This is a genomic window from Rhizobium sp. TBD182, from assembly GCF_001950375.1.
GTDB classification, from domain to species: Bacteria; Pseudomonadota; Alphaproteobacteria; order Rhizobiales; family Rhizobiaceae; genus Agrobacterium; species Agrobacterium tumefaciens.
In genome coordinates this window covers 206,252-247,038 of the sequence record NZ_BDLN01000004.1, presented here as the reverse complement: position 1 = coordinate 247,038, position 40,787 = coordinate 206,252, and the positions used below count along the sequence as shown (strand labels likewise).

41 protein-coding genes are annotated in these 40,787 nt (G+C 58.5%); 20 read left to right on the top strand and 21 right to left on the bottom strand.

Translation table 11 applies throughout. The features are described 5' to 3' along the window. A partial coding sequence (locus tag T18_RS15325) for an argininosuccinate synthase (protein ID WP_323455230.1) occupies positions 1 to 1,134 on the bottom strand: 1,134 nt, incomplete at its 3' end. Between the two features lie 339 nt (positions 1,135 to 1,473). On the opposite strand from T18_RS15325, the gene T18_RS15320 reads away from it, so the two are divergent. Continuing rightward, the gene (locus tag T18_RS15320) at positions 1,474 to 2,328 is read left to right on the top strand and encodes an SDR family NAD(P)-dependent oxidoreductase (RefSeq protein ID WP_038492394.1); all 855 of its coding nucleotides are present in this window, start codon (positions 1,474 to 1,476) and stop codon (positions 2,326 to 2,328) included. A 151-nt stretch (positions 2,329 to 2,479) separates the two neighbouring features. Next, positions 2,480 to 3,127 (top strand): LysE family translocator, encoded by a 648-nt coding sequence (locus T18_RS15315; protein ID WP_003516674.1) that lies wholly within the window; start codon positions 2,480 to 2,482, stop codon positions 3,125 to 3,127. A 45-nt stretch (positions 3,128 to 3,172) separates the two neighbouring features. On the opposite strand, the gene T18_RS15310 is transcribed toward T18_RS15315, so the two are convergent. The 7 genes from T18_RS15310 to T18_RS15280 all read right to left on the bottom strand — a co-directional run bounded on the left by T18_RS15310 (position 3,173) and on the right by T18_RS15280 (position 8,982). Beyond that, positions 3,173 to 3,967 (bottom strand): ABC transporter ATP-binding protein, encoded by a 795-nt coding sequence (locus tag T18_RS15310; protein WP_019566037.1) that lies wholly within the window; start codon positions 3,965 to 3,967, stop codon positions 3,173 to 3,175. After that, a complete protein-coding gene (locus tag T18_RS15305; RefSeq protein WP_038492398.1) occupies positions 3,964 to 4,845 on the bottom strand; it encodes an ABC transporter permease in 882 nt (293 codons plus the stop codon). Before T18_RS15305 ends, T18_RS15310 begins: the two co-directional genes overlap by 4 nt. A 96-nt stretch (positions 4,846 to 4,941) precedes the next feature. Further along, the gene (locus tag T18_RS15300) at positions 4,942 to 5,895 is read right to left on the bottom strand and encodes an ABC transporter substrate-binding protein (RefSeq protein ID WP_003516666.1); all 954 of its coding nucleotides are present in this window, start codon (positions 5,893 to 5,895) and stop codon (positions 4,942 to 4,944) included. Between the two features lie 108 nt (positions 5,896 to 6,003). Next, positions 6,004 to 7,176, bottom strand: a complete 1,173-nt coding sequence (gene rlmN, locus T18_RS15295; protein WP_075807724.1) for a 23S rRNA (adenine(2503)-C(2))-methyltransferase RlmN — start codon at positions 7,174 to 7,176, stop codon at positions 6,004 to 6,006. Between the two features lie 266 nt (positions 7,177 to 7,442). Beyond that, entirely contained in the window at positions 7,443 to 7,946 is a 504-nt protein-coding gene (locus T18_RS15290) for an invasion associated locus B family protein (RefSeq protein ID WP_003516662.1), read from the bottom strand. Between the two features lie 298 nt (positions 7,947 to 8,244). After that, on the bottom strand, positions 8,245 to 8,625 hold the full coding sequence (locus T18_RS15285) for a YkvA family protein (RefSeq protein WP_038492401.1): 381 nt from the start codon (positions 8,623 to 8,625) through the stop codon (positions 8,245 to 8,247). Between the two features lie 51 nt (positions 8,626 to 8,676). After that, on the bottom strand, positions 8,677 to 8,982 hold the full coding sequence (locus T18_RS15280; RefSeq protein ID WP_025594571.1) for a 4a-hydroxytetrahydrobiopterin dehydratase: 306 nt from the start codon (positions 8,980 to 8,982) through the stop codon (positions 8,677 to 8,679). A gap of 80 nt (positions 8,983 to 9,062) precedes the next feature. Here T18_RS15280 and T18_RS15275 point away from each other — a divergent pair, with 80 nt between their 5' ends. Beyond that, positions 9,063 to 9,542, top strand: a complete 480-nt coding sequence (locus tag T18_RS15275; protein ID WP_013636909.1) for a low molecular weight protein-tyrosine-phosphatase — start codon at positions 9,063 to 9,065, stop codon at positions 9,540 to 9,542. Here T18_RS15275 and thpR read toward each other — a convergent pair. Together thpR and T18_RS15265 are read right to left on the bottom strand one after the other, a co-directional pair. Continuing rightward, positions 9,476 to 10,069 carry an RNA 2',3'-cyclic phosphodiesterase gene (thpR, locus tag T18_RS15270; protein ID WP_003516655.1) on the bottom strand — a complete coding sequence of 198 codons (594 nt, stop codon included), beginning with the start codon at positions 10,067 to 10,069 and terminating at the stop codon, positions 9,476 to 9,478. The two genes, T18_RS15275 and thpR, sit on opposite strands and share 67 nt — an antisense overlap. A gap of 68 nt (positions 10,070 to 10,137) precedes the next feature. Next, positions 10,138 to 10,788 (bottom strand): arylesterase, encoded by a 651-nt coding sequence (locus tag T18_RS15265; RefSeq protein ID WP_038492405.1) that lies wholly within the window; start codon positions 10,786 to 10,788, stop codon positions 10,138 to 10,140. 90 nt (positions 10,789 to 10,878) lie between these two features. Between T18_RS15265 and T18_RS15260 the strand changes: the two genes are divergently transcribed. The 3 genes from T18_RS15260 (at position 10,879) to T18_RS15250 (ending at position 15,103) form a co-directional block, all read left to right on the top strand. Beyond that, positions 10,879 to 11,589 carry an ABC transporter ATP-binding protein gene (locus T18_RS15260; RefSeq protein ID WP_038492408.1) on the top strand — a complete coding sequence of 237 codons (711 nt, stop codon included), beginning with the start codon at positions 10,879 to 10,881 and terminating at the stop codon, positions 11,587 to 11,589. Beyond that, complete coding sequence (locus T18_RS15255) at positions 11,586 to 14,147, top strand: ABC transporter permease (RefSeq protein WP_038492411.1); 2,562 nt, start codon at positions 11,586 to 11,588, stop codon at positions 14,145 to 14,147. Before T18_RS15260 ends, T18_RS15255 begins: the two co-directional genes overlap by 4 nt. A gap of 218 nt (positions 14,148 to 14,365) precedes the next feature. Next, a complete protein-coding gene (locus T18_RS15250) occupies positions 14,366 to 15,103 on the top strand; it encodes a Bax inhibitor-1 family protein (protein WP_038492414.1) in 738 nt (245 codons plus the stop codon). Positions 15,104 to 15,240: 137 nt separating this feature from the next. Here T18_RS15250 and T18_RS15245 read toward each other — a convergent pair whose 3' ends face one another. From T18_RS15245 to acnA, 3 genes are all read right to left on the bottom strand, one after another. After that, entirely contained in the window at positions 15,241 to 15,633 is a 393-nt protein-coding gene (locus T18_RS15245) for a DUF2794 domain-containing protein (RefSeq protein ID WP_003516645.1), read from the bottom strand. 397 nt (positions 15,634 to 16,030) lie between these two features. Next, positions 16,031 to 16,771, bottom strand: a complete 741-nt coding sequence (locus T18_RS15240) for a DUF1223 domain-containing protein (RefSeq protein ID WP_038492417.1) — start codon at positions 16,769 to 16,771, stop codon at positions 16,031 to 16,033. Between the two features lie 195 nt (positions 16,772 to 16,966). Further along, the gene (gene acnA, locus T18_RS15235) at positions 16,967 to 19,660 is read right to left on the bottom strand and encodes an aconitate hydratase AcnA (RefSeq protein ID WP_003516634.1); all 2,694 of its coding nucleotides are present in this window, start codon (positions 19,658 to 19,660) and stop codon (positions 16,967 to 16,969) included. Between the two features lie 272 nt (positions 19,661 to 19,932). On the opposite strand from acnA, the gene ccmA reads away from it, so the two are divergent. The 5 genes from ccmA (at position 19,933) to T18_RS15205 (ending at position 23,052) form a co-directional block, all read left to right on the top strand. Next, on the top strand, positions 19,933 to 20,574 hold the full coding sequence (gene ccmA / locus T18_RS15230; protein WP_038492420.1) for a heme ABC exporter ATP-binding protein CcmA: 642 nt from the start codon (positions 19,933 to 19,935) through the stop codon (positions 20,572 to 20,574). A gap of 202 nt (positions 20,575 to 20,776) precedes the next feature. Next, positions 20,777 to 21,436, top strand: a complete 660-nt coding sequence (gene ccmB / locus T18_RS15220) for a heme exporter protein CcmB (RefSeq protein ID WP_003516632.1) — start codon at positions 20,777 to 20,779, stop codon at positions 21,434 to 21,436. A 74-nt stretch (positions 21,437 to 21,510) separates the two neighbouring features. Further along, complete coding sequence (locus T18_RS15215; protein ID WP_019566029.1) at positions 21,511 to 22,272, top strand: heme ABC transporter permease; 762 nt, start codon at positions 21,511 to 21,513, stop codon at positions 22,270 to 22,272. Between the two features lie 4 nt (positions 22,273 to 22,276). Beyond that, positions 22,277 to 22,450 (top strand): heme exporter protein CcmD, encoded by a 174-nt coding sequence (ccmD, locus tag T18_RS15210; protein ID WP_003516630.1) that lies wholly within the window; start codon positions 22,277 to 22,279, stop codon positions 22,448 to 22,450. After that, on the top strand, positions 22,447 to 23,052 hold the full coding sequence (locus T18_RS15205) for a DsbE family thiol:disulfide interchange protein (protein WP_013636917.1): 606 nt from the start codon (positions 22,447 to 22,449) through the stop codon (positions 23,050 to 23,052). Before ccmD ends, T18_RS15205 begins: the two co-directional genes overlap by 4 nt. Positions 23,053 to 23,070: 18 nt before the next feature. Here T18_RS15205 and T18_RS15200 read toward each other — a convergent pair whose 3' ends face one another. From T18_RS15200 to T18_RS15170, 7 genes are all read right to left on the bottom strand, one after another. Further along, a complete protein-coding gene (locus T18_RS15200) occupies positions 23,071 to 24,258 on the bottom strand; it encodes a GGDEF domain-containing protein (protein ID WP_038492424.1) in 1,188 nt (395 codons plus the stop codon). A gap of 121 nt (positions 24,259 to 24,379) precedes the next feature. After that, positions 24,380 to 24,976, bottom strand: coding sequence for a DUF2585 domain-containing protein (locus T18_RS15195; protein ID WP_003516627.1), 597 nt, complete (start codon positions 24,974 to 24,976; stop codon positions 24,380 to 24,382). Next, a complete protein-coding gene (locus T18_RS15190) occupies positions 24,973 to 25,623 on the bottom strand; it encodes a septation protein A (RefSeq protein ID WP_003516625.1) in 651 nt (216 codons plus the stop codon). Before T18_RS15190 ends, T18_RS15195 begins: the two co-directional genes overlap by 4 nt. A gap of 2 nt (positions 25,624 to 25,625) precedes the next feature. Next, entirely contained in the window at positions 25,626 to 27,056 is a 1,431-nt protein-coding gene (ftsY, locus tag T18_RS15185) for a signal recognition particle-docking protein FtsY (protein WP_038492427.1), read from the bottom strand. Positions 27,057 to 27,086: 30 nt separating this feature from the next. Continuing rightward, positions 27,087 to 28,361, bottom strand: coding sequence for a tRNA (N(6)-L-threonylcarbamoyladenosine(37)-C(2))-methylthiotransferase MtaB (mtaB, locus tag T18_RS15180; protein ID WP_038492430.1), 1,275 nt, complete (start codon positions 28,359 to 28,361; stop codon positions 27,087 to 27,089). After that, positions 28,358 to 29,260 carry a diaminopimelate epimerase gene (gene dapF, locus T18_RS15175; RefSeq protein ID WP_038492432.1) on the bottom strand — a complete coding sequence of 301 codons (903 nt, stop codon included), beginning with the start codon at positions 29,258 to 29,260 and terminating at the stop codon, positions 28,358 to 28,360. The genes mtaB and dapF overlap by 4 nt, the downstream gene beginning before the upstream one ends. Positions 29,261 to 29,381: 121 nt before the next feature. After that, positions 29,382 to 30,497 (bottom strand): MBL fold metallo-hydrolase, encoded by a 1,116-nt coding sequence (locus T18_RS15170; protein WP_038492435.1) that lies wholly within the window; start codon positions 30,495 to 30,497, stop codon positions 29,382 to 29,384. 282 nt (positions 30,498 to 30,779) lie between these two features. On the opposite strand from T18_RS15170, the gene ffh reads away from it, so the two are divergent. The 5 genes from ffh to trmD all read left to right on the top strand — a co-directional run bounded on the left by ffh (position 30,780) and on the right by trmD (position 34,556). Beyond that, positions 30,780 to 32,351 carry a signal recognition particle protein gene (gene ffh, locus T18_RS15160; protein ID WP_003516616.1) on the top strand — a complete coding sequence of 524 codons (1,572 nt, stop codon included), beginning with the start codon at positions 30,780 to 30,782 and terminating at the stop codon, positions 32,349 to 32,351. Positions 32,352 to 32,362: 11 nt separating this feature from the next. Then, positions 32,363 to 32,680, top strand: a complete 318-nt coding sequence (locus tag T18_RS15155) for a chorismate mutase (RefSeq protein WP_013636924.1) — start codon at positions 32,363 to 32,365, stop codon at positions 32,678 to 32,680. A 33-nt stretch (positions 32,681 to 32,713) separates the two neighbouring features. Continuing rightward, positions 32,714 to 33,091: a 30S ribosomal protein S16 gene (gene rpsP / locus T18_RS15150; protein WP_003516612.1), complete on the top strand. Its 378-nt coding sequence runs from the start codon at positions 32,714 to 32,716 to the stop codon at positions 33,089 to 33,091. Positions 33,092 to 33,295: 204 nt separating this feature from the next. Further along, on the top strand, positions 33,296 to 33,862 hold the full coding sequence (rimM, locus tag T18_RS15145; RefSeq protein ID WP_003516610.1) for a ribosome maturation factor RimM: 567 nt from the start codon (positions 33,296 to 33,298) through the stop codon (positions 33,860 to 33,862). Between the two features lie 4 nt (positions 33,863 to 33,866). Further along, complete coding sequence (gene trmD / locus T18_RS15140; RefSeq protein ID WP_038492438.1) at positions 33,867 to 34,556, top strand: tRNA (guanosine(37)-N1)-methyltransferase TrmD; 690 nt, start codon at positions 33,867 to 33,869, stop codon at positions 34,554 to 34,556. On the opposite strand, the gene T18_RS15135 is transcribed toward trmD, so the two are convergent. Further along, positions 34,553 to 35,299 carry a sulfite exporter TauE/SafE family protein gene (locus T18_RS15135; RefSeq protein WP_038492441.1) on the bottom strand — a complete coding sequence of 249 codons (747 nt, stop codon included), beginning with the start codon at positions 35,297 to 35,299 and terminating at the stop codon, positions 34,553 to 34,555. The two genes, trmD and T18_RS15135, sit on opposite strands and share 4 nt — an antisense overlap. 267 nt (positions 35,300 to 35,566) lie before the next feature. Between T18_RS15135 and rplS the strand changes: the two genes are divergently transcribed. The 4 genes from rplS to T18_RS15115 all read left to right on the top strand — a co-directional run bounded on the left by rplS (position 35,567) and on the right by T18_RS15115 (position 40,542). Beyond that, positions 35,567 to 36,106: a 50S ribosomal protein L19 gene (rplS, locus tag T18_RS15130; RefSeq protein ID WP_003492508.1), complete on the top strand. Its 540-nt coding sequence runs from the start codon at positions 35,567 to 35,569 to the stop codon at positions 36,104 to 36,106. Between the two features lie 249 nt (positions 36,107 to 36,355). Then, positions 36,356 to 38,092 carry a type I secretion system permease/ATPase gene (locus T18_RS15125; protein ID WP_038492444.1) on the top strand — a complete coding sequence of 579 codons (1,737 nt, stop codon included), beginning with the start codon at positions 36,356 to 36,358 and terminating at the stop codon, positions 38,090 to 38,092. Beyond that, positions 38,085 to 39,398, top strand: coding sequence for an HlyD family type I secretion periplasmic adaptor subunit (locus T18_RS15120; RefSeq protein WP_038492447.1), 1,314 nt, complete (start codon positions 38,085 to 38,087; stop codon positions 39,396 to 39,398). The genes T18_RS15125 and T18_RS15120 overlap by 8 nt, the downstream gene beginning before the upstream one ends. Before the next feature lie 181 nt (positions 39,399 to 39,579). Further along, positions 39,580 to 40,542, top strand: a complete 963-nt coding sequence (locus T18_RS15115) for a hypothetical protein (RefSeq protein WP_003516601.1) — start codon at positions 39,580 to 39,582, stop codon at positions 40,540 to 40,542. The last annotated feature ends 245 nt before the right edge of the window (positions 40,543 to 40,787 follow it).

Genomic DNA, 40,787 nt, shown 5'->3' with positions numbered 1-40,787 from the left:
GTGGTCGTCCTCGAACGTCACCAGCGCGTCGGAATAGAGCGACTTCGCGCTCTCGCGGCCGGTCACCATGACATTGCCCTTGTAGAGCTTCAGCGTCACTTCGCCTTCCACATGCTCCTGGCTCTTGTCGATCAGGGCCTGCAGCATCTCGCGCTCGGGCGAGAACCAGAAGCCGTAATAGATGAGCTCGGCGTAACGCGGCATCAGATCGTCCTTCAGATGCGCGGCACCCCGGTCGAGCGTGATGGATTCGATCGCACGATGCGCAGCCAGCAGGATGGTGCCGCCGGGCGTTTCGTAGACGCCACGCGACTTCATGCCGACGAAGCGGTTCTCGACCAGATCGAGACGGCCGATGCCGTTTTCGCGACCATAATTATTGAGCGTCGCCAGAAGCGTGGCAGGCGACATTTCCACACCGTTGATGGAGCAGGCATCACCCTTGCGGAAACCGACCTTGATAACGGTTGCCTTGTCAGGCGCCGCTTCCGGGGAAATGGTGCGCATGTGCACATATTCCGGGGCTTCCTTAGCCGGGTCTTCCAGAACCTTGCCCTCGGACGAGGAGTGCAGCAGGTTGGCGTCGACGGAGAACGGCGCTTCGCCCTTCTTGTCCTTGGCCACGGGAATCTGGTTCTTTTCGGCAAATTCCAGAAGGTCGGTCCGGCTCTTGAAAGTCCAATCGCGCCATGGGGCGATGATCTTGATATCCGGGTTCAGCGCATAGGCCGAAAGCTCGAAACGGACCTGGTCGTTGCCCTTGCCGGTGGCGCCATGCGCAATGGCATCGGCACCGGTCTTCTTGGCGATCTCGATCAGGTGCTTGGAAATCAGCGGGCGGGCGATGGAGGTACCGAGCAGATAGACGCCTTCATAAACGGCGTTGGCACGGAACATCGGAAAAACGAAATCACGCACGAACTCTTCGCGGACGTCCTCGACGAAGATTTCCTTGATGCCCAGCAACTCGGCCTTCTTGCGCGCCGGCTCAAGCTCTTCGCCCTGGCCGAGATCGGCGGTAAAGGTCACGACCTCAGCGCCGAGTTCCGTCTGAAGCCACTTCAGGATGATCGAGGTGTCGAGGCCGCCGGAATAGGCGAGAACGACTTTCTTAACGTCTTTCGGGAGTGCCATTATGATGTCCATCTGCATGATGACGGCATCGGGGTACCGCCATTTCCTTGGGATTTCGGCACTTTTACAGTGCAACCCGAAAACTGTGAAGCGATTTTCGGAAAAGATGCCCGACAAAACAACGAATAGGACGAAAGGGCAATAGGCATTTGCGAAAGGTCAGATCCCCGCAACAGCGCGTCATGACTGGAACGAACGAATTGTCACATGCATTATGCGATTTCGCGCTTTAACATGAAGCGGCGCGATCAACTTGAAGACCGTGAATGAAGCCACTCAGGGTGCAGGCAACGTTGCAAACGGCTGGAAACAGCACAAAACGACGCGAAAGGAAAACCTATGACGACCATCTACCCCGCATTCAAGGAAGATAATGTCGCCGTCATCACCGGCGCGGCCTCCGGTATCGGACTTGCCGCGGCCCGGAAATTCGCCGGTTTCGGCATGAGCGTCGTCCTCGTCGATCTCGACGGTGACAAGCTTGCCGCAGCGCATGCTGATATTCTGACCATCGCAAAGGACGGCGAAGCACAGATCGTCGCAATACCGACCGACGTGTCGAAACTCGATGAGCTGGAGGCGCTGGAACGCGCTGTCATCCAGCGTTTCGGGCGGGTTCATGTGTTGATGAACAATGCCGGCATCCAGCCGGGCAGCGCCATCTTCGGCGCTCAGGCCAACTGGGAAAAAGTCATCAACGTCAACCTGATGGGTGTCGTGAACGGCAGCCGGGTGTTTGGGCAGGGCATGGTCGCCCATGGCGAGGCCGCGCTCATCATCAATACCGGTTCGAAACAGGGCATCACCACCCCGCCGGGCGATCCGGCCTATAATGTCTCGAAGGCCGGCGTCAAAGCCTTCACGGAAGCGCTACAGCACGAGCTGCGCAATATTCCGAACAGCGCGGTTTCCGCCCATCTCCTGATCCCCGGTTTCGTCTTTACCGGCCTCACGGCAAATGGCAGGACGGAAAAACCAGCAGGAGCCTGGACCGGCGAGCAAACCGTTGATTTCATGATCGAGAGCATCGCCAGGGGCGATTTCTACATTCTCTGCCCGGATGGCGAAGTGGATCGCCCGACGGACGAGAAACGCATTCTGTGGGCAGCTCAAGACATCGTCCAAAATCGTCCGCCACTGTCGCGCTGGCACACCGAATATTCCGCCGCCTTCACCAGCTTCCTCAAAAACTGATCGCCCGACGCCGCCGCACTTTGAAAGTTGCGGCGGCTATCCACTTTTGATCATCCCCGGTTTTCGTACCAATGTCCCGGCGCGCAAAAACATTGGCAGAAACGCGAATTCGCGTTAAGCAACGGCAGTCTCCAGCTTTACGGGTGCCGCGATGGATTTCGTTCCGAGCCTGCCAACACTTGCCGCCTTCACCGTCGCCATCCTGCTTCTGGCGGTAACGCCCGGGCCTGACATGACGCTATGGATCAGCCGGTCAATACGCGAGGGCCGGGCAGCGGGTTTCATGACCCTTGTGGGCACCAATCTCGGTATTACTGTGCATACAATGCTGGTTGCCTTCGGCGTCGCGGCCCTCATCGTCGCATCGCCGACAGCCTTCCTCATCCTGAAGACCGGCGGGGCCGCCTATCTTGTCTGGCTCGCCATTCAGGCGATCCGCAAGGGCTCGGATTTCGTGATGGTCAAGACCACGGGCGAAAAACAGCAATCTTCACTGAAATCCGCCTTGCTGAACGGTATTTGGGTCAATCTGCTCAATCCAAAGGTCATCATCTTTTTCATGACCTTCCTGCCGCAATTCGTCAGCGCATCCGATCCGCATGTCACCGGCAAGCTTATTTTCCTTGGGCTCTGGTCAATCATCGTGGCGCTGCCGATCGGCATCGGCATCGTCGTTGCCGCCGATGTGCTGTCGGCCTGGCTCCAGCGCAACAAGAAGGTTCTGCGCGGGCTGGATTATACGATCGCCGGTGTATTTTCGCTTTTCGCCGTCAAGATTTTCCTCACCCAGACGCGATGACGCACAAATAAAAAAGGCGCCCGCAGGCGCCTTTCGGATAACTCATCAGCCAATCAATAGCTCATCGTCATCAAGCGTCTGGCCGCGTATCTTGCGGAACATGTCGATAAGATCTTCGACCTGAAGACCCTTGCGGCTTTCGCCGGACACATCGAGCACGATTTCACCGGCGTGCAGCATGATCGTGCGGTCGCCATAGTCCAGCGCCTGACGCATGGAATGGGTAACCATCAGCGTCGTCAGCTTGCGCTCGGAAACCACCTTGCGGGTCAGCTCCATCACGAACTCCGCCATGCCGGGATCGAGTGCTGCCGTATGTTCGTCAAGCAGCAACACGTCCGAACCGGAAAGCGTTGCCATGACAAGCGAGACCGCCTGCCTTTGCCCGCCGGACAACAGATCCATGCGGTCCTTCAAACGATTTTCCAGACCGAGATTGAGCGAAGCGATACGCTCCCGGAAGAAATCCCGCCTGCCGCGCCCAAGCGCCGGCAACAAGCCGCGACGCTCTCCGCGAGACGCCGCAAGCGCAAGGTTCTCCTCAATTGTGAGCGCGCCACAGCTGCCAGCCAGTGGGTCCTGAAACACGCGCGCCACCCGCCCGGCCCGGCTGGCGGTCGTTTTGCGTGTGACATCGGCGCCACCAACCATCACCTTTCCGGCCGTCGGCAGGACATCGCCCGCGAGAACGCCGAGAAGCGTGGATTTGCCGGCACCGTTGGAGCCGATCACGGTAACGAAGGAACCATCCTCGATGGTAAGATCGATCTTGGCCAGCGCCTGCTTTTGCAGCGGTGTGCCACGCCCGAAGATGACCTGAATGTCGGAAAGGGAAATCACGATGTTGCTCCCCCGCGGCGCAGTCGAGGCAGGATCAATGCGATGGCTACCAATACTGCCGTAACGAAATTGAGATCGGAGGCCTTGAGACCCAGCACATCGCTCGACAAAGCGAGCTGGATGGCAAGGCGGTAGGCGATGGAGCCGAAAACACAGCCGATGAGCGCAATCAGAATGCCCCGCGAGCCGAACAGCGTTTCGCCGATGATGACGGCCGCAAGCCCGACGACGATGGTGCCGACACCGGCAGTCACATCGGCAAAGCCATTGGTCTGCGCAAAAAGCGCGCCGCCGAGCGCGACCAGTGCATTCGAAAGCGCCATGCCAAGATAGATCTGGTTGCCGGTCTTCACCCCTTGGGCGCGCGCCATCCGCGCATTCGCGCCCGTCGCCCGCATGGCAAGGCCCGCGTCGCTCTCAAGGAAACGCCAGACGAGCATGACAGCGAGCAATACCAGAACGCCGATAAAGAGTGGCCGCACGAGATATTCGGAAAGACCGAGACCGTAGAACGGCGAGATCATCGTATCCTGATTGAGCAGCGCCACATTCGGTTTTCCCATCACCCGAAGGTTCACCGAAAACAGCGCGATCATCGTCAGGATTGACGCAAGCAGGTTGAGTATCTTGAACCGAACGTTGAGCGTGGCCGTAACGATGCCAGCACCGGCGCCGGCAACCATCGCAATCGCCGTCGCGACCCAGGCATTGAGGCCGGCGATGATCATCACTGCCGCAACGGCTGCGCCGAGCGGAAAGGAACCGTCAACGGTCAGATCAGGAAAATCAAGTACCCGGAAAGCGAGATAGACGCCGATCGCCACGAAGGCGAAGACCAGTCCCAGTTCCACGGCACCCCAGAAAGCGATTTGGCTCACGGTAATGTCCTTGTTATTGCCGCCGCGTCGGCGGATACGGGCACCATTGCGTGCCGCGCAAAACGGGCGGCGAGTGACCGCTGCCCGAAGTCCGGTTTAGTCGATGACCTTGGTGGCGCGCTTCGTCACGCTTTCGGGGAAGGTGACGCCAGCTTTTTCAGCAGCCTTCTTGTTGATCACCAGATCGGTGCCGACGGCAACGGTTGCCGGAATGTCGCCGGGCTTCTCACCCTTGAGAATGCGAACAACGACAGCGCCGGTCTGCTTGCCAACGTCGAAATAATTGAAGCCGAGAGCCGCAACCGCACCGCGCGCAACGGAATCCGTATCGGCGGCATAAAGCGGAATCTTCGCCTCACTCGCAACTCCGGCTGCCGCCTCGAAAGCGGAAACGATGGTATTGTCGGTCGGCACGTAGATCACGTCGGCCTTGCCGACCAGTGCGCGCGTCGCGCCCTGCACTTCGGCGGATTTTGTGGCGACAGATTCAACGACCTTCAGGCCGGCCTTTTCAGCCTCAGCCTTCAGCGCTGCAAGCGTCGAGACGGAGTTGGCCTCGGCGGAGTTGTAGATAAAGCCGATGGACTTGGCGTTGGGCGAAATTTCCTTGATCAGCGCCAGATGCTCGGCAACCGGCAGCATGTCGGAAAGTCCGGTCACGTTGCGGCCGGGCTTTTGCATGTCCTTGACGAGCTGTGCGCCAACCGGATCGGAAACAGCCGTGAAGACAACCGGAATGTCGCGCGTCGCCGCAACGACAGCCTGGGCGGACGGTGTGGAGATCGGCACGATGACATTGGGGGCTTCGCCCACGAACTGACGCGCAATCTGCGCTGCGGTGCCTGGATTACCCTGCGCGGACTCGTAGAGGAACTTGAGGTTCTCGCCTTCCTTGTAACCGGCTTCGGCAAGCGCTGCCTTGACGCCGTCACGTGCGGCGTCAAGCGCCGGATGTTCGACAATGGCGGTGACGGCAACAGTGACGTTTTCAGCCTTGGCTGGCAGAACGAGGGCGCTCGCGGCTGCGAGCGCCAGAATGAATGCACGCATAGGTATCCTCCAGTTGGTTTCTTATTGCCGTCTTATTAGAAACAAGACCGCCCGAAATCAATCAAAGAACCGTAACGAACCAAGCTTTCTGCCGCGATTGGCGTCGATTCAGTCGTCCGCACCGTGGTTGGCAATCATCATCGCCTCGAAAGCCAGCCTTTCGGTTTTGCGCATGCGCTCGGATTCCGATTTCAGCTGGCCGCAGGCAGCGAGAATATCGCGGCCGCGCGGCGTACGGATCGGCGAAGCGTAACCCGCCTGATTGATGAAATCCGCGAACTTCTCGATCTGCGCCCATTCGGAGCACTGGTAATTCGTGCCTGGCCACGGATTGAAAGGAATGAGATTGATTTTGGCTGGAACGCCCCTCAGAAGCTGCACCAGCATCTTGGCGTCTTCCAGACTGTCGTTCACATCCTTCAGCATCACATATTCGAAGGTGATGCGGCGGGCGTTGGAGACACCCGGATAATTGCGGCAAGCCTCGATCAGCTCCTTCAGCGGGTATTTCTTGTTGATCGGCACCAGCATGTCGCGCAGATCGTCGCGCACCGCATGCAGTGAAATCGCCAGCATGACGCCGATCTCATCGCCCGTGCGGAAGATTTCCGGCACGACGCCCGAGGTGGACAGGGTCACGCGACGCTTGGAGAGCGACAAGCCGTCACCATCGGTGGCGATCAGAAGTGCGGTCTTCACATGTTCGAAATTGTAAAGCGGTTCGCCCATGCCCATCATCACGATGTTGGAGACCTTGCGGCCTTCACTCGGCACATAGGCGCCGACCGGCGTCGAACCGTCAGGAAAATCGCCGAGCCGGTCGCGGGCGAGCAGAAGCTGGGAGAGAATTTCCTCGGCCGTCAGGTTCCGCACCAGACGCTGCGTGCCGGTGTGACAGAAGGAACACGTCAGCGAACAGCCCACCTGGCTCGAAATGCAAAGCGTGCCGCGTCCTTCTTCGGGAATATAGACCGTCTCGATCTCGACAGGACGTCCCGCACCGCGCGGCGGAAAACGCATCAGCCATTTGCGGGTGCCGTCGTTGGAAATCTGCTCCTCGACGATTTCCGGGCGGGCAATGGTGAAGGCTGCTTTCAGCTTTTCCCTGAGTTCCTTGGCAACATTGGTCATGTTGTCGAAATCCGAGACGCCGCGCACATACAGCCAGTTCCACAACTGGCTGACACGCATCTTCACCTGCTTCTGCGGCACGCCGATCTCGGCCAGCGCCTCGCCCATTTCTTCCCGCGTCATGCCGATCAGCGACGGCTTGCCGGACATGAGATCGCTATTGGCGATCAGGGGAGTTTTAACTGCCAGACCGGCAGGGGCATGCAATACGGACATCACGCTATCCCATCATCCAATGCATCGCACGACCGGCCTTTAGGAAAGGCGGAAAATCGTCTGCATGTCGAGAAAATCAAAGGCGGAGCACTTTTCGCGCATCCGCCTGTCAATGTTGCCGCGCCTTTAGCATCAAACAAGCAAAAACGCAAATGGCCGGTCGATGACCGGCCAATCACAAAGCTGACGAAGCGTCAGGATTACTTGCAGCTTTCGATCTGCTTGAAAGCAGCCGAAATGCCCGAAAGCGAATAGGAATAGGAAGTCGCAGTGCCGCGGCCGGACACCGCCTTCACCGTCATCGACTTGCCGCCCTTCATCGCGGCAACGAGAGCGGGTTCTTCGGCAGCATTTTCAACCCAGGCAGCCTTGTCCTTGGTAAACATCACGAAGTTCTTGTTGTCGATCGTGACATTGACCTTGGAGCCCTGCTTCAGCGGGTAACCCACCATGGCCTGCGGCTCGTAGGAAATATTCTGGCCCGGACGCTGCGACACGATGAAGAAGATATCGCCGTGATCGACGCTTGCCGGTTCCTTGGAAGTGGGGATGGAAAGAACGTAGCAGACGGTGCTGTTGCCCGATTTGTACGAATAGGCGCCCCATGCATTGAACTGCTGGATGCGCGTGGGCGACTGTGCAGATGCTACGCCGACGCTGGTCAGCAAAATGGCCACTGCGGTTGCTACACTTCTTACAAACATAGAATTTCCTGCCGGGTTATTGTCTTCCATTGGCCCGAAGCAGCGGCGGGCTCCATGTTTATGGATCGGCCACGTTCAGGTGCGGATCGTCTTTTCTCATTGTGGTCAGGAAGCGGTTACCAAACCGTCAACAACACGTATAAAATGCCGAAAACGTCTTGAAGTGTTACAGATCGGCTACGCCCGCACCCTGAGAAGAAAGGCGTGGCACGCCCTCCCCGTCATGTCTATGACACACAAATTCAGGCAACAATTTGTCACCTGCCCGGCTCCGAGGAGCCTCGTCATCACAGACGTGTTATTCGGCCTCCTGCTGCCGTTTCAGCATGGCATCCGCCGCATCGTAATGCTCCATCTTGATGTGGGCGCGGATCATCGCAAGCGCGGCCGTAATGACCGCGATGTCGTCGGTAAATCCAACGACCGCCAGCATGTCCGGTATGGCATCAAACGGCATGATGAAATAGGCGAGCGCGGCCAGAATAATGCCCTTGGCACGCAGCGGCGTATCCCGGTCGATCGCGCAATAATAGGCTGCTGCCGCATCGCGCGCGAAGGGCACCTTGGTCATCACACGCTTCAGCTTCGGCCAGAATTTGGCGCGCACGACGCGTTCGCGTTCGCCCTCGCTGCCCGTTTCCCCGGGCAAAAGAATTTCACCGATTTTCACATCATCCATGATCGACGGTCCTCCGGTCACGGTTATTATATGGGAGTTAAAGCCCGCCGTTCAATTCCCACGGCCCGTTGCCGCCTTCTGCATGGCCTCCGCGAGCAGGAAATCCCGCTCGGTCACGCCTTGCGAATCGTGGGTGGTGAGGCAGACCCTGACGCGCGAATAGACGTTGGACCATTCTGGATGATGATTGAGCTTTTCTGCCACGAGTGCGGACTCCGCCATGAAACCGAAAGCCTCCGCAAAACTCGCAAACTTGAACGAGCGGACGATTGCCGCCCCGTCCTCGCGCAAGGACCAGCCTTCGAGTTTTAAAAGCGCCTGCCGGACGGCTTCCGGTTCAAGTCTGGGATATTTCATGCATCTTGCCTCCGCTTGACATGCGATCCGCTGTTTCGGACAAACATTAACGCCTCAACGACAGGATCGACGCATATTCAATGAAACATACAGCCGTTCTTTTTGTCTGCATGGGCAATATCTGCCGCTCACCGCTTGCCGAAGGCATTTTGACAAACCTTGCCGAAACCGAAGGCGTATCTCGCCAACTCACTGTCGATTCCGCCGGCACCGGCGGTTGGCACACCGGTACCGCCCCAGATCGCAGATCCATCGCAATCGCCCGCAAGCATGGCATCGATATTTCCCTGCAGCGTGCACGGCAGGTCAGCCAGGCCGATTTCGACACCTTCGATCTCATCCTTGCCATGGACGGAGGAAATCTCGCGAAACTGCTCCGAAAGGCGCCCGAAAACCGGAAGCACAAAATCCACCTGTTCCTGGACTACGCTTCGGGACGCCACGAAAACGTGCCCGATCCCTACTTCGGTGGCGACGACGGATTTCTGGTCGTCTACAACATGCTTTTTGCGGGATGCAGCTCGTTGCTCGAGAAGATGGCGCTGGACCGCGCTTCGTGAAGCGGGAACACCTCTTCCACGATGTAGGGTCCGCCACCCACCGATTCCTTGGACGACATCAGCACGAAACGACCGACCGTGAAGGCGGATGTGCGGAAATTGCCGCGCCCGGAAAGATACTGCACCACATCGTCCAGCCGTGAAGAGCGCAACCGCGCCAGCGTCACATGCGGCATGAACTTGCGCGGATCCGGCGGCAGGCCGATCCTCTGACAGATTCTTTCGACCTCCGCCTGAAGCGCATTCATTTCCGGCGAGGGGGAAACCCCCGCCCAGATCGAATGCGGTTTCTTGGAGCCGAAGGAACCCATCCCGTTGAGACTGAGCTGGAATTCCGGCCTGTCGATCCGGTCCAGCCTGTCAACGACCTCATCGGCGGTTCTCCCGTCGATATCGCCGATAAAACGCAGGGTTATGTGATAATTCTCCACATCGATCCACCGGGCTCCCGGCAGACCACCGCGCAACAATGACAGGCTCATAGCCGCATTGCGCGGAATTTCGAGGGCGATAAACAGTCTCGGCATGGCGAGCTCCCCGAATCTCTTGGCAGAACAAGCATAGCGAATCATGCAATGCAGGCGGGCGCAAGTGCTTATTTTTTTTGCGCACCGATTGTCTTGATGAAGCTTTCAACAGCCGGCAAAGATTTCTCCACCATCATCCCCACACCCTGCGTATTGGGATGCATCTTGTCCTCCAGCTTCAACTTATCATCCGTCACCACGCCATCCAGAAAAAACGGATAAAGCGGCAGGTTGTATTTTTCTGCAAGCTTCGGATAGATCGGGTTGAAGCGCTTGGCGTAATCGTCACCCATGTTCGGCGGCGCCATAATGCCGACCAGCAGCACCGCTATGTTGCGTTTCTGAAAGCCGGAAATGATGGCGTCGAGGTTCTTTTCCGTCTGTTCCGGCGCAATACCGCGCAACGCATCATTGGCGCCGAGTTCCAGAATGACCCCGTCCGTGCCATCGGGAACCGACCATTCCGCCCGCGCCAGACCGCCTGAAGATGTATCGCCGGACACACCGGCATTGGTGACGGTAACATTGATGCCCTTGGCCTTTAATGCAGCTTCAAGCTGTGCCGTATAGCCATCGGTGGGGGGTAACTGGTAACCCGCCATGAGACTGTCGCCCAGGCCAACCAGTTGCAATGTCCGCTCCTGCGCCATGGCCGCCGAGGCGGAAAAGGCGGCGGCGAAAATGACGATGAAGTGAAACAGGGCAGCTTTAAATCTCATCACGGCTTTCCTAACTTGGTTTGCATTGTCTGAAATACCGTCCGCATCGACACCGCCAGACTGTTTTCATCATATATAGGAACGAGAATTGTGACGAAAAGCATCATAGAGCTTAAGAAGGCCGACCTCACGCTCGGCAACGCCGCCGCCTCCGTTCACGTTCTCAAGAGCATCGATCTTGCCATTGGCGAAAGCGAGGCGGTGGGCATCGTCGGCCCTTCCGGTTCGGGAAAATCGACCCTTCTGATGGTGCTTGCCGGTCTCGAAAGGCTGGATAGCGGCGAGATCGTCATAGCGGGCACGGAATTGCATAAGCTCGGCGAGGATGCTCTCGCGGATTTCCGCGGCAAGAATATCGGCATCGTTTTCCAGTCTTTCCACCTCATCGCCAATATGACGGCGCTGGAAAACGTAGCCGTTCCGCTGGAACTGGCCAACGTGCCGAACCCCTTCGAGATCGCCAAACGGGAACTCGTCGCTGTCGGTCTCGGCGAACGCCTCAACCATTATCCCGGCCAGCTCTCCGGTGGCGAACAGCAGCGTGTTGCGATCGCCCGCGCGCTTGCACCCTCCCCCGCCGTGTTGATCGCAGACGAACCGACCGGCAATCTGGATGCGGATACGGGCCAGCAGATCGCCGATCTTCTTTTCTCAAAACAGGCCGAACGCGGCATGACGATGATCCTTGTCACCCATGATCCGTCACTGGCCGCCCGTTGCTCAAGACAGATCAAGGTGCGCTCCGGCGAGATAGAGGGTGACAGCGCCGCTGCCCATATGGCCAGGGCGGTATCGGCATGATCGGCTCCATTCTCCCGTCTGTTGCCAACATCAAAAACGCATTGAGGCTCGCGCGGCGCGAAATTCGCGGCGGTTTGCGTGGCTTCTATATTTTCCTCGCCTGCATCGCGCTCGGAACCGGCGCCATTGCCGCTGTCAACTCCGTGTCACGCGCCGTCACCAGCGCGATTGCGACGGAAGGCCAATCGATACTGGCTGGCGATGTGCGCTTCGAGCTGCGCAACAGGGAGGCAACCGCAGAGGAACGGGCCTACCTCGATGGCCTCGGCAAAATTGCGGTTTCCACAGGGCTGCGCTCCATGGCCCGCCTTGCCGATGGTTCCGAACAGACGCTGACGGAAGTCAAGGCCGTAGACGGCGCCTATCCGCTCTACGGCGCGTTCGTGGCAGATCCAAACCGGCCTCTGAGCGAGCTTCTGGCTGCGAACGGCGATACCTATGGCGCCGTTGCCGCGCCGCTTCTCCTGGAGCGGCTGGGCATCAAGGTCGGCGACGACATCCTTCTCGGTAATGTGAAGCTGAAACTGACCGGCACGGTTGTCGACGAGCCGGATGCCCTGTCCGACGGCTTCGGTTTTGCCCCAAGGCTGATGGTCAGCCGCGATGCGCTTTTCGCCTCAGGCCTCGTTCAGAACGGAAGTCTGGTCGAACACGCCTACAAGATCATGCTGAACGATCCTGCAGCGCGGGCCACGATGACCGATGCGGCCAACAAGACGTTTCCCGATGCCGGCTGGTCCATCCGCACGAGTGACCGGGCAGCGCCATCGCTTACCGAAAACGTCAACCGCTTCTCGCAATTCCTGACGCTGGTGGGCCTGACCGCCCTCATCGTTGGCGGCGTCGGCGTTGCAAACGCCGTTCGCGCCTTTCTTGATTCCAAGCGCACCACGATCGCCTCGCTGAAATGCCTCGGCGCGCCGGCTTCCGTGGTCACCATGACCTATCTCTTCCAGATCGTGTTCATTGCCGCCGTTGGCATCATCATCGGCCTCGCTGTGGGCGCCATCGCCCCGCTGATCGCCATGCGGTTTCTGGAGGGTGTGCTTCCGGTGCCGAAAGAGCTTGCCTTTTATCCAGCAGCACTTGGTCTTGCCGCCCTGTTCGGCATCTTGACGACACTTGCCTTCGCCATCGTGCCACTCGGCCAGGCGCGCGAAGTTCCCGCGACCGCCCTTTTTCGAGAGCAGGGGTTCGAGGAGGGCAGCTGGCCGTCCTGGCCTTATCTTGCAGTGACGGGCTTGTTGTTGGCTGCGCTGGCCATACTTGCCATCTTTTCGGCAGAAGAACGTTTCATCGCCTCGGTTTTCCTTGCCGCCATCGCCTTCGCGTTTGTGGTGCTGCGACTGGTGGCGTCAGGCGTCAAGGCCATCGCCAAACGCAGCCCGCGCGTTCATTCCGCCGCCCTTCGCCTGGCGATCGGCAATATTCACCGACCGGGTGCGCTCACCCCCTCCGTCGTTCTCTCCCTCGGCCTCGGGCTGACGTTGCTGGTGACCCTGACGCTGATCGACGGCAATCTGCGCCGCGAACTGACCGACAGCCTGCCGGAACGAGCGCCGAATTTCTTCTTCGTGGATATTCAGGGCACCGAGTTGCAGGGTTTCCGCGATCTTCTCAGGCAAGAAGCGCCTCAGGGCACGCTGACCGAGGTGCCGATGCTGCGCGGCCGCATTCTGGCTCTTAATGGCGAGGACGTGACGAAGATAGACGTGCCGCCATCCGGCCGCTGGCTGCTGCGCGGTGATCGGGGCATAACCTATTCGCAGGATGCTCCCGAAAACGCCAAGCTGACCGAAGGAACATGGTGGGCACCGGATTATAGCGGCGAGCCGCTGGTCTCTTTTGCGGCGAAAGAGGCGCAGGAACTGGGCCTCAAGATCGGCGACACCGTTACCGTCAACGTGCTCGGCCGCAGCATCACGGCAAAGATCGCCAATCTGCGCAATGTCGAATGGGAATCGCTGTCGATCAATTTCGTCATGGTGTTTTCACCCAATACCTTCCGTGGCGCACCACATGCCTGGCTTGCCACACTCGCCGACCCCTCCGCATCCGCAAGCGAGGAGGGCCAGATATTGCGCGCCGTCACCAACGCCTACCCGACGATAACAAGCGTGCGCGTGAAGGACGCGCTCGATGTGGTCAACCGGCTGGTCGGCCAGCTTGCCACCGCGATTCGTGCCGCAGCGGCCGTTGCGCTCATAGCCTCCGTCCTCGTTCTCGCCGGCGCTCTTGCCGCCGGAAACCGTGCCCGCACCCATGATGCGGTCATCCTGAAAACACTGGGCGGTACACGCAGCCTGCTGATCCGCGCCTTCTCCTATGAATATATGATGCTCGGTCTCGCCACCGCCGTTTTTGCGCTTTTCGCCGGCGGCGTCTCCGCCTGGTTCGTCATTTCCCGCATCATGAAGCTGCCCTCCAGCTTCCTGCCGGATGTGGCGATCGGCACGGTCGTCGTCGCCCTCGTCATGACGGTAGGCATCGGCCTCATGGGCACATGGCGAATCCTCGGGCAGAAGGCCGCTCCGGTTTTGCGGCAGGCGGGTGAATAATCTTCGGTTGTGCGCTGCTTAACTTTAACGATTAATTCTTTGTAATGATCGCTGAAACGTGAGCGCTTTTCGCGCATATGGTGTCTTTTCGACTGCGAAAGGCCTTGTATCGGACACGTTCTGCCATCATATTCTTGGGCAGGCTTGCTGAAGCTCCGCAGCGGCGCCCGGGAGGTATCCCGACACCGTAGCAATTACGGAGCTCAAAAGAGGAAACAATGGCTGACTTCAATAACTACCAGAACCGCATGGCCCAGACCCGTGCACAGACTGGTGCGATGATCGATGAAGGTCTTCGCGCCTACATGCTTAAGGTTTACAACCTTATGGCGCTGGCTCTGGTCATCACCGGTGTTGCGGCGTTCGCTACCTTCACGCTCGCGACCACCAATCCGGCTTTCGCCCAGTTGCTCTATGCTTCGCCGTTGCGCTGGGTTGTGATGCTCGCACCGCTCGGACTGGTGTTCTTTCTTAGCTTCCGTATCCAGACCATGAGCGTTTCTGCCGCCCAGATGACCTTCTGGGTCTATGCCGCGCTGATGGGCGTGTCCCTGTCTTCGATCTTCCTGGTCTATACCGGCCAGAGCGTCGTACAGACGTTCTTCGTGACCGCTGCCTCGTTCGGCGCGCTCTCGCTTTACGGTTACACCACGAAGAAAGACCTTTCGGGCATGGGTTCGTTCCTGATCATGGGTCTGTTCGGCCTGATCATCGCGTCCATCGTCAACATTTTCCTCGCCTCTTCCGCGCTGCAGTTCGCGATCTCCGCGATTGGTGTGCTGATCTTCGCTGGCCTCACCGCCTATGACACGCAGAAGATCAAGGAAATGTATTTCGATGGCGACGAAGTTGCCGTGGCTGGCCGCAAGGCGATCATGGGTGCGCTGACGCTCTATCTCGACTTCATCAACCTGTTCATGTTCCTCCTGCAGTTCATGGGCAACCGTGACAAGTAAGGGCAGGAACCCAACTGGCAAACATGCAAAAGGCGGCCATACGGCCGCCTTTTTATTTGTCGAAATTGGAGACTTGATCGCCTCTCCACCCGCGTGTCCGCATGAAGCTGCGGCAGAGTAGCTCGTCCCGTCTCATCTCACTCGATGAGCTTCAGGACCTTGTCGAAAACCTTGAGAACCTGCGGCAGCTCGTGGCCACGTTTGAGAATGCGGCCATCCGTATTCACAACGCAATAGGCCCCCTGTTTCGCCGCCAGCTTGGGGTTCTTCTCGATCCTGTAGAGCGGCATTTCACCCGAGCGTTTAAACACTGAAAATACCGCCTTTTCCCTCAGGTGGTCGATGGCATAGTCGCGCCACTCGCCCTCTCCCACCATGCGGCCATAGATGCGCAGGATCGCATCCAGCTCACGCCGGTGGAATGTAATTGGCAGAGGGTCTTTGTCTTTTTTGTACTCGCGGAGATCGACAACGGTGGAACTGTCGCGTGAAGCGGTCTGAACCTGCTGCACATCCGGTTGATCGGTCATCCAATACCTCCGATTCCACCCAAGTCGTCCGATTAATGTGAGCCGGAGAAGACAAAATTGCAAGTCTCGAACAGCCATTGAACATGAGATCGCAACTTTGGAGGAGGGTTTTACGGTCTTAGGACGGCAGCGAAACCCGGCGTCTGCGACGCAGAAAGACACCCGCCGATGCCCATAAGGACGTTGCCTTAGAAAAAAGCAGGGGTAAAAAAGGTAACCATTTAGGCAGCCATTTTAGCATGGCCTGCCGTATTTCGGTCAAACCATGGCCCGAATTGAATGGAATAGTCCTATTGTCAATTGATGCCTAGGCACCAAGATGACCCGATCCGGTGCATTGACCCTTTACCCCCAGCCCCCAATGCCCGGATCGGATCTTCCATCGCCAGACAGGCGATTAGGGTGTTTCGTTCCCCAGTAAAATACTCGCACCGACGATTGCCGCCGGATCGCCGCTGGCATTTGCCGTTTGCAACAGCACGGCGCAGCCACCCTTTTTCACCTTTGCCACCACGCTTGCCGGAAGCTTCACCGTCATCGGTGAACCATCCCACATGCCGACGGTCTGCACGTCATAGACGCTGTGCCAGTAGGACATTTTCTTCCCCTGGTTTTCGCCTTTCTGCACGTCTACCGTCTGCTCGCGCGTGAAATAGGCGACCACGACATCGGCCTTGCCGCTACCGGCGCCAATATCGATCTCCACCTCGTCACCGGCAAATTTGGACGCAACCGGCACGTTCAGCCCCTGACCCTCGCGCTTGAAAGCATCCAGCCTGTCGTAAATCCCGCGGACATCCGCACCCTTGACGTGGTCGCGACCGTTCAGGATGGCCTGTGGCGTATAGACACCGTTGCGGCCGAGAGCGCGCATGTAGCCATATTGCCGCTCTGTATTTTCCTTCGATGCCAGGGAATCTGTCCAGCCAAGATAATTCCAGTAGTCGACATGGTAGGAGAGGCCGACCACATCACCCTTCTGGATCATCTTGCGCAACGCTTCGTCCGCCGGCGGGCAGGACGCGCATCCCTGCGATGTAAACAACTCGACAACGCCCTTCACAGCCTCCTGCGCATGCGCGGATGTGACGAGGAACGTGCAGAGAAGACATATCGACAGGGGCAATTTCAGCGGCATTACAAGAACCTTTGTCCGGAGCAGATATCCAGACGAATTGATGCGATCAACCCAACCGGATGCAAACCGGAAAATAGCTTCTATTCCACTTCAATAGAAAGTCACGAAGGGGTGAGTGGCAATCACAAAAAAAGAGATGATGAAACGCAAAGACGCCGGGAAAAATCCCGGCGTCCTTTGTTGGTCTGAGCTTTGTCAGGCAACCAGATCGCGAAGAACCGTCTGCAGAATGCCGCCATTGTTCATGTAGATCACTTCATCCAAGGTATCGATGCGGCATAGAAGCGGAACTTCCTTCACCGAACCGTCGCTGTAGGTGATCTTGGCGATCTTCTTTTCACGCGGCTTGATTTCACCTTCGAGACCATCGATCTCGACGACTTCATCACCCTTGAGATCAAGGCTCGCCCAGGTCGTGCCTTCCTCGAAGACGAAGGGAACGACGCCCATGCCGACGAGATTGGAGCGGTGGATACGCTCGAAGGACTGTGCGATGACCGCCTTGACGCCGAGCAGGTTGGTGCCTTTCGCCGCCCAGTCGCGGGAAGAACCGTTGCCATATTCGACACCGGCGAAGATGACGAGCGGAACGCCCTCCGCCTTGTACTTCATGGCAGCGTCGTAGATCGACATCTCTTCCTTCGACGGATAGTGGATGGTGTAGCCACCTTCCTTGCCGTTCGGGCCGAGCATGTGGTTGCGGATGCGGATATTGGCGAAGGTGCCGCGCATCATGACTTCATGGTTGCCGCGACGCGTACCGTACTGGTTGAAGTCGGCAACGCCCACGCCGTGCTCCGTCAGATAGGCGCCGGCGGGCGAAGCAGCCTTGATCGAACCGGCCGGGGAAATGTGGTCGGTTGTGATCTTGTCGCCGAAGAGACCGAGAACGCGGGCGCCCTTGATGTTCGTAAGGCCCGTACCGGTCTTGCCCATGCCCACGAAGTAAGGTGGGTTCTGAACATAGGTCGACTTGTCGTCCCAGGCATAGGTCTGGCCCGGGGGAACCTGAACGGCCTGCCAGTTCGCGTCACCCTTGAAGACATCAGCGTACTTCGATTCGTAAAGTTCGCGGGTGACGTATTTCAGGATAAATTCCTGGATTTCCTGCGAGGTCGGCCAGATATCCTTGAGATAGACCGGATTGCCGTTCTGGTCGTCGCCGATCGGCTCCTTCGTCAGGTCCTTCTGGACCGTGCCGGCAAGCGCGTAGGCCACGACGAGCGGCGGCGAGGCGAGATAGTTCGCCTGAACATCGGGCGAGATACGGCCTTCGAAGTTGCGGTTGCCGGAAAGAACGCCGGCCGTGATCAGGCCCTTGTCGTTGATCGTCTTGGAGATCGGTGCGGGCAGCGGGCCGGAGTTGCCGATGCAGGTGGTGCAGCCGAAACCAACGAGGTTGAAGCCAATCGCATCGAGATCCTTCTGCAGACCCGACTTGTCGAGATATTCGGCAACGACCTGCGACCCCGGCGCCAGCGAGGTCTTCACCCACGGCTGGGACTTCAGACCCTTGGCAACCGCGTTGCGGGCGAGAAGGCCGGCAGCGATGAGAACGGAAGGGTTGGACGTGTTGGTGCAGGAGGTGATGGCGGCAATTGCCACATCGCCATGGCCGAGATCGAACTCCTCGCCCTCAACCGCATAGCGGCTGTGGAGTTGGCCGGGCTTCTTGTAGTCGTTCTCGAGAGCCGTCGCGAAATTCGGTGCAATGGTTTCGAGCGGCAGACGGCCTTCCGGACGCTTCGGACCGGCCATGGATGGCACGACGTCGCCGAGGTCGAGTTCAAGGGTGTCGGTGAAGACGAGGTCGGAACCGTCGCCGGTCCGCCACATGTCCTGTGCCTTCGAATAGGCTTCGACAAGCGCGATACGGTCCTTGGTGCGACCGGACATGGTCAGATAGTTGATGGTCTCGCCATCAACCGGGAAGAAGCCGCAGGTAGCGCCATATTCCGGACCCATATTGCCGATGGTGGCACGGTCGGCCAGCGTCATCGAATCGAGGCCGGGGCCGAAGAATTCGACGAATTTGGAAACCACGCCCTTCTTGCGCAGCATCTGCACGACGGTCAGCACGAGGTCGGTCGCAGTCACGCCTTCCTTCACCTTGCCGGTCAGCTTGAAGCCGATGACCTCAGGCAGGAGCATGGAGACAGGCTGGCCGAGCATCGCTGCTTCAGCCTCGATACCGCCAACGCCCCAGCCGAGAACGCCAAGACCGTTGATCATGGTGGTGTGGCTGTCGGTGCCGACGCAGGTATCCGGATAAGCGATCGTTTCGCCGTCCTCTTCCTTGGTCCAGACGGTCTGGCCGAGATATTCGAGGTTGACCTGGTGACAGATGCCAGTACCGGGCGGAACCACGCGGAAGTTCTTGAATGCCTGCTGGCCCCACTTCAGGAAGCGGTAACGCTCGCCATTGCGCTCATATTCAAGCTCGACGTTTCGGGCAAACGCAGTCGGCGTGCCGAATTCGTCAACGATAACAGAGTGGTCGATCACGAGGTCGACGGGAACGAGCGGATTGATCTTTTCCGGGTCGCCACCGAGCGACACCATGGCATCGCGCATAGCGGCGAGATCGACCACAGCCGGAACGCCGGTGAAGTCCTGCATGAGAACGCGGGCGGGACGATAAGCGATTTCGTTTTCGGTCAGGCCCTTATTGTTCAGCCACTCTGCAACGGCCAAAATATGCTCCTTGGTGACGGACTGGCCGTCCTCGAAACGAAGCAGGTTTTCCAGAAGAACTTTCATGGAATAGGGGAGCTTGGAAACGCCCTTCAGGCCGTTTGCCTCAGCCTTGGGAAGGCTGAAATAGACGTAGTCCTTACCATCAACGGTAAGGACGGAACGACAATGAAAACTGTCGAGTGATTTGGGCATGGATAAAAAACCCCGCTTACTCTGATAGCCAACACGTGCGTGCGGACACCTATGCACTCATGCACATCAGGATGCGGGTACGACCATTTCCGCTGTCCGCACGTGAAAATTGCTCCTCGCAATCGTCAAGTCCGGCGCAAGATGATGTTCACGCCGGCCGCTGGCGTGGTTGACACCCATATAGATAATTTCTCAGAAACGTGCCAGACCATTCAGGAAATCAAATCGATTTTTTTATGCGAGACGATGAAAATCTTATACGGAAACGCAGCATGGATTTGACGGCGGAAAATCTTGGCGTGCGACGCGGCGAAGATTTCATATTCATGAACATTTCCTTCAAGTTAAGTGACGGCGAAGCGCTGGTGCTGACCGGCCGCAACGGCTCGGGAAAATCCACGCTTCTGCGCACTGTGGCCGGCCTGCTGCGCCCCGAGCAGGGCTGGGTAAAGATAGCCGGCAAAGGAATAGAAGCGGACATGCGTCCATCGGAGGCCTGCCATTACCTCGGCCATCGCAACGCAATGAAAACGGAACTGACGGTTTCGGAGAATCTGCGGTTCTGGAAAGACTTTCTCGGTGACTTCGCCGGCGGCGCCGGTGTCGATATCGATGAGGCGGCAGACATCGTCGGCCTTGCGGGCATCACCCACCTGCCCTTCGGTTACCTATCCGCAGGCCAGCAGCGACGTTTTGCCATGGCAAAGCTTTTGATCGCGTGGCGGCCGGTGTGGATTCTCGACGAGCCGACAGCGGCGCTCGACAAAGCAGCGGACGGCATGTTTACGGATCTGGTCAAGAGCCACCTGAGGAGAGGCGGCATCGTCATGGCTGCGACCCATCAGCCTCTTGGGCTCGACAATGCGCGGGAATTGCAGATGACGGGCTTTGCAGGTGTGGAGGCTTGGGCATGAGGGCTATGCGCGGGGGGTATACCCCCCTCTGCCCTGCCGGGCATCTCCCCCACAAGGGGGAAGATCAGCAGGAGGCACCTTCGCCGCTCCATCCGAAAACTGCGCGACGGGCGAAATCTTGCCGCAGATCGATCTCCCTCCCTGTGGGGGAGATGCCCGGCAGGGCAGAGGGGGGTGAAGACCCACGCACGGAGCACTCCCAATGACCGCCCTCTTCCTCCGCGACCTGAAACTCTCCATCCGCGCCGGCGGTGGCGCGCTGATCGGCGTCTTGTTCTTCATGACCGTTGTCGCCGTCATCCCCTTCGGTGTCGGGCCTGATCTCAATCTGCTTGCACGCATCGGCCCGGCCATCGTCTGGATCGGCGCGCTGCTCTCCACCCTCCTCGGCCTCGACAGGCTGTTTCAGGCAGAGCGGGATGACGGCTCGCTAGACCTCATACTCATGCAGGAAAACCCGCTTGTGCTGACCGTGCTCGTCAAATGCCTGGCACATTGGGTGGGAACGGGTCTGCCACTGGTCATCGCCTCGCCGCTCATCGGCCTGTTCATGAATATGGACGAAGTGGCGATCGGCGCGGTGATGCTCACACTCCTTGTCGGATCGCCCGCCATTACCTTCATCGGCGCGGTGGGTGCCGCTGTCGCCGTTGCCTTGCCGCGCGGCGGCCTTCTGGTCTCCATCCTGGTGCTGCCATTGGCCATTCCGGTTCTGATCTTCGGCGTCAGCGCGTCCTATGCGGCGGTGCAGGATCCGGCACCCTTTCTGCCGCCCTTCCTCATTCTCTGCGCGATCACGTTATTTTCAGCCGTGACCGGTCCTTTCTTTGCCGCTTTGGCATTGCGCAATGTTATGGATTGATGAAACCGCAATTGCCGATCTACGATTGACGGCGATCAATTGCGGGGCAGCCATTCTCGGGTTACACAAACGGCATGAACGAGCAGACTTTCACCATCACCAAATTCAGCGATCTCGCCAATCCCACGCGGTTTCTGGCGCTCTCGGCACGCATTCTGCCCTGGCTTGCGGTCCTGACGGCACTGGTGCTGGCCGCCGGTCTCTATCTGTCTTTCACGACAGAGGGCGACTACCAGCAGGGTTATACCGTGCGCATCATGTATGTGCATGTCCCGTCCGCCTGGCTTTCGATGATGTGTTATACCGTCATGGCGGTCTCAGCGATCGGCACGCTCGTCTGGCGTCATCCGGTTGCGGATGTCAGCCACAAGGCGGCCGCACCCATAGGCGCTGCCTTCACGCTGATTGCGCTTGTTACCGGCTCGCTCTGGGGTAAACCCATGTGGGGAACCTGGTGGGTATGGGACGCGCGGCTGACGTCCGTCTTCGTGCTTTTTCTGATGTATCTTGGCCTGATAGCGCTCAACCGCGCCATGGACGACCCTTCCAGAGCCGCCCGTGTCAGCGCCGTGCTCATCCTCGTTGGTTTTGTGAATATTCCCATCATCAAGTTTTCAGTTGAATGGTGGAACACGCTTCACCAGCCGGCAAGCGTCATCCGCATGGGCGGCTCGGCAATCGATTCGGAGTTTCTCTGGCCGCTTCTGACCATGGCGATCGGCTTCACGCTACTGTTCTTCACGTTGCACATCGCCGCAATGCGTAACGAAATCTGGCGCCGGCGCGTGGCAGCCCAACGGCGGCTTGCCGCCCGCATGGCAAACCGGGAGGCATGACAACATGACACACGCCTTTTATATCGGCATGTCCTATGCGGCGACCGGCCTTGTCGTCCTCTGTCTCATCGCCTGGGTCATTCTGGATGGTCAGGCGCGCAAACGGGAACTGAAAGAACTGGAAGCATCCGGCGTGCGCCGCAGGGCAAAAGCCGCTTCTGCGGGTGAAACCCGATGACGCAGGCCAGCCAGGACCAGAACACCAAAGCCAAAAGCACGGGGCGCACACGATATGCCCTGGCGCTTCTGCCGCTTCTGCTTTTCGGCGGTTTTGCCATTATCGCCGGCAAGATGCTCTACGATCAGGACGTCAACGGGCTGGATATCAGCGCCATTCCATCGGCGCTCATCGGAACCAAGGCGCCCGCACTGTCGCTGCCGCCGCTGGAAGGCTCAAACCTGCCGGCCCTCAACGATGCCGCCGTCAAGGGTAAGCTGACGCTGGTCAACGTCTTCGCCTCCTGGTGCATTCCGTGCCGTCAGGAGCATCCCATCCTTCAGGAATTGGCGAAAGACAAACGCATCACCGTCGTCGGCATCAACTATAAGGACAAACCGGACAACGCGCTTCGTTTTCTCGGCGAACTCGGCAATCCCTTTGCCGCGATAGGCGTCGACCCGAACGGCAAGGCCGCGATCGACTGGGGTGTCTATGGTATCCCTGAAAGCTATCTGGTCGGCGCCGACGGCACGATCCTCTACAAAAAGGTCGGCCCCTTCGATGCCCGCAGCGTCGAGCGGGATTTATTGCCGGCGATCACCGCTGCGGCCGGAAAATAGCCCGCGCGCCGAACGATACTATGCCTTGGAAATCACCCTTAGCGACGGCCCTTCGGCTGTCGCCTGCAAACCCATTCCTTCAAGCACGACCTGATTGCGGCCACCACGCTTTGCCGCATACAGGCTGTCGTCAGCGCGTTTGATCGCATCGTGAATTGAATGATCTCCCCTCGCGACAGCTGAAACGCCGAAGCTTGCCGTGACCTTGGTGGACACGCCACGGCTACGCCAATCCAGCGACAGAAGGTTCAAACGCATGGCATTGGCAAGGTGACCGGCCGCGGCGGCGGTGTGGCCGGGCAGGAAAACCACGAATTCCTCGCCACCGAAACGCGCCACCAGAGCGTCGCTACGCGCGCTTTTCCTGAGAAGGTCCGAAAGGCCGATGAGAACGATATCACCGGCGGCGTGGCCATAGTCATCGTTGATACGCTTAAAATGGTCTATGTCGCACGCAATTACTGCGCCTATTGGTGTCCCGCTGCGAAAATCGGGAACGCGCCGGTCGAACCCACGGCGGTTCAGCACATCGGTCAGCGGATCGTGCTCAGCCGCTTGCAGGTGCCGGTCGACAGTCACGGAAATCTGGCTCGCAAGTACGGATAGCGCAAGCAGAAAGCCGAATATGCTCGCGGCAAGCTGCATGTAGAAAGCATAATCGGATTCGAAGAATTCACTGAGTTCGATCATCGAACCGTTCGGCGTCATCACCAGCAACATGCCGATGCGCACCAGCGTTTCGAGCACCACGAGTGACGCAATCGCCACCATCAGCCTGTCTGCAAGCGCCAGGGGTCGCTTCCGCACGATCCAGACCGGGATGGCGAGCAGCAGGGCGCAGACAAGATCACCGATGACCAGCTCACGTTTCAGATCCGGTGTGACGAAGACATGGAACGAGACCAGCAAAACCGCCGCAGCCACGATCGACAGTCGCGCCGTTGTATAAAGCGGCCGTCCGAAATGGGTGAGCAGCGCATGGCCGTAGAGAAAAAAGGCAGAGAAAAACAACAGGTTCGAGACGATCGCCTGTACTTCGAAGGGCAAGCCGCCAAGCACCAGAGGTGCGGCAAAACCAAACGCCGCCGAAAGATATCCGAAACCCCAATATCGCGCCGAAGCGTGGCCGGTCCTCTGCAGGAACAGGAATACCACACCGAATGTCAGCATGATGAAGGGGAGAAGGTAGGCGAAATTATCTTGCACAGTGTTCTGCCGGACGGAAAGACGAGCCTTTAAGCCCGGACACTACCGCAATGCCCTTAAGAAAACTTGCATATAACGCAGGGTTTTCGTGCCTTTCCGACGCACGTACGCGCAGATATCTTCACATTGGCGGGAGCGCGTTCTGCCATTGCTTGATCGCTTCGACGGGCCAGACAAGCATCACTACGTTCAGCGTCAGATTATCGCGGATCAGCCAGCCGGTGAAGATTTCAAAGAAGATGGCGATCACAACCGTCAGCCACACCGGCACGCGGGCGGCGAAGAGGAAACCCAGCGCCATGAAAACGGTGTCCATCGCGGAGTTCAGGATGCTGTCGCCGGTGTAACCCAGCGCCATGGTCGCCGTGCGGTAACGATCGATGATGAGCGGCGAGTTTTCGAGAATTTCCCACGCTGCCTCTATCAAAACCGCAAAAGAAAGCCGCATGGAAAGGGGTTTCTTGCGAAACAGCAGCCAGGCGAGCCCGTAAAACAGGAAGCCGTGGATAATGTGTGAGGGCGTGTACCAGTCGGCAAGATGCTGGGAATTGCCCGGCGTGTTCACACCGGGTTCGAACAGCTTCACATAACCGCATTCGCAAATGGGAATGCGGCCCATGGCATAGAGGATGACGATCTGCAAGAGAAGAAGTCCGGCGGCGACACCGAACCATTTGAACGAGCGCGGACGGGAAGCCGGCATCTCTGCAACTGTCATTTTTCGTCCTTGTTCAGCGGTTCGAGCGAATGACGCATGACGAGCGGCATTTGCGCCATGGTGAAGATGATCGTGATCGGCATCGTGCCCCAAACCTTGAACGCAACCCATGCGTCGGTTGAGAACATGCGCCAGACCACCTCGTTCAGCACGGCGAGAAAGAGGAAGAACACGCCCCAGCGCAGAGTCAGCTTGCGCCAGCCCTCATCGTTCAGCCTGAAGGCCGAATTGAAGACATAGCCAAGCAGCGACTGGCCGAAAAACAGGCCGCCCAGCAGAATGACGCCGAACAGCGCATTGACGATGGTTGGCTTCATCTTGATGAAGGTATCGTTCTGCAGCCACAGCGTCAGCGCACCGAACACGAGAACCACAATGCCTGATATCAGCGGCATGATCGGCAGCTTGCGTGTCAGCATCCATGAGACGGAAAGCGCAATTGCGGTTGCGATCATGAACAGGCCGGTGGCGATGAAGATCGGCCCGCCGAACTCCGTCAGTACCGGAAAAGTGGAGGCCAGCCATTCGCCGCGGGAATTGGCGAAAAAGAACACCATAAGCGGGCCAAGCTCGAGCACGAATTTCAGGAGCGGGCTGATTTCCGCCACCATCTTTTCGCTTTCCTTGGAATTGCTTTCAATATCCATACTCAAACTCCCGCAATGGCCTTGGCGAAATCTTCCGCCTCGAAGGGCTCCAGATCGTCCACGCCTTCACCCACACCAATGAAATACACCGGCAGCTTGTGTTTGGCGGCAATGGCCACGAGGATACCGCCCCGCGCCGTGCCATCCAATTTTGTCATAATCAGGCCCGAAACACCCGCAACATTGCGGAATATCTCCACCTGGTTCAAGGCGTTCTGCCCGGTCGTGGCGTCCAGTGTCTGAAGCACGGTATGCGGCGCATCGGGATCGAGCTTGCCGAGCACGCGCACGATCTTTTCCAGCTCCGCCATCAGCTCCGTCTTGTTCTGCAAACGGCCGGCAGTATCAATGATGAGCACATCGCTTTTTTGCGCACGCGCCTGCTCATAGGCGTCGTAAGCGAGACCCGAGGCATCCGCACCGAGCTTGGTGCCGATGAATTGCGAGCCGGTGCGATCCGCCCAGATCTTGAGCTGCTCGATTGCCGCCGCACGGAACGTATCGCCGGCCGCGAGCATGACCTTGAGGCCAGAGCCCGAGAGCTTGGAGGCGAGCTTGCCGATGGTCGTGGTTTTGCCGGTGCCGTTCACGCCGACGACGAGAATGACATGCGGCTTGTGTGAAAGATCGAGTTCCAGCGGCTTGGCGACAGGTTTCAGGACCTTGGTGATCTCACCTGCCATGATGCGCGCCACGTCCTCGCCGCTGACATCCTTGCCGTAACGTTCCGAAGACAGGGCGCCGGTGATGCGCATGGCGGTCTCGACACCCAGATCCGACTGGATGAGAAGGTCTTCCAGTTCGTCGAGCGTATCCTCATCCAGCTTGCGCTTGGTGAACAGCGCCGAAATCTGGGTGGTAAGTTGCGAGGAGGTGCGCGCAAGCCCGGCCCGCAGGCGCTGGAACCAGCTTAGCTTCGGCTGCGGTGCTTCGGCGACAGGCTCTTCGCGCTCGCTTGCCGACGCAAAACCTTTCGGCAAGATAGGCGAAACGGCAGGGGCCTCGACGGCACCGGCAGCCTCCGCCTCATCGAGCAGCGCATCCATCGCATCCGCATCGAGCACGGCATCTGCAGCTTCGGACAAAACCTCGGCCTGTTCTTCGGCGGCGGCTTCGGCCTGCAACAGCGACAGCGGAACAACGCCGATGTCTCCGGCCTGCTCGGCACCGGGCAGAAGCGGCGCGTCCTCTTCCTCCTGGTCATCGGAAAGGGCCGCATCGGCATCCGGAGCGGGCCCACCGGCCGTCTCGATCTCGAGTTCGGAAACAGGGTCTTTCTCGACAATGGGATGCGCTTCGGCTTCGCTCAGCGCCTCATCGAAAGAGACATTTTCTCTGGCGCGTTCAAGCGCGGAATCCTCTTGCGGCTTGCCGTCAGTCCCGGCCTTGTCCTTGCCGAAAGAAAAGACTTTTTTGATGAAGCCGAGGGCCATGGTCGTTCCCGTGTCTTTTCCTGTGCCGCTTCAGGCCGCGTCCGCTGCGAGAAGCTTCATGTTCAGATGTTTGCCGTTGTGGCCGGTAATCTCAACCTGCGCAAGAGTGCGCGGGAGAAGATCGGGCGCCGCCACCAGCGTGAAATTGTCGGTATGCGCAAAACCGGTGTTTTCAACGAGGATCGTTTGCGTCGAACCGACCATGTTTTGCAGATGCACGAGCCTGAGTGCCTCGCCACGTTCGCGAAGCCTCGCCGCCCGCTCCTTCACCAGCGCACGGTCGAGCTGCGGCATACGCGCCGCCGGCGTGCCGGCACGCGGGCTGTAGGGAAATACGTGCAGGCTGGAAATGCCGCATTCTTCCGCAAGCGTCGCGGCGTTTTCGAACATCTCTTCGCTCTCGGTCGGAAAACCGGCGATCATATCAGCACCGAATGCGATATCCGGCCGGAGGGACCGCACCTCGTGACAGAAACGGATGGCATCGGCCCGCAAATGACGGCGTTTCATGCGTTTCAGGATCATGTCGTCGCCATGCTGGAGGGACAGGTGAAGATGCGGCATGAAACGCGCCTCACCGGCAATCAGATCCATCAGATGGTGGTCAGCCTCGATGCTGTCGATCGAGGATAGCCGAAGTCTCAAGATTTCCGGCACCTGCTTCAGCAATGTTTTGGCAAGAAGCCCTAGCGAAGGTTCGCCCGGCAGGTCGGCACCGTAGCTGGTAGCATCCACCCCGGTCAGGACGATTTCGCAATAACCGCTTTCCACCAGCCTGCGCGCCTGCTCCACCACAGCGCCCATCGGCACGGAGCGGGAATTGCCCCGCCCATAGGGAATGATGCAGAAGGTACAGCGATGATCGCAGCCGTTCTGCACTTGAATGAAGGCACGGACATGCCCGTCAATGTGCTTGACCATCTGCGGCGCCGTCGCCTTGATGCTCATGATGTCGTTGACGCGCAGCTTTTCTTCCGCCGAAACGCCGAAATCCGGCAGTGCGCGATAGGAGGCGCTTTTCAGCTTTTCCTCATTGCCCAGCACCGCATCCACTTCGGGCATCTCGGCAAAGGTCTGTTTTTCAGTCTGGGCAGCACAGCCGGTCACGATGATGCGCGCATGCGGATTGTCGCGCCTTGCCCGACGGATGGCCTGGCGCGCCTGGCGCACCGCCTCGCCCGTCACCGCGCAGGTATTGACCAAGACGGCATTGTTGAGCCCGGCCTTTTCGGCCTCCGCCCGCATCACTTCCGATTCATAGGTATTGAGACGGCAGCCGAAGGTTATGACCTCGACGCCGCTCATATGGCCCCCTGCTCAGCCACGGCATCGCGCGACCAGGCGCCGTTGATGGGATCGACCATGCCGGACCATTCCCACTCGGCCGGCCCCGTCATGATGACGTGGTTGTCCTCGCGCCACTCAATTGTGAGCGGCACACGCACGGGGCTGGAGGCGACATCGATGGTGACCTTCCTGCCCGTGCGGCCGGTGCGCGCAGCGGAAACGGCAGCGGCACATGCGGCAGAACCGCAGGCGAGCGTCAGCCCGGCGCCGCGCTCCCAGGTGCGTGTGCGAAGCGCACTGTCGGAAATAACCTGCGCCAGCGTGATATTGGCCTTTTCAGGGAACATCGGGTGGTTTTCCAGAAGCGGGCCGAAGCGTTCCAGATCGAACTCCATCGGATCGCGATCCACCCAGAAAATGGCGTGCGGGTTTCCCATGGACATGACGGCGGGCGAATGCAGAATTGGCGCGTCGATCGGCCCGATCTGCAACTCGATGCGGCTGGTATCGTGGAACTCTTCAGAAAGCGGAATGTCGCTCCAGCGAAAACGCGGCAGGCCCATATCAACGGAAATCATGCCGTCTTCATGCTCAACGGCGTTCAGGATGCCCGCCACCGTCTGGAAGGTGAAGGTGGTCTTGCCGGTTTCAGAAGACAGTGCCTGCACCACGCAGCGCGTGCCGTTGCCGCAGGCCTGCGCCTTCGTGCCGTCGCAATTGAGGATATCGATGAATGCATCGGTGCCGCCGACACGCGGATCGTGGATCGCCATGATCTGATCGAACTGCGTGGCGGGATCGGCATTGAGCGCAATGGCCGCCGCAGGCGTCACCATATCCCTGCGGCCGCGCATGTCGACAACGAGGATCTTGTTGCCAAGCCCGTTCATCTTCGCAAATTCGACCGTATCCGCCATCGTACTGAACCTGAAAACTACCTGAAACCGGAATAAAGACGGGCTTTGCCCGCACTTTCGCTCTATATGGCGGAAAGGACGGCAAATTACCAGACTGTTGCGGCGCAAACCGCTGAGCCGCTCAGGCGGAAGGTACGTCGAAGACTTCGCCGGGCCGCATGGGCTGGAAGCGGCTCTGGTCTATCCCCTGCTCTGCAAGCGCTGCCTTCAGCGCGACAAGAGGAGCTTCGACCGCTTCATCGGTCAGTTGCACAGTGCCCCAATGATGGCCGCAGACATGTGCCGCACCGCAGATCTTCATGCCTTCCACGGCTTCAGCAGGGTTCTGGTGCTGGCCCTTCATGAACCAGCGCGGCTCATAGGCGCCGAAAGGCAGGTTGGCGAGACGGAACTCACCGTGTTTCTTGCGCGCGGCGTGATAATTGAGGCCGTCGTGGAAGCCGGTATCGCCGATATGATAAATCTTGCCATAAGGCGTTTCGATGACGAAGGCCGCCCACAGCGCCATGCGCCGGTCATTCAGCCCACGCGCCGACCAATGGTGGCACGGCTCGAAATGAATTTTGACCGAACCAATCTCAAGGACATCGCCCCAGTCCCCCACCTTGATGCGCGCTGCCTCGACGCCGGTGCGGATGATGGCGTCATTGCCAAGCGGCGTGATGAAAAGCGGCTTGTGCGCCACATGCAGGCGCTTCAGCGTTTCCATATCCAGATGGTCGTAGTGATTATGCGTCACCAGCACCAGATCGATAGGCGGCAAATCCTCAAAACGGATGCCCGGCGGGTTGACGCGTTTGGGACCGGCGAAGCTGAACGGGCTGGTACGCTGCGACCACACCGGATCGATGAGAATATTCAGCCCTGCCGTCTGGATGAGAAACGAGGCGTGACCGACGAAGGTGACGCGAATGTCCTTGCCGTCGATGCGGGGCTCCGGCTTTGCGAACGGAAACGGGCTGGGATAGTTTTCCGGCCACGTGGCGCGCTCGCCGTTGAAGCGCCATTTCAGGAGGCCCATGAAATTGCCGGGCGGCGAGCCGCCCGGATTGAAGAAACGCACCCCGTCGAAATGATCGGAGACCGGCCCACTATAATAGGCGCTGGCGTTAGAGCGGCGCGCAAACAGGCCGCCGCCCGCAAGAGCAAGCAGACCAAGTGCGGAAAAACGAAAGAAGTTTCGACGTTTCATGGGAAAGGTATAAGAAGCCAGGCGACGCCGTTCAAGCACCGCCATCGCAGCTTTCGTCTGATCACGTAAAGATGACAAGGCATGCTTTGCCGCATGAAAACCGGCACTGTCTTGACTTTCACGGCACTTTCCTGTTTATCGCGGCCAATCAGCTGGCAGTTTCACGACTCCAAGCCGCCGACCGGGACCCGCAAAGGTATAAAGAGATCCCGGAGGTCAACACCCGACAGCGCGATGCGCCCTCGGGTGCTTTTTGGCTTTGCGTCTTGTTTTTGGCAGCGAAAGCACCGACGTTTCGGAGATCCCGGAACGAAGAAGGAAGAAACGATGTTTGAAAACCTCCAGGACCGCCTTGGTTCCATTCTGAATGGACTGACCGGCCGTGGCGCGCTGACGGAAGCCGATGTTGCCGCCGCCCTGCGCGAGGTTCGCCGTGCGCTTCTGGAAGCGGACGTCGCGCTGGAAGTCGTGCGTTCCTTCACCGACAAGGTGCGTGAAAAGGCTGTCGGCGCAGCCGTTCTGAAATCCATCAAGCCCGGCCAAATGGTCGTCAAGATCGTGCATGACGAACTTGTCGAGATGCTCGGCACCGAAGGCGTCTCAATCGACCTGCATGCGGCCGCCCCCGTCGTCATCATGATGGTGGGTCTGCAGGGTTCGGGCAAGACCACGACCACAGGCAAGATCGCCAAGCGCCTGACCGACCGCGACAAGAAGAAGGTGCTGATGGCATCTCTCGACACGCGTCGTCCGGCCGCACAGGAACAGCTTCGCCAGCTGGGCGTGCAGACCGGTGTCGATACGCTGCCGGTCATCGCCGGCCAGTCGCCGACAGATATCGCCGCACGCGCCGTGCAGGCCGCCAAGCTCGGCGGCCATGACGTCGTCATTCTCGACACCGCCGGCCGCACCCATATCGACGAACCCTTGATGCTGGAAATGGCCGACATCAAGAAGAAGTCCAACCCGCATGAAATCCTGCTGGTCGCGGATTCGCTGACCGGTCAGGACGCCGTCAATCTGGCGCGCAATTTCGATGAGCGCGTCGGCATCACCGGTCTCGTGCTCACCCGTATGGATGGCGACGGGCGCGGTGGTGCGGCCCTCTCCATGCGCGCCGTCACCGGCAAGCCGATCAAGCTGATCGGTATCGGCGAGCGCATGAACGAACTCGACGAGTTCCATCCGCGCCGTATCGCCGACCGTATTCTCGGCATGGGCGACATTGTCTCGCTGGTCGAGAAGGCCGCCGAAAACATCGATGCGGAAAAAGCCCGCGCCATGGCCGAAAAGATGGCCAAGGGCAAGTTCGACCTCAACGATCTCTCCGACCAGCTTGCCCAGATGAAGAAGATGGGTGGCATGGGCGGTATCATGGGGCTGATGCCCGGCATGGCCGGCATGAAGGACAAGATGGCTTCCGCAGGCCTCAACGACAAGATGTTCGACCGCCAGATCGCCATCATCTCGTCGATGACCAAGGCCGAACGCGCCAATCCCGATATCCTCAAACACAGCCGCAAAAAGCGCATCGCCGCCGGTTCCGGCACCGATGCCGCCGAAATCAACAAGCTCTTGAAGATGCACCGTGGCATGGCCGACATGATGAAAGCCATGGGCGGCAAGGGCAAGGGCGGCATCATGAAGCAGATGATGGGCGGCCTTGCGGGCAAGATGGGGCTTGGTGGCATGATGGGCGGCGGCATGCCTGATCTGTCGAACATCGACCCGAAGCAGCTCGAAGCGCTTCAAAAACAGGCTGAAGCTGCCGGTCTTGGCAAGCCGGGCGCAATGCCCGGTCTCGGTGGTCTGCCCGGCGGGCTACCCGGTCTGGGCGGGACAAAGCTGCCGGGTCTTGGCGGCATGCCGGGCCTGCCCGGCTTCCCGAAAAAGAAGTGAGGGCGACGCCAGTGAACAACGCAGAAGTGAAAGCCCAGCTTTCCGAATACCGCCAGTCGATCGACAATATCGATGCCGCACTGGTTCACATTCTTGCCGAACGTTTCCGCTGTACCAAGGCGGTGGGCGTGCTGAAGGCAAAATACAATTTGCCGCCGGCGGACCCGGCGCGCGAGGAATACCAGATCGAACGCCTTCGCCGTCTGGCAAAGGATGCCAATCTGGATCCGGATTTCGCCGAGAAGTTTCTAAACTTCGTCATCAAGGAAGTCATCCGGCATCATGAAGCAATAGCCGCCGAACATGGCGGTAATGAAAAGACCGCCTAACCGGCGGACAAGCTATCTCAAGGAGTAAATAACATGGCACTTAAAATTCGTCTCGCACGCGGTGGTTCCAAGAAGCGCCCGTACTACCAGATCGTCGTTGCTGACGCCCGTTCGCCCCGCGACGGCCGTTTCCTCGAGAAGGTCGGTTCCTGGAACCCGATGCTCGCCAAGGACAACCCGCAGCGCATTGAGCTGAAGGCTGACCTCATCAAGGAATGGATCGCCAAGGGCGCACAGCCGACCGACCGCGTTCTGCGCTTCCTCGCAGAGGCAGGCCTTGCCGATCGCGCCGCTCGCAGCAACCCGGAAAAGGCATTGCCGGGCAAGCGCGCTCTGGAACGCGTTGCAGAAAAGAAGCAGAAGGCTGAAGACGCAGCTGCTGCCGCAGCAGAAGCTTCTGCTGCAGAATAATCTGCAATAGAATTTTAGAGAACGGGTGGCGTGGTTTTCCATGCCGCCCGTTTTTTGTTTATTTTGGTATCAACAAACTTTAGAGCGTCAGGAACTATGCTCTAACGCGTTGGATCTGCGCATCGTGCCCTGTGAAAATCGATTCCGATTTTCACGCTGATGCTGTAAACCAGACGCAACCAACACCAGAAGACGGACGGCCCGATGGCAAAGCTGGAAAACCCGATACTCATGGCAAAGATCGGCGGCGCACAGGGATTGCGCGGCGAAGTCCGCGTCAGCACCTATACGGACGAACCGATGGCGCTCGGGGATTACGGCAATCTGGTCAGCGCCGATGGCCGCGTCTTCGAAATTCTGGAAGTGCGCGAGGGCAAGAATGTGGTTGTCGTCCGCTTCAGGGGTATCAACGACCGCAATGCGGCGGAAAGCCTGAACGGGCTCGAACTGTTCATCGAACGCGACAATCTGCCGGATGACGAGCTGGACGACGACGAATTTTATTATGCCGACCTCGAAGGGCTGGAAGCCGTCGATGCCGAAGGCAAAAGCTATGGCGCCGTCAGCGCCGTTTACGATTTCGGCGCAGGCGATCTCCTGGAGCTGAAAGGTGCGGGCCGCCGTCCCGCCCTCATCCCCTTTTCGGAAGCAGCCGTGCTTGAAATCGATCTGGAGGCGAGACGCATTCTCATCGATCCCATGGCCGCTGGCCTGATCGACAATCCGGACGACAAAGACGAAACCGGCGCATCGCCTTTCGGCAAGAAATAAGGCCATGACGTTCAAGGCTACAGTTCTGACCCTCTACCCGGAAATGTTTCCCGGGCATCTCGGATATTCGCTGGCGGGCAAGGCGCTGGAGCGCGAGCAATGGTCACTTGAGGCCGTGCAGATCCGTGAATTCGCCACCGACAGGCACAGAAGCGTGGACGACACCCCGGCAGGCGGCGGCGCCGGCATGGTGCTGAAACCCGACATTCTGGCCGCAGCCATCGACCATGTTTCAGATGGAGATACGCGACCGCGTCTGCTGATGAGCCCGCGCGGCAAGCCACTGTCGCAGGACCGAGTGCGCGAACTGGCGGCAGGCGACGGCGCGATTATCGTGTGCGGACGCTTCGAAGGCGTCGACCAGCGGGTCATAGAGGCGCGCGGGTTGGAGGAAGTGTCGATCGGCGATTACATTCTCTCCGGCGGCGAGCCCGCCGCCCTGACGCTTCTGGACGCCATTGTCCGCATTCTGCCGGGCGTCATGGGCAACGATCTCTCAGGCGTGCATGAGAGCTTCGAGGGTGGGCTTCTGGAGCATCCGCACTACACCCGTCCGCAGGTCTGGGAAGGCCGCGACATCCCAGCCGTTCTCACCTCTGGCAATCACGCCGTCATCGACAAATGGCGGCACGAGCAGGCGCTGGCGTTGACGAAGGAAAGACGGCCCGACCTGCTGGAAAAGGCCAAGGTTTAAACCGAGAAGAAATAATAGGCCGTCAGCACCAGCCCGACGGCAATGACCAGCCAGCGGATGATCCACTGCGGCACCCGCCTTGCCGTGTGCACCCCCACATATCCGCCAAGCGCGGCCGCCGGGAACATGATGAGGGCGGCCCACCAGGAAACGACGCCGCCGCTGACGAAGATCGTAATGGCGATGATCGCGATCACCACCGAGAGCAGGTTCTTCACGGCATTCAGATGATGATAGCTGCCACCCGAGGTCATTCCGAGGATGGCCAGCATCATGATGCCCATGCCCGCCCCGAAAAAACCACCATAGATGGAGGCGAGCCCCTGAAAGAAGAGGCTCGGCACATTACCGGGTGAACGCTCGGCACTGGCCTTCGGTCGCAGCCACGGGCCAGCGGCGAAAACAACGGTTGCGGCCATAAGCAACCACGGCACAAGCTGGCGGAAGGAGGGGTTGTCGAGCGACAGGAGCAAAAGCGACCCCGCCAGCGCGCCGACGATGGAGACGGCCGACAGGAGGATCGCCTCGCGCCAGTGGGCGCGGATTTCAGGCCCGTAGGCGATCACGGAGGTGATGTAACCGGGAAACTGCACGATCGCCGACGTGGCATTGGCGACAATCGGCGGCAGGCCTGCAAGCGTCATCGCCCCGAAGGTCAAAAAGGTGCCGCCACCGGCGATCGCATTGACCACGCCAGATAGAAAGCCGGTCGCAAACAGCATCATGATAATAAGTACGGACATGGCCCCTCCCAAGGTTTTCATGCCATAACCGGGGAAACGCACCTTCGCAACAGCCCGTACGTCGCCCACAATTGATAAAATATTGTCATGAAGGGATGACAAATGGCGCTGCCTCGTGTATGTGCCCGCGTGGAATTGGGGTTTTCCCCTTTAACCGCAAGCAAAGAATGGCGAACCCGCTCCTGCCGCACGGCATGGTCTGAAGGCATTGACCGACAGACGAAACGTTGAGCGCTCTGGCTGTTTCAGAAGAAATCAGAGGTTAACATGACCAATATCATTCAGCAGCTGGAAGCCGAACAGGCTGCCAAGATCGAAGCAAAGCGCACCCTGCCTGAGTTTTCTCCGGGCGACACGCTGCGCGTCAACGTGCGCGTTACCGAAGGTAACCGTACCCGCGTTCAGGCTTACGAAGGCGTTTGCATCGCCCGTTCCGGCGGCGGCCTTTCCGAGAGCTTCACCGTTCGCAAGATCTCCTACGGCGAAGGCGTCGAGCGCGTATTCCCGATCTACTCCCCGCTGGTCGAAGGCGTTGAAATCGTTCGCCGTGGTAAGGTTCGCCGCGCGAAGCTCTACTACCTGCGCGATCGTCGCGGCAAGGCTGCCCGTATCGTTGAAAACACCGGTACGCGCGCCCGCAAGCTGAACGAATCCGAGCGCCAGGCAGTCGCCGAAGAAAAGGCACGTCTGGAAGCTGAAAAGGTAGCAGCAGCACAGGCTCTCGCCGCCGAAAAGGCAGCAGCCGAAGCAGCAGAAGCCAAGGCAGCGGAAGAAGCAGCAAAGGCTGCGGAAACTGCAGCGGAATAAGATTTCCATTTTGATGGATTTACGGAGAAGGCGGTCTTTGGACCGCCTTTTTTGTTGCATCGATGCGCCATAACACTCTGGTGGGCGACATAGCGTCACGTCCAGCCTTCGACCCCATCTCCGTATCGACAGATCAAGATCAAAGTCGTATTGCTACTTATCTCTTTGCCTAATTTATTTAGAACATTCTCTAATAGCATTGCCTAGTTTCACTTATTGTGCAATTTTCGCGCAGTTTTAGGTGTTGATATGTTTTTTTTTAATTCTTTTTTAACAAAAAATAAGCGCGCTTTCTTAGCTGTCGGCCTTGCCAGCGCACTCATGAATATTCTCAACCTTTCCGGCTCCCTTTTCATGCTGGAGGTTTATGACCGGATTCTGCCGAGCAAGAGTATTCCTTCTCTGGTCGCTCTCGTTGTTCTGCTGGTTATTCTCTATGCCTTTCTCGTCGGGTTCGATGCTCTGCGCGGCAGGATATTGGCTCGCATCTCGGACAATATGGACGACGAGCTCAATCAGAAGCTCTTCAGGGCATCAATCAGCGCACCACTTGCCGCCTACGGCAAGGTAGACGGGCTGCAGATCGTCGGCGATCTCGATCAGATACGTCAATTCCTGTCCGGGCCGGGACCAGCAGCTTTCTTTGATATTCCCTGGCTGCCCATCTATCTGCTGATCTGTTTTGCCTTGCATCCCTGGATCGGTTTTGCCGTGCTTGGCGGCGCCCTGGTCCTTGTCGTGCTGACGCTCGTAACCAACTGGCTGACCGAAAGGGCGACCAAACAGGCCTACACCGTGCGCGGACAGAGAAATGCACTCGTCGGCAGCAGCCAGCGCAACATCGAGTCCATAAGAACCATGGGCATGATGAATGCGGTGACGTCGATGTGGGACGATCTGCACTCCAATTACCGCGCCGTCACACTCTCGACGTCGGACACGGCGGGCATGCTCGCCGCGATTTCCCGAACATTCCGCCTTTTGTTACAGTCGGGTGTGATGGCAATCGGCGCCCTGCTGGTTATCGAGGGGCATGCGTCAGCGGGTAGCATCATCGCAGGCTCCATCCTCTCGGCCAAAGCGCTGGGCCCTGTCGAACACGCAATTGCAAATTGGCGCAGCTTCATGACTGCGAGACAGGGCTGGAAACGCATCAACGAGTTTCTCGAACTCGTACCGGAACCAGCACAGCCGCTTTCCCTGCCGCCACCGAAATATACCGTTGCCATCGATCGCGTGACCGGCGGTCCGCCCAATGGTGCGCGAGATACCGTGGCCGATATTTCCTTCACGTTGAACGCGGGCGATGGCCTTGGCATCATTGGGCCGAGCGCTTCCGGTAAATCCACGCTGGCACGTTTGATAACCGGTATCTGGCCCTATGAGCGCGGCTCCGTGCGCTTCGATGGGGCCGCACTGAACCAGTGGGATTTCGAGGTTCTCGGTAAATCCATCGGATACATGCCCCAGCAGGTGGAGCTGATGCCAGGCACGGTCGCGCAAAATATCGCGCGCTTCGACCGTGACGCAACGGCGGAAGCCATCGTTTCGGCAGCCAAGGCCGCTCAAGTTCATGATCTCATCCTGAACCTGCCCAACGGTTACGACACCTATATCGGCGACCGAGGAGAGGCATTGTCAGGCGGGCAAAAACAGCGCATCGGCCTGGCGCGGGCGCTTTTCGGGGAGCCATTCTTTGTCATCCTCGATGAGCCGAACTCCAATCTGGACAGCGAAGGCGAGGCAGCCTTGCGCAACGCCATTGGCGACATAAGGGCGCGAGGCGGCATCGTGGTCGTCATTGCCCATCGCCCGAGCGCCATCGAAAGCGTCAATCTCGTGATGGTGATGAGCAACGGCCGCATGCTTCGCTTCGGCACCAAGGAAGAGGTGCTTGCGCAAATCCTGCGTCAAAATATTCGCCAGGTGCCGGAAACAGAAGAAGAAGTACGTAAGCTGGAAAGCCGGGTGGGTGAAAATGGTTGAGGGAGAAAAAACCGGCGTGACGAAAACATCTATCGTCAAACACTCAACCGCCGTAGTCGTTCTTGCTGCCGGCCTTCTTTTCGGCCTGGGTGGCTGGGCGGCTCTCGCGAAGCTTTCGGGGGCGGTCGTCGCCACGGGCCGGGTCGTTGTCGAAGGCAACTCCAAGAAAATTCAGCACCTTTCCGGCGGTATCGTCAGCCAGATCAATGTTGCGGAAGGTGACACGGTGGAGGCCGGTCAGGTTTTGCTGCGGCTGAGTGGCACGATCGTTCAGGCAAACCTGTCCATTGTCGAAAATACGCTCGCGCAGCTTTATGCACGCCGTGCGCGTCTGCGTGCCGAAATCTCCGACGCCACCTCTTTCATAACGCCGGAAGATCTGGCCGTCTTGACCAATTCGAAAGCTGCCAAAACATTCATCGACAGTGAGCAGAACCTTTTCAACAGCCGTCGCAGTGCACTGATCGGCATGAAGAAGCAATTGGTAACGCGCAAGGATCAGCTAGCCGATGAAGCGCGGGGCATGGACGTGCAGATTGAGGCGACCAACAATGAACTTGCTATCGTAAGGGAAGACGTCTCAAAGACACGGGAGCTGTATGCCAAGGGGCTTGTAACGCTTCAGCGCCTCAACCTTCTCAAGCGGCAGCTTTCCAATCTCGAAGGTCAGCAGGGCCAGTATATGGCCGCGCGTGCGCAGACGGTAGGCAAGCTGAGCGAAATGGACTTGCAGTCGCTTCAGCTTGACGAGGACCGCAAGTCCGAGGTCACTAAAGATCTGACCTCAATCGAAGCCACCGTTGCGGAATACGAGGAACGGCTTGCGGCAACACGCGACCAGCTCGACCGCCTCGATATTCGCTCGCCGATTGCGGGGCGTATCTACCAGCTGTCGGTACACAACATAAACGGCGTCATCCAGCCGGGCGAAGTGCTTATGCTGGTGGTGCCGGCAAAGGAAGATCTTGCAATCGACGCCAATGTTCTTCCAAACGACATAGACCAGATCTATGTCGGGCAGCCAGTGACCATTCGCTTCACGGCTTTCAATCAGAGCACGACGCCGGATGTAAGCGCTGAAGTCGCAGTCGTCGCCCCGGACTTGCAGACAGATTCCCGAAGCGGTGCGTCATTTTACGCACTGCGCATCAAGCCGAGCAAAACTGGAATGGACCATATACCAGGTGGACGGTTGTATCCGGGCATGCCGGCCGAAGTCTTCATACAGACAAGCGAAAGAAGCGTTCTTTCCTATTTTGTCAAACCGTTCCAGGACAGGCTTAGAAAGACGTTCCTGCAGGAATAAAAGACTTTCATTACATGCTTTCTTAGAAACGATTCGCAAATACACCAAGAGCGAGAATTTTTCCAAAAAAAAACAATTTCTCATATTGTCTTGCCATTTATAATGTACTAATTATCACCCGCAATATTTATTAAATTTAATTTCGATACATCGAATTCTCAAAAATTTATAGGAGAGTAAAATGGCGTTAAAAGTAACTTTTGGTAATGGCGGCGCGGCATCGGTTTCGTCGCTCACCAGCCTGATCGATCAGGAAGCATATAAGCTTCTCACGGAATCCACAGCACAGGTCAAAAACGGCTCTACGCTCGATTCAGGCGCTGTCAGCGTTGGCGCTGTGGCGGTTGCCGGTACCGGTGCTGGTGGCACTGTCGATGTCGGCTACGACCCCAACGCAAACGGCTTCACATTTGACGTATCCTCGGCATGGAATTCGGTGAAGAACGCTCTCGCCCAGTCTGACACCTCTGAAAACCTTAAGTTCAAGGATTTCGTACAGGTAGACGTTCACCTCGGCGGCACCGGTTCGTCCACCGTTGAAGTTCTCAATGCCAAGCGCGGTAACATCACGACCGGCGCAGGCAACGACACGGTTACCGTATCTGTCGTTTCGAACGAAAAGACCTGGGTCAACAATTTCAACATCGACACCGGCGCAGGCAACGACACGATCACCGTCAAGGCCGGCGCTGCCTTCAATGACACGTCGGCTGCGGGCACGGGCGGTCTTGCCGCCAATACCGGCGCTGTGAATGGTGGTGCTGGTGTCACCGACGGCAGCTACACCTCCGTCAAAATCGATGCCGGTGCGGGTAACGACTCTATCGACCTGAGCGGTGTAAAGCTCGCTTCGTCGCTGGTCACCGGTGGCAAGGGCATCGACCACATCATCGCAAGCGGTGGCGCCGATACCTTCGTCTTCAATCTGGGTGACATGGCGAAGAGCTTTGCCACAGATACCATCGAAGGCTTCAACGCCTCCATGGACAAGCTCAAGCTGGTCGGTACAGTGATCGATAACTGGGCGGTTTCGACCTTTGATAACGATACCGTCCTCAGCTACAACGTTACTGGCGAGCACAAGGGTGAGAAGATCATTCTCTCCGGCGTTCACCTGACCGGCAGCGATTGGTTCACGGCGTAATTTCTCTCGAAGAGAATTTCATCGGTTACCGTTTAAATGGATCATGGCCCGGACATATCCGGGCCATGATTTTTTACATATGCGGCGGTTCGGAAATTATACCTGCGCTTCGCAATCTTGCAGATCAGGCGGCCTCGGCCTGATTGCCCATTTTTCTCGCCGCGATGATGACGAGCACACCTGCCAGCGCAAGGCAGAAGGCAAGGAAGAACATCGGCGCAATGGTGCTGCCGGTCTGGTCCTTG

Bases quoted from the DNA above. Each gene is read 5' to 3' on its own strand.
- T18_RS15320 (WP_038492394.1), top strand. From the start codon at position 1,474: ATGACGACCATCTACCCCGCATTCAAGGAAGATAATGTCGCCGTCATC.
- T18_RS15315 (WP_003516674.1), top strand. From the start codon at position 2,480: ATGGATTTCGTTCCGAGCCTGCCAACACTTGCCGCCTTCACCGTCGCC.
- T18_RS15300 (WP_003516666.1), bottom strand. From the start codon at position 5,895: ATGCGTGCATTCATTCTGGCGCTCGCAGCCGCGAGCGCCCTCGTTCTG.
- rlmN (WP_075807724.1), bottom strand. From the start codon at position 7,176: ATGTCCGGCAAGCCGTCGCTGATCGGCATGACGCGGGAAGAAATGGGC.
- T18_RS15290 (WP_003516662.1), bottom strand. From the start codon at position 7,946: ATGTTTGTAAGAAGTGTAGCAACCGCAGTGGCCATTTTGCTGACCAGC.
- T18_RS15285 (WP_038492401.1), bottom strand. From the start codon at position 8,625: ATGGATGATGTGAAAATCGGTGAAATTCTTTTGCCCGGGGAAACGGGC.
- T18_RS15280 (WP_025594571.1), bottom strand. From the start codon at position 8,982: ATGAAATATCCCAGACTTGAACCGGAAGCCGTCCGGCAGGCGCTTTTA.
- T18_RS15275 (WP_013636909.1), top strand. From the start codon at position 9,063: ATGAAACATACAGCCGTTCTTTTTGTCTGCATGGGCAATATCTGCCGC.
- thpR (WP_003516655.1), bottom strand. From the start codon at position 10,069: ATGCCGAGACTGTTTATCGCCCTCGAAATTCCGCGCAATGCGGCTATG.
- T18_RS15265 (WP_038492405.1), bottom strand. From the start codon at position 10,788: ATGAGATTTAAAGCTGCCCTGTTTCACTTCATCGTCATTTTCGCCGCC.
- T18_RS15255 (WP_038492411.1), top strand. From the start codon at position 11,586: ATGATCGGCTCCATTCTCCCGTCTGTTGCCAACATCAAAAACGCATTG.
- T18_RS15250 (WP_038492414.1), top strand. From the start codon at position 14,366: ATGGCTGACTTCAATAACTACCAGAACCGCATGGCCCAGACCCGTGCA.
- T18_RS15245 (WP_003516645.1), bottom strand. From the start codon at position 15,633: ATGACCGATCAACCGGATGTGCAGCAGGTTCAGACCGCTTCACGCGAC.
- T18_RS15240 (WP_038492417.1), bottom strand. From the start codon at position 16,771: ATGCCGCTGAAATTGCCCCTGTCGATATGTCTTCTCTGCACGTTCCTC.
- acnA (WP_003516634.1), bottom strand. From the start codon at position 19,660: ATGCCCAAATCACTCGACAGTTTTCATTGTCGTTCCGTCCTTACCGTT.
- ccmA (WP_038492420.1), top strand. From the start codon at position 19,933: ATGGATTTGACGGCGGAAAATCTTGGCGTGCGACGCGGCGAAGATTTC.
- ccmB (WP_003516632.1), top strand. From the start codon at position 20,777: ATGACCGCCCTCTTCCTCCGCGACCTGAAACTCTCCATCCGCGCCGGC.
- T18_RS15215 (WP_019566029.1), top strand. From the start codon at position 21,511: ATGAACGAGCAGACTTTCACCATCACCAAATTCAGCGATCTCGCCAAT.
- ccmD (WP_003516630.1), top strand. From the start codon at position 22,277: ATGACACACGCCTTTTATATCGGCATGTCCTATGCGGCGACCGGCCTT.
- T18_RS15205 (WP_013636917.1), top strand. From the start codon at position 22,447: ATGACGCAGGCCAGCCAGGACCAGAACACCAAAGCCAAAAGCACGGGG.
- T18_RS15195 (WP_003516627.1), bottom strand. From the start codon at position 24,976: ATGACAGTTGCAGAGATGCCGGCTTCCCGTCCGCGCTCGTTCAAATGG.
- T18_RS15190 (WP_003516625.1), bottom strand. From the start codon at position 25,623: ATGGATATTGAAAGCAATTCCAAGGAAAGCGAAAAGATGGTGGCGGAA.
- ftsY (WP_038492427.1), bottom strand. From the start codon at position 27,056: ATGGCCCTCGGCTTCATCAAAAAAGTCTTTTCTTTCGGCAAGGACAAG.
- mtaB (WP_038492430.1), bottom strand. From the start codon at position 28,361: ATGAGCGGCGTCGAGGTCATAACCTTCGGCTGCCGTCTCAATACCTAT.
- dapF (WP_038492432.1), bottom strand. From the start codon at position 29,260: ATGGCGGATACGGTCGAATTTGCGAAGATGAACGGGCTTGGCAACAAG.
- T18_RS15170 (WP_038492435.1), bottom strand. From the start codon at position 30,497: ATGGCGGTGCTTGAACGGCGTCGCCTGGCTTCTTATACCTTTCCCATG.
- ffh (WP_003516616.1), top strand. From the start codon at position 30,780: ATGTTTGAAAACCTCCAGGACCGCCTTGGTTCCATTCTGAATGGACTG.
- rpsP (WP_003516612.1), top strand. From the start codon at position 32,714: ATGGCACTTAAAATTCGTCTCGCACGCGGTGGTTCCAAGAAGCGCCCG.
- rimM (WP_003516610.1), top strand. From the start codon at position 33,296: ATGGCAAAGCTGGAAAACCCGATACTCATGGCAAAGATCGGCGGCGCA.
- trmD (WP_038492438.1), top strand. From the start codon at position 33,867: ATGACGTTCAAGGCTACAGTTCTGACCCTCTACCCGGAAATGTTTCCC.
- T18_RS15135 (WP_038492441.1), bottom strand. From the start codon at position 35,299: ATGTCCGTACTTATTATCATGATGCTGTTTGCGACCGGCTTTCTATCT.
- rplS (WP_003492508.1), top strand. From the start codon at position 35,567: ATGACCAATATCATTCAGCAGCTGGAAGCCGAACAGGCTGCCAAGATC.
- T18_RS15125 (WP_038492444.1), top strand. From the start codon at position 36,356: ATGTTTTTTTTTAATTCTTTTTTAACAAAAAATAAGCGCGCTTTCTTA.
- T18_RS15120 (WP_038492447.1), top strand. From the start codon at position 38,085: ATGGTTGAGGGAGAAAAAACCGGCGTGACGAAAACATCTATCGTCAAA.
- T18_RS15115 (WP_003516601.1), top strand. From the start codon at position 39,580: ATGGCGTTAAAAGTAACTTTTGGTAATGGCGGCGCGGCATCGGTTTCG.